Raw genomic sequence first — 56,540 nt, 5'->3', positions numbered from 1 at the left:
ACGCGTCGGCCAGCATCGGGATGTCGTCGCCGCGCTCGCGCAGCGCCGGCAGCGGAATCGGGAACACGTTGATCCGGTGGAACAGGTCGGGCCGCAGCTTGCCGTCCGCTATCGCGGCTTCCGGATCGCGATTGGTCGCGGCGACGATGCGCACGTCGACGTCGATCTCGCGCGTCGAGCCGAGCCGCGTGAGGCGCCCCGTCTCCAGCACGCGCAGCAGCTTGACCTGGGATTCGACCGGCATCTCGGTGATCTCGTCGAGAAACAGCGTGCCGCCGTCCGCGCGTTCGAAGAAGCCCTTGTGCTGGCGCTCCGCGCCGGTGAAGCTGCCTCGGTCATGGCCGAACATCTCGCTCTCGACCAGATTCGCGGCGATCGCGCCGCAGTTCACCGCGAGGAACGGGCCGCGGCGGCGCAGGCTCAGGTCGTGCACGGTTTGCGCGGCGAGCTCCTTGCCGGTGCCCGATTCGCCGGTCAGCAGCACCGACGCTTCGGTACGCGCGACGCGGCCGATCGCGTCGTACACGGCCTGCATCGCGGGCGAGCTGCCGAGCATCCGGCCGAAGCGGCCGAGGCGCTGCAGTTCGGAGCGCAGCTCGGCAATCTCTTCGTGCAGCGCGGTCGTGCGCGGCACGCGCGCGAAGATGCTGTTCAGCCGCTGCATGTTCAGCGGCTTCACCAGATAATCGGTCGCGCCGCGCCGCAATGCGTCGATCGCGGTCTCGAGGCTCGCGTGACCGGTGGTCAGGACCATTTCGCAATGCGCGCGCTTGGGCAATGCGTCGAACAGGTCCATCCCGTTGCCGTCCGGCAGCACGAGATCGCACAGCACGAGATCGGGGGTATTCATCGACACGAGCGTGCGCGCTTCTTCGAGCGTCGCGGCCGTATCGCACGCGAGTTGCTGCGTACGCGCAAGCGTGGCGAGCATGGTGCGCGTATCGGCATCGTCTTCGACGATCAGGACGTAAGGCATCGTGGCTCCTGGTGATGCGGCCCCCGCGCAAATATCAGCGAAAATCGCGACGGGCGTGCAATGCGATCCGCGGCGCCGGGCACACGGCAACACGATCCACGCTGCACGCGAACGAGCAGACTGGCTGTCCCGCAATGACAAACGAGTGCTTAGCAGTATAGAAGAGCCGTGTCGCGCATTCGCCGGCCATCGAATAAATCTATCTGCCGGCGCGGCACGCATTGCCAGATTCAATGCCTCGAAATCGGTATAAAAGCTATGCTGGACACGTGAAAAACGACGCATGCCACGTCATTTTTTCGCCCCGTCTCGACGCATTCGGTCAAATCTTCGCCATTCGATATCACGCCATGTCGAAATCCGCCGATGACGGCACGCGGTTATCCGGTCGCTCGCGTACGATCCAGACCCTGTTGATGAAAGTGTCGCGCGTTGCCGCCACGGGCGTCAGCGTATTGATCGTCGGCGAAAGCGGCGCGGGCAAGGACATCGTCGCGCGGCTCCTGCACGACATGAGCCAGCGCCGGCGCGGCCCGTTCGTCCCCGTCAATTGCGGCGCGATCCCGCACGACATCGCGGAATCCCATCTGTTCGGTCATGAGAAAGGCAGCTTCACGGGGGCCGTCGCCCAGCATGTGGGGATGTTCGAAGCCGCGCGCGGCGGCACGCTGTTTCTCGACGAGATCGCCGAGATGCCGGCCGAGTTGCAGGTCAAGCTGCTGCGCACGCTCGAGTCGAACACGATCGTGCGGGTCGGCGGCCACGAGCCGATTCCGCTCGACGTGCGGATCGTCGCGTCCACCCATCACGATCCCGTCGAGGCCGTGCGCAGCGGCCGCCTGCGCGACGACCTGTTCTACCGGATCGCGACGGTCGCGCTGCACGTGCCCGCGCTCAGGCAGCGCGAGGACGACGTCGGCGACATCGCGCTGCAGATCGTCGAGCGCCTGAACGCGCGGCATCGTACGAGGAAGCGGCTGTCGATCCAGGCGATGAAGGCGTTGCGCGCTTACACGTGGCCCGGCAACGTGCGCGAGCTGCGCAATGCGCTCGAGCGCGCGTTCATCCTCTCCGACGAACAGATCGAACTGCAGTTGCCGCGCCGCCAGCCGCCGTGCGAGGAAGTGCGCCACAACGCGATGACCCTGCATATCGGCACGACGCTCGCACATACGCAGCAGCGCTTCATCGTCGCGTCGCTGCGGCACTTCAACGGCGACAAGCCGCGCACCGCGAAGGCGCTCGGCATCAGCCTGAAAACGCTGTACAACCGTCTCGCGCTGTTGCCCGAGCACGAGCGCCATGCCGCCGGCGGCCCCGCCGCACCGAACCCGAACGCGACGGACACCACGAACGCCGGCAACACCGCCCGGCCGACGGGCGCGCCGATCCGCTGAGCGCGCCGCACCCGCCTCCGTCCGGCGATACGGGCGGCGCGCGACAGGTGCGCGTCGCGGCGGCGATCCGCGGCCGCTCGCCCGGCTGGGTCCTATCTGCAACACGATTGCAGTTTTTGCGCGCGGCACGCACGCGAACACGTCGCTACGCACCGCCGGAACCCGGCTCGTCCGGATCCTCCGCTTCGTCGGTGCGGCCCGGCTCGCTCAGCCGCTCGACACGATCCGGCTCGATGTCCGGGTTCAGTGTGCTGTTCATGTCGATCTCCTTGCGTCGCGCGGCGCCCGGTGCGGACCAGTCAGCCGCGGCACGACGCGTCGATTGCGGGCACGGTCGTGCAATCGGCATGCCGCATCGCGCGCCGGCCGGTGCGCGACCTTGCGGCACAGTCGATGCGCACCCATTGCTCAGGCGAATTGAGTTCCCTTATGCTTTCGGGGTGCCAATCCGATTTGTGTCGCCGCTGCCGGCGTGTCCGGCGGCGGGCTCGGGCGGCCTCCGGCCGCTCGCATTTGATTTGCCGCTCCGATGACCAAAGCCACCGATCCCCAGCTGCAGCCGGCGCCGCACGGGCTCCCCGACGCGCGCGACCTGCAGCACCGTTTTGCCGAGTTCCGTTTCCAGACCGTGGTGGAGGCCATCACCGACTACGCGGTCTTCATGCTCGATCCGCACGGCAACGTCGCGACGTGGAACGCGGGCGCGGAGCGCATCAAGGGCTATCGCGCCGCCGAGATCGTGGGCAACCACTTCTCGCGCTTCTATCCGCCCGACGCGATCGCGGCCGGCCGCCCGTCCTACGGGCTCGCCCAGGCGGCCGCGCACGGCCATTTCGAGGACGAGGGCTGGCGCGTGCGCAAGGACGGCTCGCTGTTCTGGGCGAGCGTGACGATCACGGCCGTGCGCGACGACCCCACGCAGGCGCTGCGCGGCTTCATCAAGATCACGCGCGACATGACCGAACGCAAGCGGCTCGAGGAACTCGAAGCATCGACACACCGGCTCAGCGTGTTCATCGCGATGCTCGCGCACGAACTGCGCAATCATCTCGCGCCGCTGCGTCATTCGGTCGGCGTGCTGCAGAGCCTGCCCGATCCTGCGCCCGCGCTCGCGCTGTGCCGCGACGCCGTGCATCGCCAGATCGGGCAACTGACGCGGCTCGTCGACGATCTGCTCGACGTCGGGCGTATCACGGCCGGCAAGCTCGAACTCGACGACCGCCTGGTCACCGTGCGCGACATCGTGTGCCGCGGCGTCGAAAGCATCCAGTCGAAGCTGGCCACCCGCGGGCAGCACATCCGCGTCGATCTGCCGGCCGAATCCGTGGTGCTGCACGGCGACGACGCGCGGCTCGTCCAGGTGCTGCACAACCTGCTCGACAACGCTTCGAAATTCTCGCCGCGCGGCGGACGGATCGATGTCGGTGCGCGCGTCGAAGGGCCCGCCGTCGCGATCCACGTCGCCGATCACGGCGTCGGCATTGCGCCCGGCGCGCTCGAAACGATCTTCGACCTGTTCGAACAGGAAGGCGCGCAGGGCCAGCACCCGTCCGACGGCTTCGGGCTCGGCCTCGCGATTTGCCGGTCGTTCGTCGAATTGCATGGCGGCAGGATTTCAGCCGAAAGCGACGGGCCCGGTGCCGGTTCAACGTTTACGGTGCGGCTGCCGATCGAGCGCATGGAGCGCATCGCGCCCGTCGACCTGCCCGCCCCGGCGGCGCCGGCACGGCCGGCCGCCGCACCGCTGCGCATCGTCGTCGTCGACGACAACCGCGACTCGGCCGACACGCTCGCCGTGCTGCTGCAGGTAAAAGGCCATGCGCCGCGCGTCGCGTACAACGCCGGCGATGCGCTCACGCTCGCCCGCGACTACGCGCCGCAACTGATCATCCTCGACCTGTCGATGCCGGACGCCGACGGCTTCACGGTGCTGCGCGAACTGCGCGCGATCGACGCGCTGGCCACGACGACCTGCGTCGCGCTGTCCGGCCATGCACGCTCGTCCGACCTCGCGCGCAGCGAACGCGAGGGCTTCGACGATCACCTCGTGAAACCTGTCGAGATGGCCGTGCTCGACGCGCTGCTGCAGCGCGTCGTGCGCCGGGTTCAGGGCAAGCCGTGACCGCCCGCGCGCCCGGCGGCGCGCATCGGAAGGTCAGGAAGGCGCCGGCGCGACATTCAATGCGGCAGCCCGAGCGCGGCCTTCAGGCTCGCGACGATCATCTGCATCGCGATCGCCGCGAGAATAACTCGGTTTCGAAACGTGCACGGACATCGGAATTCATCTTCCCTCCAGGTTCGAAGCGTGTCGCCACGCCGTTGTCACGCGGCCGCAATCTGCCGCTCGAGTGCCGCTTCCGCCTTCAGGCTGTCGAGATCGCGGCCGACCGTCGCGACCGCGAGCCGCGTGTTGCCGCGCCAGTACGCGATCGAGCAGTCGTGCGCGCCGAGGTCGCCGTCGATCTCGACGCGATCCCATTGCTCCGCATGCCCGACATAGCGGATCGTCAGGTCGTAATGCTGGCTCCAGAAGAACGGCACCGCGTCGAACGGCCGCTGCTGCCCGAGCATGTTGCGCGCCGCGGCGATGCCCTGCCGCTCGGCGACGACCCAGTGCTCGACGCGAATCCGCTCGCCCGTCAGCGGATCGGGCCAGCGCGCGATATCGCCGGCCGCGTAGATGCCGGGCGCACTCGTCTGCAGGAAGCGGTCGACCGTCACGCCGCGCTCGACGGCCAGCCCCGCGTCCTGCGCGAGCGCGACGTTCGGATGCACGCCGATGCCGACCACCACGATGTCGGCCGGCAGCACGTCGCCGGTCGACAGCGTCACGCTGTCCGGTGCGATCCGCGCGGGCGTCGCGCCGAGATGGAACACGACGCCGTGCGATTCGTGCAGCGCCTTGAGCGTGTCGCCGAGCGCATCGCCGAGCACGTGCGCCATCGGATGCGCATCGGGCGCGACGACATGCACGTCGAGCCCGCGCGTGCGCAACGCGGCGGCCGCTTCGAGCCCGATGAAGCTCGCGCCGACCACGACGCAGCGGCGTGCCGTTTTCAGCTTGCCGATCAGCGCGTCGCAATCGGCGCGCGAGCGCAGCACGCACACGTGCGGCAGCTCCGCACCGGGCACGCTCAGCCGGTTCGGCTCGGCGCCCGTCGCGAGCAGCAGCGCACCGTATCCGACGCGGCTGCCGTCGGCCAGTTCGACCTCATGCTGCGCGGGATCGATCCGCGTGACCTGCGTGCCGCACCGCACGTCGATGCGATGGTCCGCATAGAACGACGGCGCGCGCAGCGGCAGCCAGTCGGCTTCGGCCGTGCCGGCGAGATAGTCCTTCGACAGGTTCGGCCGGTCGTACGGCGGATCGCGATCGGCGCTCAGCAGCGTGACGGAATGCGGATAGCCTTCCTGCCGCAGCGTCACGGCCGCCGCGATCGCGGCGGCGCCGCCGCCGACGATCACGACCGATGCGGGCAGTCCGGCCGCCTTCGGCGCAGGCGGTGCGGCGGCCGGCCGCGCATCGAGCACGACGGCGCGGCCGTCGCGGCGTTCGACGCGCCAGCACGGCAGAGCGTCGAGCGCCGGCGCGCGCAGCATTTCGCCCGTGCGCAGGCAGAACGCCGCGTGGTGCCACGGGCAGCGGAGCGTGTCGCCGACCAGCAGGCCGTCGGCCAGTGGCGCGCCGTAGTGCGGGCATTGCGCGCCCACGGCAAACAGTTCGTCGGCGCGGCGCACGAGCAGCACCGCCGCGTCGCCGACATGGCCTTCGATCATCGCGCCGTCGGCGATGTCGTCGAGCGCGATGCCTTGCGCGAGATCGGGGCGTGAAGACGAGGAGTCGCTTCCGGACATGACGTCGCTCCCGCAGAGTCAGGTAAGGCTCCCATTATCGGCGTCCCTCATGAAAAGAACAGGTACAGACGCCCCCGCAGCGCACGCAAACACCGACTGTAGCTTGTACGCGATCCATGACCGGCGTAGAACGTCATCGACGTTGCGGCGCAGCACGCAGGCCGCCTGTGACGGGTACCACGCGTCCTGCGCAATCCGCGTGCCGCCTTCACCGTGTTACCCAGAGTCCTACCCGATGGCCACCGTCCTGTGCGTGCTGTACCCCGATCCCGTCGACGGCTATCCGCCGCGCTACGTGCGCGACGCGATTCTGGTCATTACGCGCTACGCGGACGGACAAACCGCGCCGACGCCGGCACTGACAAAACAGGATGGTCGGATTCGCGCCGCCCAATAGGGCCTCGAGTCGCGGGTAATACCCAACCAGCCGCCCAAGGCGGCGCAGCACGTCGCTTACCCGCATGCCGCCCTCCCGAGCGCGCCGCGCCTCTTGCAATTCCGTATCCATATGGATACAATGACGCTATGAACACGCTGATCCGATCTGATGAATTCAACCTTTGGCTCAATGACTTGCGCGACAAGATGGCCAAGGCCCGCATCGCGGCTCGACTCATCAGCGCCCAGCATGGAAATTTCGGCGAGTACCGTGTTCTTGACGAAGGTGTCTGCGAAATGAAAATCGACGTAGGCCCCGGCTACCGCGTCTACTACGTGCGCCAAGGTTCCGTCGTCTACTTCCTGCTGACTGGCGGGGACAAGTCCACCCAGCGGAAAGACATCAAGCGCGCCGTCGCTATGGCGCGCGAACTCAAGGAGTAACCTATGACCACCTTTGCACCGTTCGACGCCGCCGACTATCTCGATAGCGACGAAACCATCGCGGCATTCCTCGCGGCCGCTGCTGACGATCCCAATCCCGCCGTTTTCCTGTCTGCGGTTGGCGCGGTCGCGCGCGCGCGCGGCATGGCCAAGATTGCCGAAGAAGCGGGGCTTGGGCGGGAAAGCCTGTACAAAGCACTCAGCCCCGGCGCGCACCCGCGTTACGAAACCATTCAGAAAGTTATTCATGCGCTCGGTGTTCGTATGACGTTCACACCAGCCGCGTAACTCGTCATGACACCGACCATCACCGAATCGAGCGGCAACGTGTTTGCCGATCTCGGCTTCTCCGAAGAAGAAGCAACCCTGCTGCGACTGCACGCCGAACTCATGGCGTCGCTGCGTCAGGCAATCGAAGCGCGCGGATGGACGCAAGCGCACGCCGCCGATGTGTTCGGCATCGGTCAACCGCGCGTGTCCGACCTCATGCGCGGTAAGTGGGAAAAATTCAGTCTCGACATGCTCATCACGCTCGCGGTGCGCGTCGGGCTGCACCCCCGCGTCGAACTGGCGCACGCCTAACGCAATACGGCACAACGTCACGTCGCGCCCTCGATGGTCATTTGCCGGCTGTCGCCAGCCTGGACAGCCGGCGCCGGACCGTCGATTCCCATCACCTGCCGCAACGCGTCCGCTCGCTCGCCGGCTGCGTTTTCCGGTTCCGCGCGTATCTCCGCCTTCGAACGCATCCGGGCCGCGCCGCTGTTCATCACTGCGCGTTGGACGCGCGATCGAGCATGACCGAACTTACCGACCGCCGCTTCGTCCGGTTCGTGAACCTTCGCCCTCTGCTCGGCCGGCGACACCTTCGCCAGTGCACGTGCGTGCGTAACGAGAATGTCGTCGCTGACCACCACCTTCTGTCGCCTCGCAGCAGTCGAGAAGCGCGAGCGTTGAACGCGCGGTCGCAACGTTGCAGCCGAAAATAACTGCAATGTCGTCTTCGCTGCGCCCCATGGTGAACAGACTCAAACGCGACGGCGCGGCCCCACGCAATCGCGCGGCAGCCGTTCGCCGGGTGCTGCGCCGGCGCACGTCATCGTGTATTTCCGATGGCAGCCAGCCGGCGATGACGCGGGGCGCCGTCATGCGCGGGCCCGCGTGCGCTCAGGCGTCGTCGACGTTGTCCGCGTAGTGGTCAATCGCGACCTTGCACTCGTCGAACACCACCGTCAGCAGCGCGATGTCGTTCGACTCGACCCACTTCCTGATCTGCAGGAAATAGCCGGTGCCGAGATCGGCGATGCGGGCCGAATCGGCGGTCGTCACGTCGACGGTCGCGAGCGCGCGGTTGCCGGGCAGCGGCGACAGCGTCGCCGCGATGTCGAAGCGCCGGTACGATTGATCGATGCGCATGCCGTACTCCCGAAATGGTTCGAAAATGACTTCAGTCGAGCGTCTGGCGAAAGACCTTGCCGCCGAATCCCGTCACGACGTTGTCGACCGAGAACGGCGTGGCTTCCTTCGCCTCGAGAATGATCGCGACGCTGCCGGGCACGAGCCGCGCCGCGACCGTCTCGACGAACGTGCCGTCGAGCAGCGCATTGCCGGCCGCTTCGGCAAGCAGGCCGGCGCCCGCGCCGGCCGCCATGCCGGTGACCACGCCAAGCGGCCCGGCGAGCATGCCGAGCAATCCGCCCGCGATCGCGCCGATCACGCCGCCCTTGAACGGCCGCGACTCGGCGCCGAGCACCGCGAGCTTGCCGGCCGCGTCCTTTTCGACGACGACGCCGTTTTCGATGTGGAATCCTTCATTCTTCTCCGACAGCGCCTCGAAATCGTTCACGGCCTGGCGGGCCGTGTCGACGCTGCCGAACACGGCGACGATCAGTTGCTGGGTCATGCGATACCTCTCCCGGTTGAATGGACATGCGCGGCCGCCGCACACCGTGCGGCGCGACGGCAACCCGGCGTTCGATTCAGATGCCTGTTGCCGCGACACGGGCGCGGGCCGCGTCGGCATACGCGTGCGCGGCCGCCTGCTGCATCGCGCCGACGGATGGTGCAGGTGCGCGCGCCGCAACGGCGTCACGCGCGTCGCGCGCCAGCCGGTACGCGTGCGCCGACGCTTGCTGCAATTCGATCGCGTGCTTCGTTTCGACGGCATGCGTGCTCATGCGAAACCTCCCTGCAAGGACATGGCGGACGCAAGCGGCATGCCGTTTGCCCGTTACCTGCGCACATGCGCATCCTCCTCGACATCGTCGACGTCAGCCGGAAAGCGATGCTGACCGAAGCTCAGGATCAGCACGCCCACCGCGAGCAGCACGATCCCCAACGTCGTCATCAGCATCCGCTCGGGGCTGTCGGTCGCGCCGCGCAGAATCAGGTCGCGCGCGAGCGACGTCATCGCAATGAACAGCGGAAACCGCACGGGCAGCCGGCCGAGCCGCAGATAGCGCACGTTCATCGCGAGCACTTCCAGATACAGGAACATGAGCAGCAGGTCGGTCAGCGACACCTCGCCCGCGAGCACGACCTTCCACGCTTCCTGCGTCATCGCGAACGCCGTCGCGAGCCCGATCACGACCAGCCCGGCCAGCTCGGCCGCGTGAAGGAAATGACCGAAACGGCGACGGATGCGCTCGGCCGGCGAACGGTAAACGGTGGACGTAGTATTCAAGGCGACAGTCGGTGTGACGATGCGTAAGCGGCGCCGGGCGGCGGGAAATCGGTGCAATGCGCGCCGCGATACACGGCGTCATGCGCGGTATCGGGTGCATCCGGCGGCGGCGCACCTGCCGCGCCGATCGCCCGTTCGACCGCGGACAGCGTCCGGCGGCAGCACACGTGGAACGTGGCGCCCGCTTCGGTGCATGCCACGTCATCGTGCTCGCGGCACAGCAGCAGGCGGCAGCCGAGATACCGTTCGAGACGGTCGATCTGCTCGCTCACCTGCGCGTCGCCGAGCTTCAGTTCGGCCGCCGCGCCGGCCAGGCCGCCATGCTCGACCACCGCGACAAAAACACGCATCGCTTCCAGCAGGTTCATGATGACGCTCCTCGTCGGCGGCGCAGCGGAACCTAATCTACTGCACGCGGCACGCGCGCTCAAGAGCACAGCGCCGCGCACGCCAGGAGTACAGCTGCGCGGGCGCCGCACAAAATCCGGCCCCGTTTGACGCATTCGAATCACAGATTGGCGATACGTGTTCCAATGGCCCGTCGAAGCTGCTAGATTGCATGCTCGACGACGTTACGCGGTGCGGGCAGGTCATGCGCCGGGCGGCCGGCCGACGCCGCTGCGGCCCGTTGCGCGATGCCCGTGCAACGTCCTTCATCCGCATGTCACAAAGAGAACAGTCGCATGACACAGTCCAACCGTTCGCCTTCGCGCGCCGCGGCAGCCGCGGCCCGTCCGCCCCGACATGACTGACCGGCAGGCCGCGATGCAGACAACCCCTCCCCCGCTTTCCCAGGCCGTTCACAGCCCGATCACGCGCAGCGCGATCTTCCTCGTGGCGACGATCCAGCCCGGCGCCGATCACGCCGACACGATCCGTTCATGGTGCGGCGACATCGCCGCGCTCGTGCGCTCGGTCGGCAAGCGCGTGCCGGGCGGCAACCTCACCTGCGTGTGCGGCTTCGGCGCCGACGCATGGGATGCGCTGTTCGGCAACCCGCGCCCCGCGTCGCTGCATCCGTTCCGCGAATTCGGCGCCGGGCAGCGCGTCGCGGTCGCGACGCCGGGCGACATCCTGCTGCACATCCGCGCCGATGCGATGGACCTGTGCTTCGAACTCGCGACGCAACTGCTCGGCGCGCTCGGCGACGCCGTCACGGTCGTCGACGAGGTGCACGGCTTCCGCAATTTCGACCAGCGCGCGATGATCGGCTTCGTCGACGGCACCGAGAACCCGGAAGGCCGCGACGCGGTCGACTTCACGGTGATCGGCGACGAAGATGCGGAATTCACGGGCGGCAGCTACGTGATCGTGCAGAAGTACCTGCACGACATGGCCGGCTGGAACGCGCTCGCGGTCGAGACGCAGGAGCGCATCATCGGCCGCACCAAGCTGGCCGACATCGAGCTCGCGCCGGACGTGAAGCCGTCGTGCTCGCACAGCTCGCTGACCACGCTCGACGAGAACGGCCGGGAAGTGAAGATCCTGCGCGACAACATGCCGTTCGGGCGCCCGGGCTCCGGCGAATTCGGCACCTATTTCATCGGCTATGCGCGCTCGCCGGCGCCGATCGAGCAGATGCTCGAGAACATGTTCGTCGGCCGCCCGCCCGGCAACTACGACCGCCTTCTCGACTACAGCCGCGCAGTCACCGGCTCGCTGTTCTTCGTGCCGTCGGCCGACCTGCTCGAAGCGCTCGCCGATCGCGCGGCGCCGGCCGCCGACGCCGCGCAGCCGCAATCCTCGCCGTCCACGCCGTCCGCACTGCATCGCGACGGCTCGCTGAACATCGGCTCCCTGAAAGGAACTCCGACCTATGAATAACCTGCACCGCGAACTCGCCCCGATCTCGTCTTCCGCGTGGGAACAAATCGAGGAGGAAGTGGCGCGCACCTTCAAGCGATCGGTGGCCGGCCGCCGCGTCGTCGACGTCGACGGCCCCGAAGGCCCCGAACTGTCGGCCGTCGGCACCGGGCACCTGCAGGAAGTCACCGCGCCGCGCGAGCAAGTGAGCGCGCGGCTGCGCGAAGTCCGCCAGATCGTCGAACTGACGGTGCCGTTCGAGCTGAGCCGCGATGCGATCGACAGCGTCGAGCGCGGCGCGCGCGACGCCGACTGGCAACCGGCGAAGGACGCCGCGCAGCGGCTCGCGTTCGCCGAAGACAACGCGATTTTCGACGGCTACCCGGCCGCGGGCATCCTCGGCATCCGCGAAGGCACGTCGAACCGCAAGCTCACGCTGCCGGCGGACGTCAGCGCGTATCCGGACGCGATCAGCGACGCACTCGAGGCGCTGCGCCTCGCCGGCGTCGACGGCCCGTACTCGGTGGTGCTCGGCTCCGACGCGTACACGGCGCTCAGCGAGGCGCGCGACCAGGGCTATCCGGTCCTCGGCCACATCAAGCGGATCGTCAGCGGCGAGATCATCTGGGCGCCGGCGATCAGCGGCGGCTGCGTGCTGTCCACGCGCGGCGGCGATTACGAACTGCATCTCGGGGAAGACGTCTCGATCGGCTATACGGGCCATACCGACAAGGCCGTCCGCCTGTACCTGCGCGAAACGTTCACGTTCCTGATGCTGACGAGCGAAGCATCGGTGGCCGTGACGCCGCAGGCCGGCACGGCGGCCTGATCGCGGTTGCCCGCGCGCGATGCCTGGCGGGCGTCGCGCGCGACCGGCCGCGCTGCCGGCCGCATGTTCGTCGCCGATCGAACCCATTCTGCATGGAGTGTGTGATGAGCGAATCGAATGAGGCACTGCAGGCGCTGCAAGCGTCGGTCGACACCCTGAAGAAGACGGTCGACGCCAACGCGGGCAGCCAGGCCGGCGACACCGCCGTGCTGTTCACCGTCGTGTCGCTGATGCTGGCGGAGTTGCCGCCCGACACGCGCAACCTGATCGAGGATTCGTTCACGGTCTGGGCCAATGGTCTGCCGAATGCGGCACTGTCAACCGATGTGAAGCAGATTGCCCGGCAGCGGCTCGCGATGAAACTCTCCGACTGATTCCGGTTCGCCACGGGGGCGCCCTGTCCGGCCCATACCGTGCAACCCGCGCTTTCCTTCGGCCGCGCGGCGCGTATCTGCGGTGCGCGCGTGACCGGGCGTAACCGTTGCGCGCACGCTCGCACTGCGGCGCTTGCGCCGCGCTGGTCCCCCCGCATCGCCGTCCGTTTGCCGCCAACCGGCGCCCTGCGCGCCGATGTCGCACCGCGCTTCGTTCGCGCGCCGCCGCTCCCCGCTGCCATTCACCGCACGCGGCGCTCGCCGCGCACGCCCGCGCCGCCGCGTGCGCGCCCGTCTGTACTCCTTGCCGCCCGTGCGCGCCCGCATATGAGGGTGCAATTTGCGACCGGGCCGGCATGGAACTGTGTCTTGGATGACCGCCGCCGATTCGCTATTTTGAACGCAGTCGAAGCAATGCCGTGGGCTCCTCGCAGCACGCGCGCTTCCCGCCCCGACCACGGCCGTGCGCCACGCCGGCGCGCGCGGCGCGACAGCACGGGTGCGGCACGCGCGCCGCCGCGCGTCGTGCGCCGTGCGCCGTGTGTTCGCGGTCGGGACGCGCAAGCGACGCACCGCATCGCGACTTCACCCTTCGACCCACCTTCACAGACAGGAGCCAGACCACCATGCCCGCACTTTGCGATATCTGCCACGCCCGGCCGGCCGTCGCGCGCGCAACCGTGATGCAGGACGGCGAGCGCAAGACGATCTCGATCTGCGATTACCACTTCCGCCAGCTGATGCGGCACCAGAGCATGCTGAACCCGTTCGATTCGCTGCTCGGCGGCGGCGGCTCGTCGTCGCTGTTCGGCGAGCTCGGCGACGAATCGCCGCTCGCCGCCGAGATTCCGCGCGAATCGGTCGACCCGACCGACGCGTTCAGCGAACAGACGCTGGAACTGCTGCAGCGCGCGGCCGAGAAGGCGCACGAGCTGCGCCGCAGCGAGCTCGACTCCGAACACCTGCTCTACGCGCTCGCGGACACCGACGTGTGCGCCGCGCTGCTGAAGGAACTGAAGCTGTCGCCGCAGGACATCAAGTCGTACATCGACGAGCATGCGCACACCGGCACGGCCGCTCCCGATGCGCCGCTCGACAAGCTGTCGATCTCGCCGCGCGTGAAGAAGGCCGTGCAATACGCGTTCCAGGCGTCGCGCGATCTCGGTCACTCGTATATCGGCCCGGAACACTTGCTGATCGGGCTCGCGTCGGTGCCGGACAGCATCGCCGGCACGCTGCTGAAGAAATACGGCGTGACGCCCGAGGCGCTGCGCCAGAAGGTCGTGAAGGTGGTCGGCAAGGGCGCCGAGGACGGCCGCGTCGATGCGCCGACCGGCACGCCGAACCTCGACAACTTCGGCCGCGACCTCACCGCGATCGCGCGCCAGGGCAAGCTCGACCCGGTGCTCGGCCGCGCGCAGGAAATCGAGAGCACGATCGAGGTGCTCGCGCGCCGCAAGAAGAACAACCCGGTGCTGATCGGCGAGCCGGGCGTCGGCAAGACCGCGATCGTCGAAGGGCTCGCGCAGCGGATCGTCAACGGCGATGTGCCTGAAGTGCTGCGCGGCAAGCGGCTCGTCGAAGTCAACATCAACTCGATGGTGGCCGGCGCGAAGTATCGCGGCGAATTCGAGGAGCGCGCGAAGCAACTGATCGACGAAGTGACCGCGAAGCAGGATGAACTGATCCTGTTCATCGACGAGCTGCACACGATCGTCGGCGCGGGCCAGGGCGGCGGCGAAGGCGGCCTCGACATCGCGAACGTGCTGAAGCCCGCGCTCGCGCGCGGCGAGCTGAGCCTGATCGGCGCGACGACGCTCAACGAATACCAGAAGTACATCGAGAAGGACGCGGCGCTCGAACGGCGCTTCCAGCCCGTGTTCGTGCCGGAGCCGAGCGTCGAGCAGACGATCGTGATCCTGCGCGGGCTGCGCGACAGCCTCGAGGCGCATCACCAGGTGACGTTCGCCGACGACGCGTTCGTCGCGGCCGCCGAGTTCGCCGACCGCTACATCACGTCGCGCTTCCTGCCGGACAAGGCGATCGACCTGATCGACCAGGCCGCCGCGCGCGTGCGGATCGGCGCGACGTCGCGCCCGGTCGCCATCCAGGAAGGCGAAGCGCAGATCGCGCAACTGAAGCGCGAGCAGGACTACGCGACGTCGCGCAAGCGCTTCGACGAAGCGAAGCAGTTCGAGGAGCAGATCAACGCGAAGCAGAAGACGGTCGACGAGATGATGGAGGCGTGGCAGCGCAAGACGGGCTCCGAAACGCTCGAGGTGACCGTCGAAGCGGTGGCCGAGGTCGTGTCGCGGCTGACCGGCATCCCCGTGTCCGAACTCACGCAGGAAGAACGCCAGAAGCTGCTGAAGATGGAGGAGCAACTGCGCGAGCGCGTGATCGGCCAGAGCGACGCGGTGGTGGCCGTCAGCGATGCGGTGCGGCTGTCGCGCGCGGGGCTCGGCCAGACGCACCGGCCGATCGCGACGTTCCTGTTCCTCGGGCCGACGGGCGTCGGCAAGACCGAGCTCGCGAAGGCGCTGGCCGAGACCGTGTTCGGCGACGAGCAGGCGATCATCCGTATCGACATGTCCGAGTACATGGAGCGGCACGCGGTCGCGCGGCTGATCGGCGCGCCGCCCGGCTACGTCGGCTACGAAGAAGGCGGCCAGCTCACCGAGCGCGTGCGGCGCCGCCCGTACAGCGTGATCCTGCTCGACGAGATCGAGAAGGCGCATCCGGACGTCTACAACGTGCTGCTGCAGGTGTTCGACGACGGCCGCCTGACCGACGGCAAGGGCCGCGTGGTCGACTTCAGCAACACGATCATCATCGCGACGAGCAACCTCGGCGCCGCGATCATCATGAACAACCTCACTCAACCGGAAGCCGCGCGCAAGACTGACAAGGCGATCCGCGAGGAACTGATGCAGGTGCTGAAGGGTCATTTCCGCCCCGAGTTCCTGAACCGGATCGACGAGGTGATCGTGTTCCACGCGCTGTCGAAGGAGAACATCCGCTCGATCGTGCAGATCCAGCTCGACCGCGTGGTGCGCACGGCCGCCGCCCAGGACATCGCGCTCGTGATGGGCGACTCGCTCGTCGAGCACCTGACCGAAGCCGGCTACCAGCCGGAATTCGGCGCGCGCGAGCTGAAGCGCCAGATCCGCCAGATCATCGAGACCCGGCTCGCGAAGGAGATTCTTGCCGACCGGCTGAAGTCGGGCGACCGGTGCGAGATCGACTACGACAAGGACAGCGACGAAGTGAAGTTCAACAAGCTCGCCGCGCCTGAAGCGAAGGACGTGAAAGACTCGAAGGACGCGAAGCAGGACGCCGACGGCAAGGCCAAACCGAACGGCAAGGCGGCCAAGGCAAGCGCCGACGCGAAGGCCGGCGATGCGCCCGCCGACGCGCCGCCGCCCACCGCGAAGCCGTCCGGCAAGAAATCGTCCGGCGCGAAAAAGGACGCGCACTGACACCCGCCTGCCCTGCAGCCCGGGGCACGCATGACCGGCTCCGTCACCTCGGACGGAGCCGTCCCACGCCGCGACATGGCGCAACCGAGCCGCCCGCATCGGGCCCGGCTCATGGAGATTCAAATGACAAATCGACGCGAAGTGCCAGGCATCAGGAAGTACGATGGGCCCGCCGGCGGTTGGGGCGCGCTTCGCGCGACAGCCGATGCGGTGCGCACGCAGATGGAAACCATCGAGGCGCCGATCGTGCTGATGCGGACCAACCAGCCCGACGGCTTCGACTGCCCCGGCTGCGCGTGGCCCGACAAGGAACACAAGTCGACGTTCCAGTTCTGCGAGAACGGCGCGAAGGCCGTCACGTGGGAAGCGACGACCAAGCGCGTGACGCCCGAATTCTTCGCGGCGAACACCGTGTCGTCGCTGCTGCGCATGTCGGACTACGAACTGGAGGACATGGGCCGGCTCACGCATCCGCTCGTCTACGATCGCGCGACCGACACGTTCCGCGCGATCGAATGGGACGACGCGTTCGCGCGCATCGGCGAAGTGCTGCGCGCGCTGCCGCCCGAGCAGGTCGAGTTCTATACGTCGGGCCGCGCGTCGAACGAAGCCGCGTACCTGTACCAGCTGTTCGCGCGCGAGCTCGGCACCAACAACTTCCCCGATTGCTCGAACATGTGCCACGAGCCGACCAGCGTCGGCCTGCCGCAGTCGATCGGCATCGGCAAGGGCACCGTGTCGCTGGAGGATTTCGACCACTGCGAGCTGATCATCTCGATCGGCCACAACCCCGGCACGAACCACCCGCGGATGATGGGCACGCTGCACGAGTGCGCGCGCCGCAACGTGCCGATCATCGTGTTCAACCCGCTGCGCGAGCGCGCGCTCGAACGCTTCGCGGATCCGCAGGACATGATCGAGATGGCGTCGTTCGGCTCCACGCGGATCGCATCGACGTACTACCAGGTCGACGCGGGCGGCGACGCGGCCGCGCTGAAGGGCATCATGAAGGCGCTGCTGCAGCTCGAAGCCGAGCGCGGCGACGTGCTCGACCGCGACTTCATCGCGCAGCATACCGACGGCTTCGACGCATTCTCGGCCGACCTGCAGGCCACGTCGTGGGACGACATCGAGCGCGCGAGCGGCCTCAGCCAAGAACAGCTCGAACAGGTCGCGCTCGCATACGCGAAGTCGAACGCGACGATCATCACGTACGGGATGGGCGTCACGCAGCACAACAAGGGCACCGCAACCGTGCGCCTGATCGCCGACCTGCTGCTGATGCGCGGCAACATCGGCAAGCCCGGCGCCGGCGTGTGCCCGCTGCGCGGCCATTCGAACGTGCAGGGCAACCGCACGGTCGGCATCACCGAGAAGCCGTCGGCCGAGTTCCTGAAGAAGATCGAGGACGTGTGCGGGTTCACGCCGCCCGCGCATCACGGGCACGACGCCGTGCAGGCGATGCAGGCGATGATCGACGGCAGCGCGAAGGCGCTGCTGTGCCTCGGCGGCAACTTCGCGGTCGCGCTGCCCGATCCCGAGCAGTCGTTCCCGGCGATGGCGAAGCTCGACCTGAGCGTGCATCTCGGCACGAAGCTGAACCGCTCGCACCTGCTGGTCGGCAAGGAAACCTTCATCCTGCCCGTGCTCGGCCGCACCGAGCTCGACATGCAGGCCACCGGCCGCCAGTCGATCACCGTCGAGGATTCGATGTCGATGGTCCACGCGTCGGCCGGCAAGCTCAAGCCGGCCTCCGACCAGTTGCGCTCGGAGCCCGCGATCGTCGCGGGGATCGCGCATGCGACGCTGCCGGACAGCAAGGTCGCGTGGCTCGACCTGATCGCCGACTACGACCGCATCCGCGACCTGATCGACCGCACGGTGTCCGGCTTCGAGTCGTTCAACGAGCGCATCCGCACGCCGGGCGGCTTCCGCCTGCCGCTGCCGCCCACCGAGCGCGTGTGGCCCACGGCGACCGGCAAGGCGATGTTCTCGGTGTACAAGGGCGTGGCGGAAGACGCGGAGGTGCTCGGCGGCGAACAGGTGCTGCGGCTGATCACGCTGCGCAGCCACGACCAGTACAACACGACGATCTACGGGCTCGACGACCGCTATCGCGGCGTGTTCGGGCGGCGCGACGTGCTGTTCATGAACACCGCGGACCTCGCGAAGTACGGGCTCGAACACGGCGACCTCGTCGACATCGAGACGATCACCGCATCGGGCCGCACGCTGCGTCTCGAGAAGATCACCGCGATCGAGTACGACATCGCGCCGGGGTCGGTCGGCGCATACTACCCGGAAGCGAACGTGCTCGTGCCGCTCGACTACATCGACAAGGAAAGCGGCACGCCGTCGTACAAGTCGGTGCCGGTGCGCGTCGCGCGCTCGGCGGTCGTTTGAGGTGCGGGCAGGCTCGCGGCGGGTAACCAAGCGCGAGCCTGCCCGATCCCTTCTACCAGCCGCCGCCGTATCGCGACCGACGCGGCGGCCCTCATCCCTGCCTTCCTTTCCCGTCGTTACCGCGCCGCCGTCGGCGGCAGGGCCGCGCCCGCCTGCCGGCGCCGGTACGCGCTGTCGCGCGTCGCGAGCCAGTAGTACAGCGGCGACGTCAGCACCAGCCCCACCACCCACGACAGATCCGCGCCGCCGAGATGCGCGGGAATCGGGCCCGCATACATCGGCGTGTTCATGAACGGAATCTGCACGAGGATGCCGATCGCATACGCAAGCAGCGCCTGCGGATTGAAGCGGCCGTAGATCCCGCCGTTCGCCATGAAGATCGACTTGATGTCGTACTTGCCCTTGTGGATCACGTAGAAGTCGATCAGGTTGATCGCCGTCCACGGCACCAGCACGACGAGCAGCGCGAGCACGAGATCGACGAGGTTGCCGACGAAGTTCGTCGACGCGCCGATCGCCGCGTAGCAGCACGCGACGAAGATCACGACCGACACCACCGCACGCGCCTTTGCAGTCGGAATCCACCGGTACGCGAACGTCTGCACCGACGTGATCACCGCGAGCACCGCGCCGTACAGGTTCAGCGCGTTGTGGCTGATCACGCTCAGCAGGAACAGCATGAGCATCAGCGGGCCGAGCGGGCCCGTCGCCTGCTTGACCGCATCCATCGTATCCGCGCCGGCCGGCACCGCGAGCACCGCGACCGCGCCGAAGATGAACGCGAGCGTCGAGCCGATCGTGCAGCCCAGATAGGTCGCCCAGAACGTCGACGCGACGCCGACATCTTCCGGCAGATAGCGCGAATAGTCCGACACGTACGGCGCGAACGCGATCTGCCACAACGCCGACAGCGATACCGTCGCGAGCCAGCCCGCGAAGTCGAAGCCGCCGCGCGTCAGGAAATCGCCGGTCGTCACGTGCGTGAGGATCATCCAGAAGCCGACGAGGATGCCGATGCCGAGCACCCACGTGCCGATCCGGTTCAGGATGTGGATGAACCGGTAGCCGACGATGCCGATCAGCCCCGAGCCTACCGCGCCGATCACGATGCCGACGGGCACCGGCACCGACGACGCGATGCCGTGCACCGACTTGCCGGCAAGCACGATGTTCGATGCGAAGAAGCCGACGTACATCACGGCCGCGATCACCGTGACGAGCAACGCGCCCCACGAACCGAACTGCGCGCGGCTCTGGATCATCTGCGGGATGCCCATCTGCGGCCCCTGCGCCGAATGCAGCGCCATCAGCACGCCGCCGACCGCCTGGCCGACGACGATCGCGACGATCCCCCACATCAGGTTCAGGTGGAACATCTGCACGCCGAGCGCGCCGGTCACGATCGGCAGCGGCGCGATGTTGCCGCCGAACCAGAGCGTGAACAGGTCGCGCACCTTGCCGTGGCGCTCCGCGGGCGGCACATAGCCGATCGTGTGCTTCTCTATCATCGGGGACGCATTGCGGTCCGCGTTTGTCATGGTGATATCTCCTGTCCTGCGCGGCGATGCGCGCTTGCCGTTTTCCGCCGGCGCGCGTCGGGGTGCACGCCGGCAATCGGGCCGGATACGCGAGCGACGACGCACCGCATGCACGCGCGGCGGTTGTCGAACGATGCGGACAATGCGCGCATGCGGGGACGGATGACATGTCCCGCCGGCGCGTGTACGGCCTCGTCGTGATCCAGGCTGGAGACGATGGTGCGTCACGGGCATCGGGACCGGAAAATACTAAAAATATTTCCGGGACATACGAAAAAGCTCTGCAGCGGAAATTATGGCGCCGAAGGTCTTCAGGTAAGGTGCTACGCAAAACCATGGACAGATTGCGCCCCGCGACAGCACGCCCGGGGCGCGTATCAGAGGTGCTTGTGGCTCACTACACTTTGCGGCAACTGAAATACTTCGTGACGACGGTCGAATCCGGCAGCGTCGCCGAGGCATCGCGCCAGCTCTTCATCGCGCAGCCGTCGATCTCCAGCGCGATCAAGGGGCTGGAGGAAAGCTTCGGCGTGAAGCTGTTCATCCGTCATCACGCGCAAGGCGTGTCGCTGACGCCGAGCGGCACGCGCTTCTACCGGAAAGCGCAGGAACTGCTGCGCATCGCGCACGAATTCGAACAGAACGCGCTCGCCGACAACGACGTGATCTCCGGGCAGATCGACATCGGCTGCTTCGAGACGGTCGCGCCGCTCTATCTGCCGCAACTGATCGCGGGTTTTCGCGAGCGCTACCCGGGCGTGAACATCCGGCTGCGCGACGGCGACCAGCAGGAACTCGTGCAGGGCCTGACGGCCGGCGCCTTCGATCTCGCGTTGATGTACGACCACGATCTCGACGGCACGATCGAAACCGAGCCGCTGATGCCGCCGCAGCAGCCGTACGTGCTGCTGCCGGAGAACCACCGGTTCGCGGGCCAGTCGCACGTGTCGCTGCGCGACCTGTGCGTCGAGCCGATGATCCTGCTCGACGTGCAGCCGAGCCGCACGTATTTCGTCAGCCTCTTCCATGAACTCGGGCTCACGCCGAACATCGTGTTCGGTTCGCCGTCGATCGAGATGGTGCGCGGGATGGTCGGCCAGGGGTTCGGCTTCTCGCTGCTCGTCACGCGCCCCCATTCCGAATACACGTACGACGGCCAGCGCGTCGTGACGATCGGCCTCAGCGAAACGGTGAGCCCGTCGGGGCTCGTGAGCGCACGGCTCAAGCGCGGGCAGCTCACGAAGCAGGCGCAGTCGTTCGTCGATTTCTGCCGCGAGCGGCTCGCGCAGATCATCGCGGAAACGGCGCGATAAGGAAGCAGAACACGCACGCGCCGCCGGATGCGGTGCGTGCGTGTCGTGCGTGTCGGCAGCGGATCAGGCGGCCGAAGCCAGATACGCGACCAGGCGGCCCAGCATCGCGTCGCATCCGTGCAGCTGTTCGAGCGTGACGAACTCGTCGGGCTTGTGCCCCTGGTCCATGCTGCCGGGCCCGCACACCACGGTCGGAATGCCGGCCTGCCCGAACAGCCCGCCCTCGGTGCCGAATGCAACCGTGCCGAACGCATCGGACCCGCTCAGCATTGCGAGCAGGCGCGCGGCTTCGCTGTCCGGCGCGGTCGCGAGCCCCGGATACGCACCCAGCGGCTGCAGTCGAATGTCGGTATCGGGCTGTACCGCGCGCATCCTCGGCAACAGTTCGGATTCCGCATAGTCCTGCAGCTTCCTCGGCACATCGTGCGCATCGAAATCCGGCAGCGCACGCACCTCGAAATCGAACTCGCATTCGACCGGCACGATGTTCAGCGCACGGCCGCCCTTGATCAGCCCGGTCTGCACGGTCGAGAACGGCGGATCGAAACGGCTGTCGTGCCCTTCTGGCCGCGCGAGCGCCGCGCCGATCTCGCCGAGCCGGCCGATCAGCTTCGCCGCATAGTCGATCGCGTTGACGCCCGACGGCGCGTACGCCGAGTGGCACGCGGCGCCCTGCACGTGGCAGCGCATCGCGAGCTTGCCCTTGTGACCGAGCACCGGCTTCAGTCCGGTCGGCTCGCCGATCAGGCACAGGCGCGGCCGGTGCGCGCGTGCGGCCAGTTCGTCGAGCATCGGCCGCACGCCGAGGCACCCCACTTCCTCGTCGTACGAGAACGCGAGATGCACGGGCACGCCCAGCGGCCGTGCGACGAACGCCGGAACGGCCGCGAGCACCGACGCGATGAAGCCCTTCATGTCCGCCGTGCCGCGGCCGTACAGGCGGCCGTCGCGCTCGGTCAGCCGGAACGGCTCGACCGTCCACGCCTGTCCGTCGACCGGCACCACGTCGGTATGGCCCGACAGCGCGATGCCGCCGCGATCGCGCGGCCCGATCGTCGCGTACAGGCTCGCCTTCGTGCGTTCCGCGTTGTAGAACTGTTCGCTCGCGACGCCAAAGCCCGCGAGATAGTCGCGGATGAAACCGATCATCTCGAGGTTCGACTCGCGGCTGACCGTCGCGAAGCCGATCAGCCGTTCGAGCAGCGCGCGGCTCGACGGTTCACTCATCGCCGGGCACTCCGTAGCTCGGCGCGGCGGTCGGATTCAATGCACGCGTCTGGTAGTCCTGCATCTGCGGCCGATACGCGCGCCACAGCGCATCGAGCTGCCCGATCGGATCCGTATCGGCCCAGTCGACGCGCAGGTCGACCACCGGCCAGGTCACGTCGCCCGCCACCTTCAGCGCGGCCGAATGCACCGGCCCCGCCTCGCCGCCGGCCGCCATCGCCGCGTGCATCGCGGCCAGCAGGCGATCGGCGAGCAGGCCGGGCGCCTGTTCGAATGCCCTCGCCAGCGCGTCGATCACGGCCGGCGCGGCCAGCAGGTTGCCAGCCGCGACGCATTGCTCGCCGCGCACCGCGTGATGCGTGCCGAGCGCTTCCTTGCCGGTGAAGCACGCCGTCTGCCCCTGCCCGTCGATCACCGTGACCTGCCGGTACTGGCTCCAGCCGTTCGCGCTGAGCGCGCGGTCGAGCGCCGCGGCGGGCGCGAGCTGTTCGTGCTCGATCAGGTCGAGAATCTGGGGCCCAAGCGCCGGCAACGTGATGTTCTGCGTCGCGACGGCGCCCACGCCCGCGCGCACCCACGGGCAGCGCGCGCCCACCGCGATGCTCGACGAGCTGATCGCGATCCCGAGCTGGCCCGTCTCCGGGCAGCGCCCGACGATGGAGAAAGTCATGTTGCCTCCTATGCGCGGTTCGGCTGCCAGTTGTCCGGGATCACCGCGATCACGTCGATCTCTATCAGCCACTGCGGCTGGCCGAGCGCGGACACGACGAGCCCCGTCGAGATCGGATACACGCCCTTCAGCCACTTGCCGACTTCCTGGTACACCGGCTCGCGATAACGCGGGTCGATCAGGTAGGTCGTCGTCTTCACGATGTGCGTGATGTCGCTGCCGGCTTCTTCGAGCAACTGCCTGACGTTCTTCATCGCCTGCTCGGCCTGCGCGCGCGGATCGCCGAGGCCGATCAGGTTGCCGTCGAAATCGGTGCCGACCTGGCCGCGCACGTAGACGGTGTTGCCGGCCCGCACGGCCTGGCACAGGTCGTTGTCGAGCGTCTGGTTCGGGTAGGTATCCTTCGTGTTGAACATGCGGATACGCGTATGGGTAGGCTGGCTCATCGAGGTCCTTCGATCGTCGGTGGAAACACCCGCCGCGCAGGCAGCAGGCTGCGGTGCGGCGGGTTCGTGTCGGTTCGTCAGTTCGCCGCTTCGGCGAGCGGGCGCGCGTCGGCCTGCGCCGATTGCGCGGCCGCTCGCTGCTGCGACGCGTCGTGGTACGCGAGGTACTTGCGCTGCGTGACGATGTGATCGGCGATGTGCTTCGCGTCGTGCCACACGCCCCAGATGAAGCTGGAGCCGCGCCGCGACAGCCACGGCAGCCCGACGAAATAGATGCCCGGCTCCTTCGATACGCCGCGCTGGTGCTGCGGCTTGCCGTTCGGCGCAAACGCGTCGACGTTCAGCCAGCCGTAGTCGACCGCATAGCCGGTCGCCCAGACGATCGACGTGACGCCGGCTCCGGCGAGGTCGAGCGCAAGGATCGGATGCGCGACGCATTCCGGGTTCGGCAGGATGCGGCGGGCTTCCGGTTCTTCCCGCAGGTCGAGGCCGTTGCGCGCCGCATAGGCGTCGGCCGCGTCGAGCAGCGACAGGTAGTTCTCGTCGCCGCGTGCGAGATTGACCGCGAGATCGCGTTCGAACACGGCCACGCCGCCGTCGAACGACTTCGTCAGCCCGACGAGCGTCACGCCCTGGTTCGCGAGCGCGCGGAAATCGACCGTATGGCCGCCGCGTGCGCCGCTCACCGCGATCGTCACGTGTTCGCGGCCGGGCGTCGCGACTTCCTTGTCCCATTCGCCGAGCACGCCGAGCCACCAGCAGAAGTCGCGGCCGCGATACGCGCGCGGCGGGCGATCGTGCGGCCCGACCGACAGGTAGACCTGCCGGCCCGCGCGCTGCAGCTCGTCGGCGATCTGCACGCCCGACGACCCCGCGCCGACCACCAGCACCGCGCCTTCCGGAAGCTGGCCCGGGTTGCGATAGCCGGCGGAATGAATCTGCACGACGCGCGCGTCGTCCGGCGCGATCGGCGGAATCACCGGGCGCTGGAACGGCCCCGTCGCGACGACCACGCGGTTCGCCTCGATCGTGCCGTCCGAGGTTTCGACGACGAAGCCCGGCTTGCCCGCATTGCGCACGACCTGCGTCACTTCGACGCCTGTGCGGATCGGTGCGTTGAATTTGCGCGCATACGCTTCGAAGTAGTCCGCGACCTGGTCTTTCGATGCGAACGCATCGGGATCGAGGCCGTCGAATTCGAGCCCCGGGAAGCGGTCGTGCCACGCGGGGCCGTTCGCGACCAGCGAATCCCAGCGCCCGGTGCGCCAGCGTTCGGCGATGCGGCTGCGCTCCAGCACGAGATGGGGCACGCCCAGCTTGCCCAGGTGCTCGCTCATGGCCACGCCGGCCTGCCCGGCGCCGACGACGAGCGTATCGATTGAGGTTGTTTCGACTGCCACGGCTGTCTCCTTCTGAAGTGCGGCTCATGCGACGCTCGTGCTGTCGCGTGAGTTGGAATGGAGACATTCTGCTGATGCGCAGGCGGGTGCGAAATGATGTTTTTTGTTGGTGTTGACGAGCAAAAAGCTGGGGCGGGTGGGTAGCGCGCCGGTTCGATGCAGTCCATCAACGCCCCACATCACGCGAATCGACGGTGCCATGACGGATGCAACCCGTCGATGCAATCGCCCGCGGCGAGCCTCTCATTGCCTGCCCCTCATCGATTGTTGTCGTTCGGACAACATGGTGTGCGCCTTCGCGGCGCTACTGGCATTCGCCCCCTCCTGACACAATCGGTCGCACGCTCGGTTGAAAGGCGAGCGAAACGAAGCGCGCGAAATGCGTGGTCGTGCTCGTGCACCGCGGCGCGGCTTATTCCACTTGATCAACAGGACTATCGAAAATGGGCGAAACAACCCGCAATGTTCAGCCGGTTACGGCCGAACTCGGCAAAACCGGTTCCGGCGAACTCGTGCCTTCCCGCTACGCCGTGCGCGTGGGTGACGTCGACGTCGTGCTGATCAGCGACGGCGTTCTGCCGCTGCCGACCTCCACGATGTCCACCAACGTGAACGAGGCAGACCGCAACGAATGGTTCGATGGGCGTTTCCTGCAACGCGACATGTTCGACTGGGCGCTGAATATCGCGCTCGTGCGCAGCGGCGAACGCCTGATCCTGATCGACTCGGGCGTGGGCGACGGTTTCGAATACTTCACGCGCGCCGGGCGGTCGGTGATGCGTCTGGAATCGGCCGGCATCGACTTGTCCGCGATCACCGATATCGTGATTACGCATATGCACATGGATCACGTCGGCGGGTTGAACGTCGACGGCGTCAAGGCCAAGCTGAGCCCGGACGTGCGCATTCACGTGTCGACCGCGGAACTGGAGTTCTGGAAGAATCCGGACTTCAGCAAGACGGTGATGCCGGAAACGGTCCCTCCCGCGCTCCGCAAGGCGGCTGCAAAGTTCGTGGAACGCTACCGGGAAAACATCGTGCCGTTCGACCGGACCGTGGAAGTCGCAGCGGGCGTGTCGGCGCGCGTGACGGGTGGGCACACGCCGGGGCACTGCGTCGTGGACATCGCATCGAACGGCGAGAAGCTGACGTTCGTCGGCGACGCAATTTTCGAAGTCAACTTCGACAATCCCGACTGGCAAAACGGCTTCGAGCACGATCCTGAAACGGCTGTCGACGTGCGTATCGCGCTGCTCGACGAAGCCGCCGAAACCGGCGCCATGCTGGCCGCGGCGCATGTCGCGTTCCCGTCCATCGGTCACATTTCCAAGCGCGAAGAACGCTACCGTTTCGTGCCGGTTCAGTGGGACTACTGATTGATAATCGACCGTCAACGATAGTCGTATAAATATCACTGACGATTGCCGGAAAACCGCCGCGCGTTCACAAGAATCGTGGCGGTTCTTTTGTAAACGATCATTTTTTTCGCTGCTGCCACGGCCCTCGCCCGTTCGAAGCGATCGCCGGCTATCGGGCGACTTCGACGCCGACGTCGCTCCAGTCGCGCATCATCGCGCCGACTTCCGCATCGAGCCAGTCGCGAAACTGTCGATACTCCGGACGAAGCTGCGCATTCTTGTGGGTGATCAGATAGTGATGACGATCGCGAAACACGAGCGCATCCGGCACCGGCCGCATCAGGCTCCCCTGCTCGACCTGGCGATGCACGAGATGATGCCAGCCGAGCAGCGTGCCCTCGCCGGCCTCCGCCTGGGCCACGAGCAGCCGGTAGTCGTTGCTCTCCAGGTTCTTGTTCTCGGCCAGCGCTTCCGTGCCGTCGCTTTGCTGAAACCAGTTTCGCCACACGCGCCAGTCCACGTGCTCGCATACCTGCGCACGCCCCAGCAGCGACAGGTTCAACGTGGGTTGCGTCAGCAGGTCGAGCGGCTTCAATGTCCGCCGGAGAAAATGCCGCTCGTGGAACGACGGGCTGCACACCGGATAGACGACGTCATGGAACAGCGGCTCGACCTCGAACTCCGCCTCGCGCGGCGGATTCTTCGTAATGATGACGTCGGGCTCCAGCAGCTCGTCCAGCTCCATGAAGTGCTCCGTGACCATCACGTGCAGGCGCAGATCCGGAAAGCGCTCACGTAATGCCGGCAGACGGGACGACAGCCACAGCGCCGAGAACGTATGCGACACGCAAATCGTCAATGCATGCCGGTCGTTGCGGCGCACGGCCTCCGCCGCTTCCGCGATGTTCATGATCGACAGGTACGACGCATTGTAGAGAATGCGCCCGGCGTCGGTCAGCGCGATATGCCTGCCGGTACGCTCGAACAGCGCGACGTCGAGGGAATCCTCGAGCTCCTTGATTTGTCTGCTGATTGCCGCCTGGGTCACGCAGAGCACCTCCGCGGCCTGGGTGAAGCTCTCGTATCGCGCCGCCGTCACGAAACACCTCAGCGCCCGGAGCGACGGCATCTGGGCAAGGAGTCGGTCTGCAAATAGCTGCTTCTTCGACATGGCTGTCACTCTCGAAACGGATAGGCTTGGTGCGGATCGATACACGCGTGGCCGGCACGCGCGTGCTCCGGTAGGAATCCAGCTATCGTGCCACGAATCGCAGGAAAACTCCGGGGCAGACCGCGTGATCCGTTCCCGCGGGGCGGGATGCGCGGGCGTGCCCAGGCAACGCCGCGCGCCGATTGGCCGCCGCCGTCAGTCGAGCTTCAGCCAGGTGGTCTTCAACTCGCAATACTGGTCGTGTGCATACACGGATTTGTCGCGACCGCCGAAGCCCGACTGCTTGAACCCGCCGAAGGGTGTCGACAGATCCCCTTCGCCGAAGCAGTTCACCGTCACGGTGCCCGCGCGGATGCGCGCCGCGATCTTGTGCGCGCTGTTCACGTTGTCCGTCCACAGCGACGCGGCGAGCCCATAGCACGTGTCGTTGGCGATTCGAACGGCGTCCTCGACGTCGTCGTATTCGATGAAGCAGACGACCGGCCCGAACACCTCGTCGCGCGCGATGCTCATCTCCGGGCTCACCTGGTCGAAGATCGTCGGTTCGACGAACCAGCCGCCGGTCTCCTCGAGCGTCGCGCGGCCGCCGCATACGACGCGCGCGCCTTCTTCCTTCGCCTGCTCGATATGGGCCAACACCTTCCGGTAGTGCTTCTCCTCGATCAGCGCGCCCAGCTTCACGTCCGGATCGAGCGGGTCGCCCGTCCTCCAGCCCGCGAGCACCGCCTGGACTTTTTCGAGCAGTTCCGCCTTCCGGCTCGACGGAACGAGAATCCTCGATCCCGCGCTGCAGTTCTCGCCCATGTTCCAGAACGCGGCGGCCACCGCCTGCTCGGCCACCGCGTCGAGATTCGCGACATCGGGGAGAATGACCTGCGGGTTCTTGCCGCCGCATTCGAGCACCACGCGCTTCAGGTTCGTGTCCGCCGAATAATGCAGGAAGCGCTTGCCGGTCGCGGTCGAGCCCGTGAACGCGACGAGATCGACATCGGGATGACGCCCGAGCGCCTGCCCCGCGCCTTCGCCGAAGCCGGTGACGACGCTCAACACGCCCGCCGGCACGCCGGCTTCGAACGCGAGATCGGCGATGCGCAACGTCGACAGCGACGTCTGCTCGGCCGGCTTCACGATCACGCTGTTGCCGACCGACAGCGCCGGGCCGATCTTCCACGCGAGCATCAGCGCCGGGAAATTCCATGGCAGCACCGCGCCGACGACGCCGATCGGCTCGCGCGTGATCATGCTGACGACGCCCGATCCCGACGGCGACAACGCGTCATAGCGCTTGTCGGTCACCTCGGCATGCCAGCGAATGCAGGCCGCCGACTCGGGAATGTCCAGCCCGAGGCACTCGCCGATCGGCTTGCCCGCCTCCAGCGCTTCCAGCAGCGCCAACTCCTCCGCATGCTCGTCGATCAGTTGCGCCAGACGCAGCAGCACCGCCTTCCGATGCGCCGGCGCGGCTTTCGACCATGCGCCGGATTCGAATGCGTCGCGGGCAGCCGCCACCGCGCGATCCACGTCCCGGTCGTCGCATCGCGCCACGTCGGACAGCACCTTGCCCGATGCCGGATTGAGCGTGCCGAACGTTTCGCCCGACGCGGCCGCGCATCGCTGCCCGGCAATGAACGCGCGTCCGTCGAGCGACAACGCCTGCGCCTTCTGCTTCCATTCCTGATGAGTCTTCATGTCCTGTCCTCACAAGTCAAAGTTCGGCGCCTGCCGAAAATTCCTTCGCCCAGATCGTGGCCGACACGGCCACGTCGACAATCGGTCGAACCGGCAGCGAACGCGGGTGCGGCTGCTTCAGCAACTGCGTCACGAGTTCGTTCGACCGGCCAAGCGCGTACTCGGCGATCAGCTTGCCCGATGCGGACCCGCGGCTCAGCCCGAGACCGTTGCATCCGACCGCTTCGAAAATGCCGTCGCTGCGTCGCCCGAACAGCGCGCCGTTGTTCGCCGACAGGCACAGCGGCCCACCCCACGTGTATTCGAGCTCGACGCCTTTCAGCATCGGAAAGCGCCGGTCGAACGATCGCTGGTGCAGGCTCTTCGCCTTCGCCAGGTCGGCCGGCGACACCTCGAGCCCCGGCCGGAACGCAAAGTGGTTGCGCACGCACAGACGGTCGCTCGACAGCCGGCGCACGGTCGTCCCCATCGGGTCGGCCGGAATCAGCGCCCACGACCGCATTCCGCCCAGCCTCGCGATTTCGTCCGCGCTCATCACGCGCGTCATCGACGCGAACGTGTAGACCGGCAGCAAGCCGTTCGGATGGCGGCCGAACGTCGCCGCATAGGCGTTCGTGCACAGCACCGCCTGCTTCGCGACGAGCTTGCCGCGCGCGAAATGCAACACGCTCGCGGCGCCGCGACGTTCGATCCGCGTCACCGCGCTGAGCTCGAACACCGTCACGTTCTCCGGCAGCGACGCGGCGAGGCCGCGCATCAGCGCGGCCGGCTGCACCGTGCTGCAACCGGGCGTAAACAGCGCACCGCGATAGAAATCCGTACCGGTCACCGCCCGGATTGCCGAACCGTCGAGCCATTCGCATGCTTCGCCGATCCGGGTCAGCCCGTCGGCAAAATGCGCGAGCGCCGTCTCGCCCTTCCGGTTGACCGACGCATGAAACTTGCCGTCGTCCCGCCAGTCGCAGTCGATGCCGTGACGACGCACGATCGAGCGTACATAGTCGATCCCGTGCCGCTGGAACCGAATGTCGGCCTGGTCTTCGTCGATACTGCGCGAGTAGCTTTCGCTGCTGATGTCGTGCGGCAGGTCGACGAAAAATCCGGAATTCCGCCCCGCTGTCGTGCGGCCGATGCGATCGGCCTCGACCAGCGCGATCGATGCATCGGGCGCGAGCTCGGCCAGCCGCCGTGCCGCGCACAATCCGGTAATGCCGCCGCCCACGACGACCCAGTCGTAACGGTGCTCCGACGATACTGCGCGGGCGGCCGGCGGCGGCAGCAGGATTTGCCACCAGCCGTTGACGCCGTCAGGCGCGGGAAACCGCGCGAATTCCAGATTCGAGTCCATGTCGCCTGATCAATCCTTGCGGAACAGCGGCTTCACCAGTTGTGCGAATGCGCGACGCTCCTCGTCGGTGAGCGTGCCGAGCGGCGCGCGCGCCGGCCCGACCGGCAGCCCCGCCAGCTCGCAGCCGTAGCGGACGTACTGAATGAACTTCCCACTGCGTTCGAGCAGTTCGAGCACCGGCAGCAGCTGGGCCATCAGCTTGCGGCCCGCGTCGAAATCGCCGCGCGTCACGCATGCGTCGTACAGCGCGGTATGCGCTTCGGGCAGGAAGTTCGACGCGCCGCCGACCCAGCTTCTCGCGCCCCACACGAAGAACTCGAGCGCCTGGTCGTCCATCCCGCAGCTCAGCACCAGCCGGTCGCCGAAATGCGTGACGAGGTGATGCAGGTGCGAGATGTCGCCGGTGCTTTCCTTCATCGCGACGAAATTCCGCCGTTCGAGCAGCGTCGCGAGGATGTCGTCGCCGATCGCCGTGCCGGTGCGGGCCGGAAAGTTGTACAGCATGACCGGCATGTCGAGCGCGTCGTCGACCTTCAGCAGGTGGGCGAGCAGTTCCTCCTGGGTCGGCTGCGCGTAATAAGGCGCCGCGACCAGCAGCGCCGACATGCCGGCGCGCTTGGCCGCCTGGCCCAGGCGGATGACTTCGCCGGTCGTCGTCGCGTTGATGCCGGCGGTCAGGAACGTCTTGCCGCCGGCCGCTTCGGCGACGGTACCGAACGTCCGGACCCGCTCGTCGAAACTCAGCGCGTAGTATTCGCCGGTGGTGCCGCCGATACCGAGCCCGGATACGCGGCCCGCGAGATCGGCCGCATGCCTGCCGAGCAGTTGATGATCGATTTCGCCGTCCGCGGCGAACGGGGTGACCAGCGGGGTATGTACGCCTTCGAAGCTCATTTTGGTTCCTCTCTTCATCAAGTACGCCGCGCTCTCCGCGCGTCACCCCGGCAACCGGCCGGGCGGGATCGCATACGGAGGCGCGGCAGTTCAAAAATATTCGGATTCCTGACGGCCTTCACGATTCGATGGCCTAGACATGGGCTTCCGCGTGCGCATGGAGCGGAAACTGGCTGCACAGGTCGCGCACGCGGCTTCGCACCGCGCGTTCGACCTGATCGTCGCCGTTCGGATCGGCCTGGAGCGCCGACAGTACGTCGAGAATCATTGCACCGATCTGCTCGAACTCGGCAGTGCCGAATCCGCGCGTCGTGCCGGCCGGCGTGCCGAGCCGGATGCCGGACGTGACGGCCGCGTTTTCCGTGTCGAACGGGATGCCGTTCCTGTTGCACGTGATGCCGGCCCGCTCCAGCGCCTTTTCCGCCTGCATGCCGGTGATGCGCTGCGCGCGCAGGTCGACCAGCAACAGATGGTTGTCCGTGCCGCCCGTGACGAGACTCAGCCCGCCAGCCTGCAGCACCTTGGCGAGCGTTTGCGCATTGCGCAGCACCCGATCGATATACGCCGTGAATTCCGGACGCAGCGCCTCGCCGAACGCAACCGCCTTGCCGGCGATCACATGCATCAGCGGCCCGCCCTGCAGGCCGGGAAACACCGCCGCGTCGACCTTCCTCGCGACGTCGCCGCGGTTCGTCAGGATGAAACCGCCGCGCGGCCCGCGCAGCGTCTTGTGCGTGGTGGACGTCACGACGTCCGCATGGCGGACCGGATCCGGATGCCGCCCGGCCGCGACGAGCCCCGCGATATGCGCCATGTCCACCATCAGCATCGCGCCGACACTGTCCGCGATGTCGCGGAACGCCGCGAAATCCAGCGCGCGCGGGTAAGCCGAATAGCCCGCGATGACCAGCTTCGGCCGATGCTGCTCGGCGAGCCGGCGCACCGCGTCGTAATCGATGCGCTGCGTCTCGGGGCTCACGCCGTACTGCACGGCGTTGAACCCTTTTCCGGCGAGCGCCGGCCGCGCGCCGTGCGTGAGTTGGCCGCCGGCGTCGAGCGACATGCCCATCACCGTGTCGCCCGGATTCACCAGTGCAAGCATGACCGCACCGTTTGCCTGCGCGCCCGAATGCGGCTGCACGTTGGCGAACTCCGCGTCGAACAGCGCGCGCACGCGGTCGATCGCGAGCGCCTCGATCCGGTCGACATGATCGCAACCGCCGTAATACCGCTTCGACGGATACCCTTGCGCATACTTGTTGGTCAGCACCGTTCCCTGTGCTTCCATCACCGCGGCCGATACGATGTTTTCCGACGCGATCAGCGCGATCCGGGTTTGCTGTCGCCGCAACTCCAGCGCGATCTCCGACGCGATGACGGGATCGCGACTCTGGAGCGATTCGGCAAAAAAGCGTGAGTTCTCGTTCACTGGGTCACTCCGCGGCGCAGGTCGTCGAACCAGGCCGTGTGGAAAGAGGGCTTGCCTTCACGGGCGCGCGGCCGGTGCGACACCGGCCGCGTGCCTTCCCGGTAGACGGCGCAACCGGCTCACTGCGCCAGCCAGGCCTTCACCTTCTCCGGATGCGCGTCGACGAATTTCTTCGCGGCCGTCGCATAGTCGTTCGTGCTGTTTCCTTCAAACTCGATGGCCTCGACATCGGCCAGCGTCAGCTTGAAATGCTTGAAGAACACGTCCGCCCGCGGAAACTTGCCGGCGAACTTCTTCGACGCGAACGCGTGGATCTGCTCTTCGCCGCCCAGCGTTCCCTTCGGGTCCTTCAGGTAGCGCATCTGCCATTTCTGGAACAGCCAGTGCGGGCTCCAGACCGTCGCGACCACCCACTGCTTCGACTGGTAGGCGCGCTGCACGCTCGCGAGCATGCCGGCTTCGCTCGACGACTGCAGGTTGTAGCCGTCCAGGTTGTAGGCCTTGATGGTCTTTTCGGACGCCTGCATCAGGCCGCCGCCCGGCTCGATGCCCTGGACGATCCCGTTCAGCTTGCTCTTGACCTCCGGCTTCGCCAGATCGGCGATCGACGACAACTGCGACTCGGGAATGTAGGTCGGCACGGCCCAGCCGTTTCTGCCGCCCGTATAGATGATGCCGACGTCATCCAGGTCGTTCTTGTACTTCGTGTAGTAGGCCGCGTGCGTCACGGGCAGCCAGCCGCCGACCATGATGTCCAGGTCCCCGCGCGCCACGCCCTGGTACTGGATGCCGATATCGGCCTGCACGAACTGCACCGGCTGCTTGATATCGTTCTCGAGCACGTACTTGGCCACGTTCGCCACCGCCAGCACGTCCGCCCAGTTCGTCACCGCCATCTTGATCGGCTCGGCCGCCGCGACCGGCCCCACGCCGACGCCGAAAGCCACGACCGCCGATATCGTCAGTTTCGCGAGAAGCGATTTAACCGCACTGCTGTTCATATAGCACTCCTTTGTAACTCGTCGTTGTCTTCAAAGATGACGGACGCCGCGATGCAGCGCACCGGGTCGCCTCACATGCCGCACGGCTCTTGGAGCGGCACGGCGTGCGCCGGACCGGTCCGCAATTCACATCGTCTGCCGGCCGCGCCCGGGCACCGGGCCCGCGCGCGCGGCCGGCAGGTCAATCAGGTTTGCGCCGCGCCGCCGGCGCCCGGTTTCCTGGCCCGGGCAGCAGGCCGGGCCTTGTTGGCCTTCGACTTCACGCCGAAGCTCTCCGTCAGGCGATCCAGCACGATGGCAAGCAGCACGACGCCGAGGCCGCCTTCGAAGCCGATGCCGATGTCCAGGCGCTGGATGCCGCTCAGCACATACTCGCCGAGGCCGCCCGCGCCGATCATCGACGCGACCACCACCATCGAAAGCGCCATCATGATCGTCTGGTTCACGCCGGCCATGATGGACGGCAATGCGTTCGGCAACTGGATCTTCCAGAGAAGCTGCCAGTCGGTGCTGCCGAACGAGCGCCCGGCTTCCATCAGCTCCTCGCGCACCTGCCGGATCCCCAGCGTCGTCAGGCGCACGACCGGCGGCATCGCGAACACGATCGTCGCGATCACGGCCGGCACGCGGCCCAGCCCGAACAGGATGACGGCCGGAATCAGGTAGACGAAGGCCGGCATCGTCTGCATGAAATCGAGCAGCGAGCGCAGGACCATGCCGACCCGGTTGTTGCGCGCGCCCCAGATGCCCAGCGGCACGCCGATCACGAGGCTGAAGAACGTCGCGGCCGTGACGAGCGCCAGCGTGGACACGGTCTGTGCCCACAAGCCCATGTAGTGGATGACGAGCAGCGCAAAGCCGACGAAGATCGAAAACACGATGCCGCGCCGCCACAGCGCGAAGCCGACCAGGATCACGAGCATCGCGACGAACGGAATCGCGGCGAGCCCGTCTTCCAGCAGCTTCACCACCGCACCCAATCCGGCCGAGAATGCGTCGAAGCCGCCGCGGAAATGCAGAAACAGGAAGTTGACGACGCTCTCCGCGAACTTCCCGATAACCGACGCGTTCATGCTGCCCTCCGTTCCATCACCTGTTTGAGAATCGCCCGGCAGGACACCACGCCGGCTAGCCTGCCGGCCGCATCCGTGACGGGTACGTCGTGTTGCTGGTTGAGCGCGATGGCGGCCAGTTGATGCAGGTCCGTTTCCGTCGACACGCCGTCGACGTCGCGCAGGAACGCGTCCCGGATCGGTCGATCCCCGCACTTGTGCAGCGTCGCGGCCGTCACGCAGCCCAGGTACTGGCCCGCCTGGTCGCAGACGTAGCCGCACTCGGCGCCGCTGTCGACGAGCTGCTCGAGATAGCGCCCGGACGGCGCACCGGCGTCGCACGAAATCATGCCGCGATCGACCCGGGTCATCAGGCTGGATGCCTTCAGGAAGCGCGACACGTCGACGTTGCGGAAGAAGTCCCGCACGTACTCGTCGGCCGGCGACCGGATGAGCTCGGCGGGCGTGCCGACCTGAATCAGGCAGCCGTCCTTCATGATGCCGATCCGGCCGCCGATCTTGACCGCCTCCTCGATGTCGTGGGAGATGAAGACGATCGTCCGCTGCTCTTCCTTCTGCAAGCGCAGCAGTTCGTTCTGCATTTCGAATCGAATCAGCGGGTCGAGTGCCGAGAACGCTTCGTCCATCAGCAGTACCGACGGGTTCACGGCCAGCGCGCGGGCCAGGCCGACCCGTTGCTGCATGCCGCCGGACAGCTCGCTCGGCAGCAGTTTTTCGTAGGAACCGAGGCCGACGCGCGTCAACGCGGTGCGCGCAATGTCGTAGCGCTCGGCTTTCCTGATGCCGGCAACTTCGAGCCCGTATGCGATGTTGTCGAGCACCGTGCGGTTCGGCAGCAACGCGAACGACTGAAACACCATCGCCATTTTTTGCCGGCGAACGGCGCGAAGCTCCGGTGTCGACATCGGCGCGATGTCGCGGCCTTCGAGCACGACCTGGCCGGACGTCGGCTCGATGAGCCGGTTGAGCAGCCGCACCAGTGTCGACTTGCCGGAACCGGACAGCCCCATGATGACGAAGATTTCGCCGGCCTTGACGCTCAGGCTCACGTCGTTGACCGCGACCATGTTGCCGGTCTCGGCGAAGATCTCGTTGCGCCCGACACCCTGTTTCATCAGCTGGATCGCCCGTTCGGGTTTCGGGCCGAAGATCTTCGACAGGTTCCTGACCGTCAGGATGTCGGTTCCGGACACGGCAACGGGCCGGGCCGCCGACGGCGCGGCGTCCGTGTCGATTGCGCGTTGCGGTATCGCGTCACCCGGCACGTAGGTCAAATTCGGGTTCATTCTGTCATCCCAACTGGCTGTTCAAGAAATTGAAGGCCGCCGCGTCCTGCGTCTGCGGATAGCCGCGGTTTGGCGGTGTCGCGTCTTTTCGCGCGGTTTGCGTCGAAATAAAATGTCGCCGGCCTTTAAATCGCACGAATCACCAAAAATATAAAAATTATTCGTATATTCAGACGTTGATCTCGCCCTCTCGGGTGATTAATGCATTGATTGCAGCGTATCAATCCAAATTGCAATGCCCAGCTACATTTTCTTCACCCTTTCCCCTACCTTTGGTAATGCATGGCCGGGGGGCGGCGCTTGCCCGCGCGTCGGCCGGCCACCGCGGCCTTCGCGCAACGTCAATACCGGCGGGGTTTGGCGGCGAGGCGGGGTGCCGGTGCGGGGCGTCTGCCCGCGCGAACGGGCGGCCGCTCGCGATGCCCGCGATTAAGGGAAAGTCCTGTCAGGGGAAAGCCCCGGAAAGGCGGCATGCTCCACGCATGACATGGCCGGCCTATGATTCGAGCCGTGGGGAAAGCCCGTGAGCGCGCAGCGGCATTCACGGGAAAGCGCGTCACATTCAATGCGTCGCACAACATGCGAAGCCGTCACTGCAATCCCGGAGCACCATGTACAACCGACCTGAGGACCTGGCCAATTTCATTGGTATCGCGCAACGCCTGTTTCAGTCGCCGCGGCTGCCGGATGCGGCCCGCGAGGTGGCGGCGAAGGTGTTCGATCGCCTCGAACGTCCAGCCAGCGACGGGATGCGCGCGGCGAAACGGCATCCGGCCTGCGACCTGCTCGACGCCGCGCTCGCGCCGCTGCTTGACGACGCGTCCGATCTCGGTGCCGCTGCCCGCACGATCAAGACGCTCGAACCGTCGCTCGGCTGGCAACGACGAACGTCGGGATTGAACGGCAGCGAGAACTATGTCGACCGGCACGTGCACGGGATGATTTGCGGGCCCGGCGGCATGGAAAGCCGTTACGACGTCCAGCTGGGATTCTCGTTGCTCGCCCCTTTCACGCGATACCCCGACCATCAACATCTCCCGGAAGAGGCGTACGTCCTGCTGTCCGCCGGCGAATTCCGGCAACGGGATGGAGACTGGTTCGATCCTGGAATCGGCGGCGGGCTGCACAACACGCCCGACATCGTGCATGCGATGCGCTCGGGAAGCGCCCCGCTGCTCGCGATGTGGTGCCTGCTGAGCTGATTGCGCGGCCCGGTTTGCGGCCGAAAGATCACCAACATGTGCGCGCCCGGAGAAGCCCTGCCTCCCGAAGCACCCCCTCCCGACAATTCTTGACGGTGCGCGCACGGCCGAACTGGTAGCATGTCGGTCGCCTCGCAACAGGCTGCGGGGGCCCCGCCCGTGCTGGATCGACACACACGATCGCCCCCTTTTTTTCGGTGCCGAGCAACCGGCGATACCAGCCCGCACGCCCCCATCGACGCTGCGTGCCGAACGGCACCCCAAAGCCCCGTCAACCCCGCAACACCCCGGCGTCGCCCGAGCGACCCGTTGCAGTAACCGTTGGAGTGGCGCGCCACGCGCCTGCAAGCATGAAGAAATCGAAGCTGCCCATCCGCCCCCCGCGCGAAAAAGACCGGACGCCGATGGTGCGCGCGGGCGCGCTGCTGCTGATGGCCGGCCTGCTGTACCTGCTGTGGCCGTCGGCCGAAACCGCGTACCTCGCGATGGAGTCGGTGCTGCGCTGACGCGACCGGCCCCGCCCCGCGCTCCGCTATAATTACGCGATGGAAACCCGACCTGCCTCGCCGAACGTGCATTGCTGGTGGCGCGCCTGACCCAGGCGGCCCGTTTCCTTTTGCATGTCCCAAACGTGATGCCGCCAGCCATGGCGGCATTTGCATTTCTGCGCTGACATCATGGCTGGCGGCTTCGACAACCCGGAGCCAATGACCACCATGACCCACCCGACCCGACCGACCATCCTCACCGGCGACCGCACCACCGGCCCGCTGCATCTCGGCCACTACATCGGCTCGCTGCGCGCGCGCGTGCAGATGCAGCACGAAGCGCGGCAATTCCTGCTGCTCGCCGATACGCAGGCGCTGACCGACAACATGGGCCGCCGGCAGCGCGTCACCGAGAACGTGATCGAGGTCGCGCTCGACTATCTCGCCGTCGGCATCGATCCGGCAGTCTCGACGATCGTCGTCCAGTCGCAGGTGCCCGAACTCGCCGAGCTGTCGCAATACCTGCTCAACCTCGTCACGGTCGCGCGCCTCGAACGCAACCCGACCATCAAGGAAGAGATCCGCCTGCGCGGATTCGAGCGCGACATCCCCGCCGGCTTCCTGACCTACCCGGTGAGCCAGGCGGCCGACATCACCGCGTTCAAGGCGACCCACGTGCCCGTCGGCGACGACCAGTTGCCGATGATCGAGCAGACCAACGAACTCGTGCGCCGCTTCAACGCGACCGTCGAGCTGCCCGTGCTGGTCGAATGCGAAGCCGTGCTGTCGTCGGTCACGCGGCTGCCGGGCATCGACGGCAAGGCGAAGATGAGCAAGTCGCTCGGCAACGCGATCACGCTCGGCTCGACGCCGGACGAGATCACGCAGGCCGTGAAGGACATGTACACGGACCCGAACCACCTGCGCGTGAGCGATCCGGGCCAGGTCGAGGGCAACGTCGTGTTCACGTTCCTCGACGCGTTCGAGCCCGACGTGGCGAAGGTCGACGAGTTGAAGGCCCACTATCGCCGCGGCGGGCTCGGCGACAGCGTCGTCAAGCGCGTGCTGAACGAGCGGCTGCAGGCGCTGATCGAGCCGATCCGCGCGCGCCGCCGCGAGTTCGAGGCGGACAAGGCCGAGGTGATGGCGATCCTGAAGCGCGGCACGATGCATGCGCGGGACGTGGCGGGCGCGACGCTGGCGGAGGTGAAGGGCGCGATGGGGCTCACGTATTTCGATTGAGCGGCGCGGGTACGGTGCGTTGTCGTCGCGTGACGCTTGCCTGCGACGACGATTTCGCGAACGGGACGCGTTGACGGCCGGCATGCCGAGCAACGCCGTCTCACGTAGCACGTAGGACTCCGATTCGATCAAAGGATATCGGCATCGGTAGCCGCCGGTCGCGGCGCGCTGAATGGCCCGCGCGACGCGTTACTTCATCTGCATCAGTTGAATGAGGTTCCCGCACGTATCGTCGACGATCGCGATGCGCACAGGCCCCGCGTCCATCGGCTCCAGCGTGAAGCGCACGCCGAGCGCCGTGAGCCGCGCGAACTCCGCATCGAGGTCGTCGACCTGGAACGACGCCGCCGGAATGCCGTCCTCGTACAGCGCCTGCTTGTAAGGCCCCACCGCGCGATGGTTGCTCGGCTCGAGCAGCAGCTCGGTGCCGTCGGGTTGATCCTTCGACACCACGGTCAGCCAGCGGTACTCGCCCACCGGCACGTTGTTCTTCAGCTTGAACCCGAGCTTGTCGGTATAGAACGTCAACGCCTGGTCCTGGTCGTCGACAAAAATACTCGTCACGTAGATTCGCATTTCACGCTCTCCTGAAGCTGCAGCCGGTACCCGCCGCTATTCTTCGTCGAAATCGATGACAAACGCATAATCGCCGTCGATCAGCTTGCGCAGGTAGCCGTCGAAGTCGTCCGCGATCACCGCGTAGCTGTCGGGGTCGTGCAGGAAACGCACGACCTGCCCGACCTTGCCGCCTGGCGCCGGCTCGAAATCGACATAGAGCTGCGACGTGCCGCCGTTGTTCATGCAATGCGAGAAACACAGGCGTCGGCCCATCGGCAATGCGATGTCGATGCGCGAATCGACGAGTTCGCCGTCGTCGTTCGCATCGTCGCCGTAGATGTCCGCGATGCTGTCGCGATACTTCGCGCCTTCTTCGAGCATCTGCGCGGCCGACAGCAGGTAGTAAGGGTATTCGTAGACGTCGGAGCCCAGCACCAGCACGTTGATCGTCGTGCCGCCGTAGTCGCACCAGTAAGTGCCGTCGAGTTTGCCGAGCAGTTCGAGCAGGCTAGCCGGGCACTGCGGATACGCCGCGCGCAGCGCGTCGAGCTGCGCGGGCGTCGCGCCCGTGGCGACGGCGAGCGCCGCATTGTCGGCGTCGGGCAGCGCGGCATGCAGGCCGGCGAGATAGGTGTCAACGAGGGTCATCGCGTCAGGTCCGGAGAATAGGCAAGCGCCATTCTAGCGCCCGACGCGATCCGCTACTTCCCTGTTTCGCGCACCCCGCCTACGTGATCTGGTACGTCGACGCCGGCTCGAATTCCTCCGGCATCGGGCGGTCGCCCAGTTCGAGCACCGACCGCTCGATCGTGCGCGTCATCGCATCGAGTGCCAGCGCGTTCGGCGCGAGACCGAACGGTTCGGCCACCTCGTTCGCGATCGCTTCGAGCGCGATCAGCGTGTACGAGATGAACACGCAGATCAGCGGCGTGAAGAACTCCGTCGAATCGACGAGGCCGAACGGCAGCAGCACGCAGTACGCATACACCGTGCGGTGCAGCAGCACGCTGTACGAGAACGGGATCGGCGTCGACAGGATGCGCTCGCAACCGCCCACCGACTTGCCGAGCGCGTCGAGCTGCGCCTCGAACATCCAGCAGGTCACGTCGCTGCCGGGCGCACGGCCCAGTGCGCGGACAATGCCGCCGCGCAGCTCGTCGAGGATCGCGACGGGCTTGAAGCATTTGCGCGCGAGCGCAGCGGTGTGCTCCGCGCCGAGGATCCGCTGCAGGTCTTGCGTCGGATCGGTATGACGCAGCTGATGCTTCAGCGCATAGGTGAACGCGATCAGCAGGTCGGCGAGCCGGTTGCGCTCGGCGTCGCCGATGCCGTCGGGCAGGTAGCGCTGCAGTTGCGACGTCACGGCGCGCGCCGCGATCAGCAGGTTGCCCCACAGATGGCGCGCCTCCTTGAAGCGCTCGAAGCTCGCGTTGTTGCGAAACGCGAGGAAGATCGCGAGCGCGAGCCCGAACAGCGTGAACGGCGCGGTGTTGAGCGGAATCTTCTCGCCGAAGATCCGCCCGTTCGTGAAGACCGCCAGCGTGCTGACGATCGCCATGAACACGAGTTGCGGAATGATCGATTGCAGCACGGAGCCGTTCCAGACGAACAGCATCCTGAGCCAGTTTTGTCGTGGTCGGACGATCATGGTGTTTTCTCGACAGCCAGGGGAATACGCTGCGCGGCCCGCCCGCGCCCGATGCGCAACGGCCCGCACGTGGCGAGCCGCTTTCGGGTGGGTGCCGTGCCGGGCGCCGCGCGTGATGATACGCCGCGCGCCGCTCAGTGATAACCGACGTCGCCCTCGCGCACCTTGCCGCGGAACACGCGGTATTGCATCGCGTTGTACACGAGGATGATCGGCAGCACGATCACCGTGCCGACGAGCGCGAACAGCTGGCTCGAATGGCTCGACGATGCTTCCCAGATCGTCAGCGACGGCGGCACGATGTTCGGCCAGATGCTGATCACGAGCCCCGTGTAGCCGAGGAACACGAGCGCGAGCGTCAGCAGGAACGGCGTGGCCTCGTGCTCGCGCTTCACCGTGCGGAAGATGCCCCACACGCACGCAACGACGAGGATCGGCACCGGCAGGAACCAGACGAGATTGCCGCCGCCGAACCAGCGGTGCGCGACGGCCGGCAGCCCGATCACGGTCCACAGGCTCACCACGCCCATCACGGCGAGCAGCACGCCCGTGAGCGGCTTCATCAGCAGCCGCATCTTGCGCTGCAGTTCGCCGTCGACCTTCAGGATCAGCCAGCCGCAGCCGAGCGTCGCATACGTGACGAGCACGCCGATCCCGCACAGCAGGCTGAACGGCGACAGCCAGTCGAACGGCCCGCCCGCGAACTGGTGGTTCTCGATCTTGATGCCCTGCAGCAGCGAGCCGAGCACGATGCCCTGGCAGAACGCCGCGAGCGCGGAGCCGCCGATGAACGCGAGATCCCACAGGTGTTGCGTGCGGGTGGCCTTCGCGCGCAGCTCGAACGCCGCGCCGCGAAAGATCAGCCCGACCAGCATCAGCACCAGCGGCAGGTAATTCGCGGGCAGCAGCGTCGAATACACGACCGGGAACGCGCCGTAGAGGCCCGCGCCGCCGAGCACGAGGAACGTCTCGTTGCCGTCCCACACCGGCGCGACGGTGTCGAGCATCACCTGGCGCTCGGCCTTCGCATCGAAGAACGGAAACAGCAGGCCGATGCCGAGATCGAAGCCGTCCAGCATCACGTAGATGAACACGCCGAGGCCGATGATCGCGGCCCACACGACAGGAAGATCGATTTGCATGGCTTACTCCGCTTCGGTGACGTTCAGCGGCGTGGACAGCGCGCTCTTGCGCAGCCCCGGATGCCGGTGCAGCTCGATATACCCGGCCTGGGCAGCCGGCCCGCGCTTCATCAGTTTCATCATGTAGTAGATACCTGTTCCGAACACCAGGAAATACACGACCACGAAGACCAGCAGCGACACGCCGACCTGCTGCGCGCTGACCGGCGCGACCGAATCGATGGTGCGCAGCACGCCGTACACGGTCCACGGCTGCCGCCCGACCTCGGTCGTGATCCAGCCGGCCAGCAGCGCGACGATGCCCGACGGCCCCATGCCCACCACGAACCACTGGAACCAGCGCGTTTCATACAGGCGCCCGCCCTTTCTGAGCAGCAGCCCGAGCAGCGCGGTGAGCAGCATCAGCATCCCGAGGCCCGCCATGATCCGGAACGTCCAGAAAATGATCGGCGAATACGGGCGGTCCTGCGGCGCGAATTCCTTCAGCCCGCGGATCTCGCCGTCCCAGCTGTGCGTGAGGATCACGCTGCCGAGGTGCGGCACCTGGATCGCGTAGCGCGTCGTTTCGGCCTGCATGTCGGGCAGCCCGATGAGGTTCAGCGCGGTGCCGCCCTTCTCGGTTTCCCACAGCCCCTCGATCGCCGCGATCTTCGCCGGCTGGTATTCGCGCGTGTTCAGCCCGTGCGCGTCGCCGACGACGATCTGGATCGGCGCCAGCACCAGCAGCATCCACAGCGCCATCGAGAAACTGCGCTTCACCGGCTCGTCGCGGCGCCCCTTCAGCAGGTGCCATGCGCCGCACGCGGCGACGATGAAGCCGGCGACGATGAACGCCGCGATCGTCATGTGCACGAGGCGGTACGGGAACGACGGGTTGAAGATGATCTTGAACCAGTCGACCGGCACGACGAGGCCGTTCTCGATCTTGTAGCCCTGCGGCGTCTGCATGAAGCTGTTCGACGCGAGGATCCAGAACGTCGAGATCAGCGTGCCGACCGCGACCATCAGCGTCGCGAAGAAGTGCGCGCGCGGGCTCACGCGCTGCCAGCCGAACAGCATCACGCCGAGGAAGCCGGCTTCGAGGAAGAACGCGGTCAGCACTTCATACGTGAGCAGCGGCCCCGTGATGTTGCCCGCGACGCGCGAGAAGCCGGCCCAGTTCGTGCCGAACTCGTACGCCATCACGACGCCGGAGACGACGCCCATCCCGAAGCCGATCGCGAAGATCTTCGACCAGAACTGGAACATGGATTTATAGGCGGCGTCGCCGGTGACGAGATAGCGCCATTCCAGCACCGCCAGGAAGCTCGCCATGCCGATGCTGATCGCGGGAAACACGATGTGGAACGACACCGTGAACGCGAATTGCAATCGTGCGAGATGGAACGCATCGAAGATTTCCATGACCGTAATTTGCTCGTAATTGTGAGAACGTCTGCCCGAAGCAGGAAATCGTGCGACGGCTTGTCGACAACACATGCGAACGCAAACCGGCACTCGCATGGCATCGAAGCGTGAGTGACGATATCGCGTTTGCAACGATACTCGCAATCACTCGGACGCGCGCTGAAACTGTGCTGCTCCCGTCCCCGAAGATGTGTGCACGGAAAACACATTTCGTGGCTGCGGGCGGGTCAGCTGTACTGCTTTCCGCGTTGCGGCGCTGTGCCTCAGGCGCGCCGTTCACCCCATTAACATGTGATGCAACGCCTGCCCGCGGCAGTGGCGCGCCACCCGGCGCCCGCCCGGCAGCATCGATTTCCGTCGTTCGGCGTACGCGCCGGCCGATCCGCCTGGAGAAAAACGCATGACCCACCGAGACGATCCGACCGGCAGCACCGCGTGTCATGTGACGCGCCATCGTGGCGGCGATGCGCGCGACGCCGTCGATCGCGTCGTCGACGAAACGCCGGTTGCACTCGTGTTCAACGGCATCTCGCACACGGTCATGATGGCGACACCGATCGACCTCGACGTGTTCGGCCTCGGCTTCGCGCTGAGCGAAGGCATCGTCGAGCGCGCGTCGGACGTATTCGACATCGAAAGCGAATGCCGGCCCGGCAGCGCCGAAGTGCGGCTCACCGTGTCGCAGCAGGCGTTCATGGCGCTGAAGGCGCACCGGCGCGCGCTGGCCGGCCGCACGGGCTGCGGCGTATGTGGAATCGAAAGCATCGCGCAGCTCGACCTGCACCCGCCGCGCATCGCGGCCGCAGGAACTGCCGCCGGCATCGGCACCGACGCGATCGCGCGCGCCGCGCGCGCGTTGCCGGCCCACCAGACGCTGATGCGCGAGACGGGCGGCATCCACGCGGCCGCGTGGTGCGACCGAGACGGCGCCGTGCTCGACGTGTTCGAGGACGTCGGCCGCCACAACGCGCTCGACAAGCTGATCGGCCGGCTCGCGCGACGCCGCGCCGACCTCGCCGCGGGCTTCGTGTTCCTGTCGAGCCGCGCGAGCTACGAGCTGGTGCGCAAGGCCGCGCGGGTCGGCATCCCGATGATCGCGACGATCTCGGCGCCGACGTCGCTCGCGATCGGCGTCGCGCGCGAAGCCGGCGTGCGGCTGCTCGGCTTCTGCCGCAACGACGGCTTCGTCGAATACGTGTCGCCCGACGCCGTTGATCCCGACCAACCCGCGCTCGAGCAAGCGCATCCGGCTCTCCCTTGATGAAACCACTGATCGATTTCGATACGGCGCAGCAGCAATTCGCCGGCGCGTTCGCGCCGCTCGACGCATCCGCCTCCATGCCGGTTGCGCAAGCAACCGGCCACGTGCTGGCCGCGCCGCTGACCGCCGTGCTCGACCAGCCGCCGGCCGACCAGAGCGCGATGGACGGCTACGCCGTGCGTCACGCGGATCTCGCGCACGGCGAGCCGCTGTGCGTCGCGCAGCGCTGCTACGCGGGCGACACGCCGGCGCCGCTGGCCGCGCGCACGGCCGCGCGCCTGTTCACCGGCAGCCTGATTCCGCCCGGCGCGGACACCGTCGTGATGCAGGAGCACGCGCGCGAACAGGACGGCTGGGTCGCGTTCGACGCGCCGCAGCGCGGCGGCTCGCATATCCGCCGCCGGGGCGAGGAAGTGCGCGCCGGCGACCTGCTCGTGCCAGCCGGCGTGCGGGTGGGCGCGATGCATGTCGGCGTGGCCGCCGCACAAGGTTTCGCGCGCATCGACGTGCGCCCGGCGCTGCGCGTCGGCATCCTGACGACCGGCGACGAGCTCGTCGCGTGCGGCGAGCCGCGGGCGCCGCAGCAGATCTACAACAGCAATGCGCCGATGCTCGCCGCGCTGGTATCGGGAACCGGCGCCGGCGTCGCGATGAGCCTGCATGCGGCCGATACCGCGCCCGCCGTCGATCGCGCGCTGCGCGACCTGCACGCAGGCTGCGACCTGGTGATCTGCGTCGGCGGCGCGTCGGTCGGCGACAAGGATCTGCTGCGCCCCGCGCTGGCCGCGCTCGGCGCATCGTTCGTCGTCGCCGGCGTGCGCATGAAGCCCGGCAAGCCGGTCGCGCTCGCGCGGCTCGATGCGCGGCCCGTGGTGCTGCTGCCCGGCAATCCGGGGGCCGCGATGACGGCGTTCGCGCTGTTCGTCGCGCCGCTGATCCGCTGCCTGCAGGGGCGCGACGTGCGCCTGCCGGTCGTGCCGTCGCTGCCGATCGACATCGGCTTCGAGCCGGATGCGCAGCGCGAGCGCTTCGTGCGCGTGCGCTGCGCCGTCGGCCCCGGCGGCGCACCCGTGCTCGATACGCTGCGCCAGCAAGGCGCCGGCACGCTGCAGTCGCTCGTGCAGGCGAGCGGGCTCGCCCGGCTGCCGGCCGGGCGACGCATCGCGCGCGGCGACGCGGTACCGTATTACGAATTCGCGCACTGGCTCGCATGATCGCGACGCCTGACACCCGCCCGATCCGACGCGTTCACCGCGCCTGCCGCACGGCGAACTGTATTCCTGCAATTCGGGCGCGATTGTGTCCCTGCCGGAAAAGTCCGGCGCACTATCCTCACGATGAGGCTCGTCACGACCTGTGCACCGACACGTCGGCACATGCACGGCCGCCCGGCGATGCCCCTCCGCTTACTTCATGCAGGCCGACGAACCGATCGTGAATGCCATCGTTTCCGCCGCGCCGGCCGCCGCCGCGTCATCCGGCGGCGTATCGCCCGGCGCCTTCCCCCGCACGTCCGACACGCTCGGCCGCCCGCTGCGCGACCTGCGCCTGTCCGTCATCGACCAGTGCAATTTCCGCTGCGGCTACTGCATGCCGCGCGAAAGCTTCGGCGCCGGCTATGCGTTCATGCCGTCGTCCGAGCGGCTGTCGTTCGCGCAACTGGAAAAGATCGCACGCGCGTTCACGTCGCTCGGCGTCGAAAAAATCCGCATCACGGGCGGCGAGCCGTTGCTGCGCCGCAACCTCGAAGCCCTGATCGAGCGCCTCGCCGCGCTGACGACCGTCGACGGCAAGCCCGTCGAAATCGCGCTGACGACCAACGGCTCGCTGCTCGGCGCGAAGGCGCGCACGCTGCGCGACGCGGGCCTGTCGCGCGTGACCGTCAGCCTCGACGCGCTCGACGACGCGGTGTTCCGCCGGATGAGCGACGCCGACGTGCCCGTGGCGCGCGTGCTGGCCGGCATCGAGGCCGCACAGGCGGCCGGGCTCGCGCCGGTCAAGGTCAACGCGGTGATCGAGCGCGGCGCGAACGACGACCAGATCCTGCCGCTCGTGCGCCACTTCCGGCATACCGGCGTGACCGTACGCTTCATCGAATACATGGACGTCGGCGGCGCGAGCCTCTGGTCCGGCGACAAGGTCGTGCCGGCCGCGCGGATGCGCGCGCTGATCGACGAGCACTATCCGCTCGTGCTCGTCGGCGAACCGGGGCACGACGCGACCGCGATCCGTTGCGCGCACATCGACGGCGCGGGCGAGGTCGGCTTCATCGCGAGCGTGTCGCATCCGTTCTGCGGCACCTGCTCGCGCGCACGCGTGTCGGCCGACGGAAAGCTTTATACCTGCCTGTTCGCGACGCAAGGCACCGACCTGCTGCCATGGCTCGACGATGCGGCGCCGGCCGATTCGCTTGCCGCCGCCGTGCGCGATCGCTGGACCCAGCGCGACGACCGCTATTCCGAGCGCCGGGCCGCACGGCCGGCCCGCGCGCAGGGCAAGACCTATCCGACCGTGCGCATGTCGCTCGTCGGCGGCTGACGGGCCGCCGCGCGGCAGGGGACGCACCGCTTACAGGAGAACCGTCATGACGAGCTTCACCGAATCCCGTGCCGCGTTGCCGGGCGACCCGATGCGCACCGGCAGCCACTCGCATCCCGCCGACGACGCTGACGCCGACCCGCACACCGAGCCGCCGCCGGCGATTGCCGCCGGGTTCGAAGTACGCGTGCAGTGCGCGCCGATCGACGCGGGCGCCGAGCTTGCGCCGATCGTTCGCAATCCGAATGTCGGCGCGGTGGTGAATTTCCTCGGCGTCGTGCGCAACGAAGGCGATGTCGACGACGTCGTCGCGCTGGAAGTCGAGCACTATCCGACGATGACCGAGCAGGCGCTGTGGAGCATCGTCGAGGAAGCCAGCGCGCGCTGGCGGCTCGAAGCGGTCAGGATCGTGCACCGCGTCGGGCGCATTCCGCTCGGCCAGGCGGTCGTGCTGGTCGTGGTGGCCGCCACGCATCGCGCGTCCGCGTTCGATGCGTGCGAATTCCTGATGGACTTCCTGAAGACCCATGCACCGTTCTGGAAGAAGGAGATCCGGCACGACGGCGCATCCGGCTGGGTCGAGGCGAAGGCGCACGACGACCAGGCGATGCGGCGCTGGGGCTGACCGCATCCGCCTCGTGTTTTCCGATTCCGCCGACCCTGCTCGAGACATCGCAATGAAACTGACGATCAAGTACTTCGCAAGCATTCGCGAACAACTCGAACTCGACGAGGAAACCGTCGAGATCGACGCGCGCGAACTCACCGTCGACGCGCTGCGCAGCACGCTGGCCGCGCGCGACGCGCGCAGCGCGCAAGCGCTGCGGACGGAGCGCCCCGTGCGGGCGGCCGTGAACCTCGAGATGGTGACCGGGGACTTCGTCGTGCGCGAGGACAGCGAGGTCGCGTTTTTTCCGCCGGTGACGGGCGGGTGACATCGCGATGGGGCGACCCGTCGTGATGCGAATCGACCGTTGCGGCACACGCCCCGGGGGCGTTGCGCATCACCCGGGAGCGGCTGGCGTCGCGGCCCGCCCCGCAAGATAGTCGACCATCCGCTGCGCAGCCGGCTGCAGCGCATCAAAACTCCTGAAGCACACGACGAACCGGCGTTTCGCCCACGCATCGACGAGCGGAATCACCCTGATGTCGAACACCGGCCGATAAGTCTGCGCGACCTCCACCGGCACGACACTGATCCCGAGCCCCGCCGCGACAACGCGGAACGCAGCGTCGAAGCTCGACACGATCACCCGATACGACACGGTCGTGCCGGCATCGGCGGCGGCTCGCTGCAGCATCGTATGGACGGCTGTCGACGGCAACAGCCCGACGTGTTCGTAACCCAACGTCTGCTCGAAGCACAGCGACGGCTCGTTCGCCAACGGATGGTCGCGATGCACGGCCAGCGCGAGCCGGTCCTGCCGATACGGCCGGGACTGCAAGCCCTGCAGGTCGACATTGTCCCAGCACACGCCCACGCTCGCCGCGCCCTCGCGCAACTGCCGCACCAGGTCGGACGACAGCCGCTCTTCCACGTCGACCCGGATGTTCTCGTTGGCCGGTTCGCGCATGAACGACGAGATGTCGTCGAGCAGCGCCTCCGCGATCGCCGACGCCGACGCACAGACGCTGACGCGGCCCTTCAGCCCGCCGCCGAATGCGGCGACATCGCTCGCGATCCGCTCCATCGTGAAGAGCACGCTGCGCGCGTGCTCGAGCAAGGCATTGCCTGCGGCAGTCGGCTCGACACCGCGCCGCGAGCGCGTGAGCAGCGGCACGCCCAGATCGCTTTCGAGTTGCGCGATGCGCTTGCTGATCGCCGACGGCTCGATATGGGCTGCCTCCGCCGCCCGCGCCATGTTGCGGTGCTCGCACACGGCCACCAGCAGCCGCAGCGTTTTCAGGTCGATGTCGCGCATCCGCCGTCTCCAGGCATTCAGACATTCCGGTTCGGAAACACGAAGGTTCCGAAATACCGCTTTAACGTCCATCGGGAATGTCTAAAGTTAGCACAACGCCGGCGCACCGACACCGGCGAAAACAACGGAGACAAGCGACATGCGGTCGTTCCCCCAGCATGCAGTCATACGCGAAGTCGGCTTGCGCGACGGGCTGCAAAGCATCCGGCGCATTCTTCCGACGGAACGCAAGATCGAGTGGATCGGCGACGCATACGCCGCCGGTCAGCGCGAAATCGAGGTCGGGTCGTTCGTTCCGGCGCACCTGCTCCCGCAACTGGCCGATACGGCCGAACTCGTGACCCATGCGAAGACGCTGCCCGGCCTGCGCGTGTCGGTACTCGTACCGAATCTCAAGGGCGCGGAACGCGCGATCGACACGGGCGCCGACCTGCTGCTGGTGCCGCTGTCGGCGAGCCGCGCGCATAGCGTCGCGAACCTGCGCAAGACGCCGGACGAAGTCGTCGCCGAAGTGGCGCGCATCCGCGCCGCGCGCGACGCCGCTGGCGCGAAGACGCTGATCGAAGGCGGCATCGGCACCGCGTTCGGCTGCACGATCCAGGGCCGCGTCGAGCCGTCGGAGGTGCTGCGCTACCTGCACGCGCTGCTCGACGCGGGGGCCGATCGCGTGAGCATCGCCGACACGGTCGGCTACGCGGGGCCGGCCGCCGTCCGCGCACTGTTCGAACAGGCACGCGCCATCGCCGGCGAGCGCTTCTGGTGCGGCCACTTTCACGACACCCGCGGCCTTGCGCTCGCGAATGTCTATGCGGCGCTCGAAACGGGCGTTACCCGCTTCGACGCGACGCTCGCCGGCATCGGCGGCTGTCCGCATGCGCCGGGCGCAAGCGGCAACGCGTCGAGCGAAGACCTCGCGTTCATGCTCGCCGACATGGGCATCGACACCGGCATCGACATTGCCGCGCTGCTGACGCTGCGCGCGAAGATCGCGCGCTGGCTGGACGGCGAAATGCTGCACGGCGCGCTGTGGCGTGCGGGTCTGCCCGCCACCCACGCCGCCACGACCGCCACGACCGCCACTATCGACTGAGAACCTCATGAACCCCGAAACCCGACTTCCGCTCGACGGCGTTCGCGTCATCGAATTCACGCACATGGTCATGGGGCCGACGTGCGGGATGATCCTCGCCGATCTCGGCGCCGAAGTGATCAAGATCGAACCGCCGGGCGGCGACAAGACGCGCAGCCTGCCCGGCCTCGGCATCGGCTTCTTCCGTTCGTTCAACCGCAACAAGAAGAGCGTCGTGCTCGACCTTCATTCGCCCGAAGGCCTGGCGGCCGCGGTCGAGCTGATCGGCACCTGCGACGTGATGCTCGAGAATTTCCGACCCGGCCTGATGGCGACGCTCGGCCTCGATTACGACACGCTGTCGCAACGCTATCCGGCGCTCGTCTACGTGTCGCACAAGGGTTTCCTGCCCGGCCCGTACGACCGGCGCCTCGCGCTCGACGAGGTCGTGCAGATGATGGGCGGGCTGTCGTACATGACAGGGCCGGTCGGCCGGCCGCTGCGCGCCGGCACGTCGGTCAACGACATCATGGGCGGCATGTTCGGCGCGATCGGCGTGCTCGCCGCACTGCGCGAACGCGAACACACGGGCCGCGGACAGGAAGTGCAAAGCGCGCTGTTCGAGAACTGCGTGTTTCTGTGCGCGCAGCACATGCAGCAATACGCGATGACGCGCGAACCGCCGCCGCCGATGCCCGCGCGCGTGTCGGCCTGGAGCGTCTACGACGTGTTCACGCTCGCCGACGGCGAGCAACTGTTCATCGGCGCGGTAAGCGACCGGCAGTTCGTCACGCTGTGCGACGTGCTCGCGTGCCCCGGCCTCGCCGCCGAACCCGGCTTCGCCACCAACGCGTCGCGGGTCGCCTTACGGCCGCGGCTGCTCGAACGGCTTGGCGCCGTCCTGAAAGACCATCGCGCCGCCGACCTGGCGCCGAAGCTCGAGGCGGCTGGCATTCCCTATGCGCCGATCGTCCGCCCCGAGCAACTGCTCGACGATCCGCACCTGAAAGCAAGCGGCGGCCTGGTGCCGATGCAGACCGACGACGGCGGCACGACCGATGTCGTCCTGCTGCCGATCACGATGGGCGGACGGCGGCCCGGCGTGCGCCAGGCGCTTGCGCGCGTCGGCGAGCATACGCAGGAAGTGCTGGCACGGCTGAAGCACCGCGCGCTCGCATGAGCGGTGGCCTGCGCCCGCCGCGCGGCGGCCTGGCGCCGGTCGTCCGGAATCCGGCGCCCCATGCGCGCGGCGTACGCCTATAACCCATTACAAGGCAGGCATCCCGGAGAAGCACGCCGCCGGTCATAACAGTCAGGAGACAGACATGCATCAGACCGTCACCGCGGGCAGCGCCCCGCTCGATCCGCCGCAGGTGCGCGCCGGCAGCCACGCCGGCGCGGACGTCTCCGCGCGCATGGACCGGCTGCCGGTCACCCGGCATCTGTGGATGCTCGTGCTGCTGATTTCGCTCGGCGGATTCTTCGAAGTCTACGACCTGATCTTCACCGGTTATATCGCGCCGGGCATGGCGAAGAGCGGCCTGCTGCAGACCACCACGCAGGCGTTCTTCGGCTTCACCGGTATCGCCGCCTTCATCGCAGCGACCTTCGCGGGGTTGTTCGTCGGCACCTTCGGCTTCGGCTGGATGCCGGACCGCTACGGACGCCGCACCGTATTCACGTACTCGCTGCTGTGGTATTCGATCGGCTCGGCCATCATGGCGTTCCAGACGACGCCCGAGGGCGTGCTGCTGTGGCGCTTCATTACCGGCATCGGCGTCGGGCTGGAGATCGTCACGATCGACACCTACGTGACCGAGCTGGTGCCGCAGCAGATGCGCGGCCGCGCGATCGCGTTCAACCAGGTGGTGATGTTCGCCGCTGCGCCAGTCGCGGCGATCCTGTCGTGGTGGCTCGTCCCCACGACGGTGTTCGGGCTCGACGGCTGGCGTGTCGTGGTGCTGGCCGGGTCGGCCGGCGCCGTGGTCGTCTGGTTCATCCGCCGGGCCGTGCCCGAAAGCCCGCGGTGGCTGGCCGCGCACGGCGACGCAGAAAGGAGCGGGCGGATCGTGAGCCGGATGGAAGCGATCGCCGAGCGCGAGTCGGGCATGCCTCTGCCGCCGCCCGTGCCGGCGGACGAGCTGCCCGACGTGCGGCGTGCGGCTTTCGCCGAGCTGTGGCGCGCGCCCTATCGCTACCGTCTGCTGATGCTGATTGCCTTCAACTTCTGTCAGGCAATCGGTTACTACGGATTCGCGAACTGGGTGCCGACGCTGTTGATCGGCCAGGGCATCACCGTGACCAAGAGCCTGCTGTACGCGTTCATCATCGCGTTCGCGATGCCGGCCGGGCCGCTGCTCGCGATGCTGTATGCGGACCGGATCCAGCGCAAGCACCTGATCGTCGGCGGTGCGTTGATCGTGATCGTCTGCGGGCTCGCATTCGGGCAGATGAAGTCCGTCGTGCCGCTCATCCTGCTCGGCGTGCTGATCAGCCTTGCCGGGCAGACGATCTCCGTCGCGTATCACGCGTACCAGTGCGAGCTGTTCCCGACCGAAGTGCGCTCCCGCGCGAGCGGCATCGTGTATTCGGCCAGCCGCATCGGCGCGATGATGTCGGGCTTCGTCATCGCGGCGCTGCTGAAGGACTTCGGCGTGCCCGGCGTGTTCGCCGGGATCACCGTGTTCATGCTGTTCGTGGCCGTGATCATCGGCGCGTTCGGCCCGAGGACCAACGGCTTGCGGCTCGAAGAGCTCAATCGCTGAGGCCCGCCGCGCGCGACGTTGCGCCGGCCGGCGCCAACGCGTGCCGCACCGCCCGGACGCCCCCCGCACGATCGGCGCGCGCGCGGCTGCGATCCTCGATGCAGCCACTTCATCACGATCGTCGCGCAAGACACCGCGTGCGCGTTCACCGCATGCACGCCGCCGCCAGCTTGCCGACCGTGATCACCGCCTGCTCGATCTCCGGCGACCACGGGCTGCTGTAGTTCAGCCGGATGAAGTTCCGGTAGCTGTCCGCGATCGAGAACATGTAGCCGGGCCCGATCGTGATCCCCTGCTCCAGCGCCAGCTGGTACAGCCGCATCGCATCGACCTGGGCGGGTAATTCGACCCACAGCACGTACCCGCCCGCCGGGCTCGAGATGCGCGTGCCCTCCGGAAAGAACCGCGACACCATCGCGCGCATCAGGTTCGCCTGCTGCGCATACGCCTTGCGAATCCGCCGCAGGTGATGCTCGTAGCCGTCTCGTTCGAGAAACTCCGCGATCGCGAGCTGCGGCAGCGACGGCGTCGCGAGCGTGTTCAGGAATTTCAGCTTCTCGACCTGATCGCGATAGCGGCCCGGCAACGCCCAGCCGATCCGGTACGCGGCCGTCAGGCTCTTCGAGAACGACGAGCAATGCAGCACGATCCCGCTGCGGTCGTAGGACTTCAGCGAACTCGGATGCGACTCGCCGAAATACAGTTCGTTGTACACGCCGTTCTCGATCAGCGGCATCCCGGCCTTCGTTGCGAACTCAACCAGTTCGCGCTTGCGCTCGTCGGGCATCTGGAAGCCCAGCGGGTTCTGGAAGTTCGGCATCACCATGCACGCGGCGATCGGCTGCGACTTCGCGATCGCGGCCAACGCGGCGATGTCGATCCCGTATTCCGGATGCGTCGCCACCTCGATCGCCTTCATCCCCATCCGCTCGATCGCGTGCAGCATCGCGTAGAACGTCGGCGATTCCACCGCGATCGTGTCGCCCGGCTTCGCGACCGCCTGCAGGCACAGGTTGATCGCCTCCGTCGCGCCCACCGTCACGATGATCTCGTTCGGGTCCACCGACATCCCGTTCTCCAGGTAGCGCCGCGCGATCTGCCGGATCAGCCGCGGATGGCCGGGCGGCAGCCCGTCCGTCACGCCCCACAGCGACTTGTCGCGGCCGGCCGCGTACGCGTAGCGGTTCAGCTTCTCGAACGGGAACAGGCTCGGGTCCGGGTACGGCGAGCCGAGCGGCACCGCGTCGTCCGTGCCGATCGAGCGCAGCGTCGACAGCACGAGCCGGCTCACGTCGACCGACGACGAGATCGCGATCGGCTTCGACGGCCGCAGCTCGCGCACCGGCGCATGGCTGTCGTCGCGCCGCAGGTTCACGAAATAGCCCGACTGCGGCCGGCTTTCGAGCAGCCCGCGGCTTTCCAGCAGCAGGTACGCATGCAGCACGGTCGTGATGCTGATCCGGTGCTGCTGGCTCGCCTGCCGCACCGACGGGATCCGGTCGCCGTGCCGGTACACGCCCTGGCGGATCAGGCGCTCGATGTCGTCCGCGAGTTTTTCATAGAGTTTCATCGCGCGCCTCCCGCCGGCCTGCGCAACCGTACCGCCATGCCGTGCGCGTCCGGGCCGCGCGTGATTCGCCCGCCGATCGGGCCGTCGTGATTCCTGATCTTTCCCTCCGGTTTTGCCTTTTCCATCGCACTGGCTCTCTCTTGAAGATGCGCCGGCAGGGTTCCGGTACGACCGGATCCGCGGCACTGTGCACTTGATGGTTTAATCTTAAGAGAAGAACAGTTGGCGACGAGTACACACATCGATCGCGCGAACAAGAGTACAGTTCGGCGCGAATCGCGCATGGCGGGAGAACTGTACGTCTTATGAAATGGCGGGTGGCCGGAAGCCTTGCGCGGCGCGGCCGGGCCCGCCCGAGGCGCCCGCTGCACGGCCTTTCGCCCGACTGCCGCAATTGGGGTGCAATACTGTGCGACCGCACGGTTTTCATTGCCGGAGTCAGACCATGCAGCACACGATCGAGCAGGCATCCGACCTCGGCGGCGCAACCCGCGTCGCCCGGAAAGTACAGAAATGGCGCCAGAACCACGCGGCCGGCCGCGCCGCCGGCCAAGCATCGCGCGCCGCCGGCAACGGGACCGCGCATGACTGATCGCGGCCTCGTTGCGCTGCTCGTCGCGCGGCTGACCGGCAGCGCCGACCATCCGCGCTTCACCGGCGCGCCGATCGACCTGTCGGCACTCGACGCGCACACGCTCGGCGCGGTCTGGCCGGCGCTGCGTCGCACCGAGCACGCGATCATGCAATGCGACTTCGCATACGACGATCCGCGCGTCGAATTCGCGCGCTGGCTGCGCGGGCAGATCGATGCGCTCGGTCTCGTGCCGCTCGTCGACGCCGATGCCGCGCTCGAACTGTTCCGTGACATCCCGCCCGGCGGGTGGCGTCGCGCACTGGAAGCGTTGCCCTGCCTCGACGCGCTGCCGTCGCCCGCGCTGCAGGCCGAACTCGCCCGCATCGCGGGCGAACCGGAGGACGGCGGCATGCGTGCGGCGTCCACGTATGGCGCGTATGCGCTCGACTGGTTCGCCGGCCGCCGCGACTTCTCGGCGCGACGCGATACGTATGCGCAAGCGCTGGCGGATTCGCCGTTTCGCGTGCGCGAGCTCGACGTGCTGCCCGAGCTCGGGCCGGCTGCACTGCTCGCGCTGGCCGCGACGAACGACGGCTATTTCGCACCGAAGCGGCTGTGGATCGACTTCAGCGATCCGGCCGTCACGCTCGCGGAAGACGCCGCGTATGTCGCATTCGCGCACGACGCGCT

The 56,540-nt window shown here is 67.3% G+C and carries 53 protein-coding genes and 1 pseudogene (2 of these 54 cut by a window edge); 26 read left to right on the top strand and 28 right to left on the bottom strand.

The window, feature by feature from the left end; translation table 11 throughout:
• A protein-coding gene (locus BFF94_RS16720; protein WP_128845667.1) for a sigma-54-dependent transcriptional regulator crosses the window boundary here: on the bottom strand, positions 1-976 show its 5' portion. Its footprint begins 392 nt before the window's first position; 976 of the gene's 1,368 nt are visible here — the first part of the coding sequence; its start codon is at positions 974-976; the stop codon falls past the left edge of the window.
• Positions 977-1,326: 350 nt separating this feature from the next.
• Between BFF94_RS16720 and BFF94_RS16715 the strand changes: the two genes are divergently transcribed.
• Both BFF94_RS16715 and BFF94_RS16705 read left to right on the top strand, forming a co-directional pair.
• Positions 1,327-2,373 (top strand): sigma-54 interaction domain-containing protein, encoded by a 1,047-nt coding sequence (locus BFF94_RS16715; protein WP_246637346.1) that lies wholly within the window; start codon positions 1,327-1,329, stop codon positions 2,371-2,373.
• Positions 2,374-2,902: 529 nt separating this feature from the next.
• Complete coding sequence (locus tag BFF94_RS16705; protein ID WP_128847910.1) at positions 2,903-4,495, top strand: PAS domain-containing hybrid sensor histidine kinase/response regulator; 1,593 nt, start codon at positions 2,903-2,905, stop codon at positions 4,493-4,495.
• 200 nt (positions 4,496-4,695) lie between these two features.
• On the opposite strand, the gene BFF94_RS16700 is transcribed toward BFF94_RS16705, so the two are convergent.
• The gene (locus BFF94_RS16700) at positions 4,696-6,228 is read right to left on the bottom strand and encodes an FAD-dependent oxidoreductase (RefSeq protein WP_219139558.1); all 1,533 of its coding nucleotides are present in this window, start codon (positions 6,226-6,228) and stop codon (positions 4,696-4,698) included.
• Positions 6,229-6,463: 235 nt separating this feature from the next.
• Here BFF94_RS16700 and BFF94_RS16695 point away from each other — a divergent pair.
• The 4 genes and pseudogenes from BFF94_RS16695 to BFF94_RS16680 form a co-directional block, all read left to right on the top strand.
• Positions 6,464-6,586: pseudogene (locus BFF94_RS16695) on the top strand (NAD-dependent formate dehydrogenase); the annotation flags it as partial.
• Positions 6,587-6,753: 167 nt separating this feature from the next.
• Entirely contained in the window at positions 6,754-7,050 is a 297-nt protein-coding gene (locus BFF94_RS16690; RefSeq protein ID WP_128845518.1) for a type II toxin-antitoxin system RelE/ParE family toxin, read from the top strand.
• Between the two features lie 3 nt (positions 7,051-7,053).
• The gene (locus BFF94_RS16685) at positions 7,054-7,338 is read left to right on the top strand and encodes an addiction module antidote protein (protein WP_128845515.1); all 285 of its coding nucleotides are present in this window, start codon (positions 7,054-7,056) and stop codon (positions 7,336-7,338) included.
• A gap of 6 nt (positions 7,339-7,344) precedes the next feature.
• Positions 7,345-7,632 (top strand): helix-turn-helix domain-containing protein, encoded by a 288-nt coding sequence (locus BFF94_RS16680; protein ID WP_128845512.1) that lies wholly within the window; start codon positions 7,345-7,347, stop codon positions 7,630-7,632.
• Between the two features lie 17 nt (positions 7,633-7,649).
• Here the strand turns inward: BFF94_RS16680 and BFF94_RS16675 are convergent, their stop codons facing one another.
• From BFF94_RS16675 to BFF94_RS16650, 6 genes are all read right to left on the bottom strand, one after another.
• A complete protein-coding gene (locus BFF94_RS16675; RefSeq protein ID WP_219139557.1) occupies positions 7,650-7,967 on the bottom strand; it encodes a hypothetical protein in 318 nt (105 codons plus the stop codon).
• Positions 7,968-8,217: 250 nt separating this feature from the next.
• Positions 8,218-8,466 (bottom strand): hypothetical protein, encoded by a 249-nt coding sequence (locus tag BFF94_RS16670; RefSeq protein ID WP_128845509.1) that lies wholly within the window; start codon positions 8,464-8,466, stop codon positions 8,218-8,220.
• A 31-nt stretch (positions 8,467-8,497) separates the two neighbouring features.
• Entirely contained in the window at positions 8,498-8,953 is a 456-nt protein-coding gene (locus tag BFF94_RS16665; protein ID WP_219139556.1) for a DUF1269 domain-containing protein, read from the bottom strand.
• 76 nt (positions 8,954-9,029) lie between these two features.
• Positions 9,030-9,227: a hypothetical protein gene (locus BFF94_RS16660; protein ID WP_219139555.1), complete on the bottom strand. Its 198-nt coding sequence runs from the start codon at positions 9,225-9,227 to the stop codon at positions 9,030-9,032.
• A 53-nt stretch (positions 9,228-9,280) separates the two neighbouring features.
• A complete protein-coding gene (locus BFF94_RS16655) occupies positions 9,281-9,733 on the bottom strand; it encodes a phosphate-starvation-inducible protein PsiE (RefSeq protein WP_128845502.1) in 453 nt (150 codons plus the stop codon).
• A complete protein-coding gene (locus tag BFF94_RS16650) occupies positions 9,730-10,101 on the bottom strand; it encodes a LysR family transcriptional regulator (RefSeq protein WP_219139554.1) in 372 nt (123 codons plus the stop codon). Before BFF94_RS16650 ends, BFF94_RS16655 begins: the two co-directional genes overlap by 4 nt.
• A gap of 376 nt (positions 10,102-10,477) precedes the next feature.
• Here BFF94_RS16650 and BFF94_RS16645 point away from each other — a divergent pair, with 376 nt between their 5' ends.
• The 5 genes from BFF94_RS16645 to BFF94_RS16625 all read left to right on the top strand — a co-directional run bounded on the left by BFF94_RS16645 (position 10,478) and on the right by BFF94_RS16625 (position 18,621).
• Positions 10,478-11,557: a Dyp-type peroxidase gene (locus BFF94_RS16645; RefSeq protein WP_128845500.1), complete on the top strand. Its 1,080-nt coding sequence runs from the start codon at positions 10,478-10,480 to the stop codon at positions 11,555-11,557.
• A complete protein-coding gene (locus tag BFF94_RS16640; protein WP_128845498.1) occupies positions 11,550-12,365 on the top strand; it encodes a family 1 encapsulin nanocompartment shell protein in 816 nt (271 codons plus the stop codon). The genes BFF94_RS16645 and BFF94_RS16640 overlap by 8 nt, the downstream gene beginning before the upstream one ends.
• A gap of 104 nt (positions 12,366-12,469) precedes the next feature.
• On the top strand, positions 12,470-12,739 hold the full coding sequence (locus tag BFF94_RS16635) for a hypothetical protein (protein ID WP_128841722.1): 270 nt from the start codon (positions 12,470-12,472) through the stop codon (positions 12,737-12,739).
• A gap of 626 nt (positions 12,740-13,365) precedes the next feature.
• On the top strand, positions 13,366-16,218 hold the full coding sequence (locus BFF94_RS16630) for an ATP-dependent Clp protease ATP-binding subunit (RefSeq protein WP_128846838.1): 2,853 nt from the start codon (positions 13,366-13,368) through the stop codon (positions 16,216-16,218).
• A 123-nt stretch (positions 16,219-16,341) separates the two neighbouring features.
• Positions 16,342-18,621, top strand: a complete 2,280-nt coding sequence (locus tag BFF94_RS16625) for an FdhF/YdeP family oxidoreductase (protein WP_128846841.1) — start codon at positions 16,342-16,344, stop codon at positions 18,619-18,621.
• 116 nt (positions 18,622-18,737) lie between these two features.
• Here the strand turns inward: BFF94_RS16625 and BFF94_RS16620 are convergent, their stop codons facing one another.
• Positions 18,738-20,159: a purine-cytosine permease family protein gene (locus BFF94_RS16620; protein ID WP_128846844.1), complete on the bottom strand. Its 1,422-nt coding sequence runs from the start codon at positions 20,157-20,159 to the stop codon at positions 18,738-18,740.
• Positions 20,160-20,548: 389 nt separating this feature from the next.
• On the opposite strand from BFF94_RS16620, the gene BFF94_RS16615 reads away from it, so the two are divergent.
• On the top strand, positions 20,549-21,472 hold the full coding sequence (locus BFF94_RS16615; protein ID WP_128846846.1) for a LysR substrate-binding domain-containing protein: 924 nt from the start codon (positions 20,549-20,551) through the stop codon (positions 21,470-21,472).
• Positions 21,473-21,535: 63 nt separating this feature from the next.
• Here the strand turns inward: BFF94_RS16615 and argE are convergent, their stop codons facing one another.
• From argE to BFF94_RS16595, 4 genes are all read right to left on the bottom strand, one after another.
• Positions 21,536-22,699 (bottom strand): acetylornithine deacetylase, encoded by a 1,164-nt coding sequence (argE, locus tag BFF94_RS16610; RefSeq protein WP_128846849.1) that lies wholly within the window; start codon positions 22,697-22,699, stop codon positions 21,536-21,538.
• The gene (locus BFF94_RS16605) at positions 22,692-23,369 is read right to left on the bottom strand and encodes a DUF1028 domain-containing protein (protein WP_219139553.1); all 678 of its coding nucleotides are present in this window, start codon (positions 23,367-23,369) and stop codon (positions 22,692-22,694) included. Before BFF94_RS16605 ends, argE begins: the two co-directional genes overlap by 8 nt.
• 8 nt (positions 23,370-23,377) lie before the next feature.
• Positions 23,378-23,815 carry a RidA family protein gene (locus tag BFF94_RS16600; protein WP_128846851.1) on the bottom strand — a complete coding sequence of 146 codons (438 nt, stop codon included), beginning with the start codon at positions 23,813-23,815 and terminating at the stop codon, positions 23,378-23,380.
• A 77-nt stretch (positions 23,816-23,892) separates the two neighbouring features.
• Positions 23,893-25,215, bottom strand: a complete 1,323-nt coding sequence (locus BFF94_RS16595) for a flavin-containing monooxygenase (protein WP_219139552.1) — start codon at positions 25,213-25,215, stop codon at positions 23,893-23,895.
• Positions 25,216-25,658: 443 nt separating this feature from the next.
• Between BFF94_RS16595 and BFF94_RS16590 the strand changes: the two genes are divergently transcribed.
• Positions 25,659-26,591: an MBL fold metallo-hydrolase gene (locus tag BFF94_RS16590; RefSeq protein ID WP_128846854.1), complete on the top strand. Its 933-nt coding sequence runs from the start codon at positions 25,659-25,661 to the stop codon at positions 26,589-26,591.
• Positions 26,592-26,742: 151 nt separating this feature from the next.
• Here the strand turns inward: BFF94_RS16590 and BFF94_RS16585 are convergent, their stop codons facing one another.
• The 8 genes from BFF94_RS16585 to BFF94_RS16550 form a co-directional block, all read right to left on the bottom strand.
• A complete protein-coding gene (locus BFF94_RS16585; protein WP_128846896.1) occupies positions 26,743-27,744 on the bottom strand; it encodes a LysR substrate-binding domain-containing protein in 1,002 nt (333 codons plus the stop codon).
• 195 nt (positions 27,745-27,939) lie between these two features.
• Complete coding sequence (locus BFF94_RS16580) at positions 27,940-29,433, bottom strand: aldehyde dehydrogenase (protein WP_128846857.1); 1,494 nt, start codon at positions 29,431-29,433, stop codon at positions 27,940-27,942.
• A 16-nt stretch (positions 29,434-29,449) separates the two neighbouring features.
• Positions 29,450-30,781 (bottom strand): NAD(P)/FAD-dependent oxidoreductase, encoded by a 1,332-nt coding sequence (locus BFF94_RS16575; RefSeq protein ID WP_128846859.1) that lies wholly within the window; start codon positions 30,779-30,781, stop codon positions 29,450-29,452.
• A gap of 9 nt (positions 30,782-30,790) precedes the next feature.
• Complete coding sequence (locus BFF94_RS16570) at positions 30,791-31,675, bottom strand: dihydrodipicolinate synthase family protein (protein WP_219139551.1); 885 nt, start codon at positions 31,673-31,675, stop codon at positions 30,791-30,793.
• Positions 31,676-31,808: 133 nt separating this feature from the next.
• Entirely contained in the window at positions 31,809-33,104 is a 1,296-nt protein-coding gene (glyA, locus tag BFF94_RS16565; RefSeq protein WP_128846864.1) for a serine hydroxymethyltransferase, read from the bottom strand.
• A gap of 119 nt (positions 33,105-33,223) precedes the next feature.
• Positions 33,224-34,105, bottom strand: coding sequence for a glycine betaine ABC transporter substrate-binding protein (locus BFF94_RS16560; protein ID WP_128846866.1), 882 nt, complete (start codon positions 34,103-34,105; stop codon positions 33,224-33,226).
• Positions 34,106-34,290: 185 nt separating this feature from the next.
• Positions 34,291-35,178: an ABC transporter permease gene (locus tag BFF94_RS16555; RefSeq protein ID WP_128846869.1), complete on the bottom strand. Its 888-nt coding sequence runs from the start codon at positions 35,176-35,178 to the stop codon at positions 34,291-34,293.
• The gene (locus BFF94_RS16550; RefSeq protein ID WP_128846871.1) at positions 35,175-36,464 is read right to left on the bottom strand and encodes a quaternary amine ABC transporter ATP-binding protein; all 1,290 of its coding nucleotides are present in this window, start codon (positions 36,462-36,464) and stop codon (positions 35,175-35,177) included. Before BFF94_RS16550 ends, BFF94_RS16555 begins: the two co-directional genes overlap by 4 nt.
• A gap of 611 nt (positions 36,465-37,075) precedes the next feature.
• On the opposite strand from BFF94_RS16550, the gene BFF94_RS16545 reads away from it, so the two are divergent.
• The 3 genes from BFF94_RS16545 (at position 37,076) to trpS (ending at position 39,396) form a co-directional block, all read left to right on the top strand.
• Complete coding sequence (locus BFF94_RS16545) at positions 37,076-37,666, top strand: dimethylsulfonioproprionate lyase family protein (RefSeq protein ID WP_128846874.1); 591 nt, start codon at positions 37,076-37,078, stop codon at positions 37,664-37,666.
• Between the two features lie 350 nt (positions 37,667-38,016).
• On the top strand, positions 38,017-38,172 hold the full coding sequence (locus BFF94_RS16540) for a hypothetical protein (RefSeq protein ID WP_164497756.1): 156 nt from the start codon (positions 38,017-38,019) through the stop codon (positions 38,170-38,172).
• A gap of 210 nt (positions 38,173-38,382) precedes the next feature.
• On the top strand, positions 38,383-39,396 hold the full coding sequence (gene trpS / locus BFF94_RS16535; RefSeq protein WP_128846877.1) for a tryptophan--tRNA ligase: 1,014 nt from the start codon (positions 38,383-38,385) through the stop codon (positions 39,394-39,396).
• A 189-nt stretch (positions 39,397-39,585) separates the two neighbouring features.
• Here the strand turns inward: trpS and BFF94_RS16530 are convergent, their stop codons facing one another.
• The 5 genes from BFF94_RS16530 to BFF94_RS16510 all read right to left on the bottom strand — a co-directional run bounded on the left by BFF94_RS16530 (position 39,586) and on the right by BFF94_RS16510 (position 44,148).
• Positions 39,586-39,972, bottom strand: coding sequence for a VOC family protein (locus tag BFF94_RS16530; RefSeq protein ID WP_128846880.1), 387 nt, complete (start codon positions 39,970-39,972; stop codon positions 39,586-39,588).
• A 36-nt stretch (positions 39,973-40,008) separates the two neighbouring features.
• The gene (locus BFF94_RS16525) at positions 40,009-40,602 is read right to left on the bottom strand and encodes an SMI1/KNR4 family protein (RefSeq protein WP_128846882.1); all 594 of its coding nucleotides are present in this window, start codon (positions 40,600-40,602) and stop codon (positions 40,009-40,011) included.
• 79 nt (positions 40,603-40,681) lie between these two features.
• Positions 40,682-41,602: a bestrophin family protein gene (locus BFF94_RS16520; RefSeq protein ID WP_128846885.1), complete on the bottom strand. Its 921-nt coding sequence runs from the start codon at positions 41,600-41,602 to the stop codon at positions 40,682-40,684.
• 134 nt (positions 41,603-41,736) lie between these two features.
• On the bottom strand, positions 41,737-42,744 hold the full coding sequence (gene cydB / locus BFF94_RS16515) for a cytochrome d ubiquinol oxidase subunit II (protein WP_128846888.1): 1,008 nt from the start codon (positions 42,742-42,744) through the stop codon (positions 41,737-41,739).
• A gap of 3 nt (positions 42,745-42,747) precedes the next feature.
• Positions 42,748-44,148, bottom strand: a complete 1,401-nt coding sequence (locus BFF94_RS16510; protein WP_128846890.1) for a cytochrome ubiquinol oxidase subunit I — start codon at positions 44,146-44,148, stop codon at positions 42,748-42,750.
• A gap of 403 nt (positions 44,149-44,551) precedes the next feature.
• Here BFF94_RS16510 and fdhD point away from each other — a divergent pair, with 403 nt between their 5' ends.
• From fdhD to moaD, 5 genes are all read left to right on the top strand, one after another.
• A complete protein-coding gene (gene fdhD / locus BFF94_RS16505; RefSeq protein ID WP_219139550.1) occupies positions 44,552-45,412 on the top strand; it encodes a formate dehydrogenase accessory sulfurtransferase FdhD in 861 nt (286 codons plus the stop codon).
• Complete coding sequence (locus BFF94_RS16500; RefSeq protein ID WP_219139549.1) at positions 45,412-46,626, top strand: molybdopterin molybdotransferase MoeA; 1,215 nt, start codon at positions 45,412-45,414, stop codon at positions 46,624-46,626. Before fdhD ends, BFF94_RS16500 begins: the two co-directional genes overlap by 1 nt.
• Positions 46,627-46,825: 199 nt before the next feature.
• A complete protein-coding gene (gene moaA, locus BFF94_RS16495) occupies positions 46,826-47,950 on the top strand; it encodes a GTP 3',8-cyclase MoaA (protein ID WP_128844388.1) in 1,125 nt (374 codons plus the stop codon).
• A 46-nt stretch (positions 47,951-47,996) separates the two neighbouring features.
• Positions 47,997-48,575: a molybdenum cofactor biosynthesis protein MoaE gene (locus BFF94_RS16490; RefSeq protein WP_128844385.1), complete on the top strand. Its 579-nt coding sequence runs from the start codon at positions 47,997-47,999 to the stop codon at positions 48,573-48,575.
• A gap of 52 nt (positions 48,576-48,627) precedes the next feature.
• On the top strand, positions 48,628-48,885 hold the full coding sequence (moaD, locus tag BFF94_RS16485; protein ID WP_128844383.1) for a molybdopterin converting factor subunit 1: 258 nt from the start codon (positions 48,628-48,630) through the stop codon (positions 48,883-48,885).
• Between the two features lie 69 nt (positions 48,886-48,954).
• Here moaD and BFF94_RS16480 read toward each other — a convergent pair whose 3' ends face one another.
• Complete coding sequence (locus BFF94_RS16480) at positions 48,955-49,872, bottom strand: LysR family transcriptional regulator (RefSeq protein ID WP_128844381.1); 918 nt, start codon at positions 49,870-49,872, stop codon at positions 48,955-48,957.
• 139 nt (positions 49,873-50,011) lie between these two features.
• Between BFF94_RS16480 and BFF94_RS16475 the strand changes: the two genes are divergently transcribed.
• The 3 genes from BFF94_RS16475 to BFF94_RS16465 all read left to right on the top strand — a co-directional run bounded on the left by BFF94_RS16475 (position 50,012) and on the right by BFF94_RS16465 (position 53,706).
• Positions 50,012-50,962, top strand: a complete 951-nt coding sequence (locus BFF94_RS16475; RefSeq protein WP_128844378.1) for a hydroxymethylglutaryl-CoA lyase — start codon at positions 50,012-50,014, stop codon at positions 50,960-50,962.
• A 7-nt stretch (positions 50,963-50,969) separates the two neighbouring features.
• On the top strand, positions 50,970-52,121 hold the full coding sequence (locus tag BFF94_RS16470; RefSeq protein ID WP_128844375.1) for a CaiB/BaiF CoA transferase family protein: 1,152 nt from the start codon (positions 50,970-50,972) through the stop codon (positions 52,119-52,121).
• Between the two features lie 145 nt (positions 52,122-52,266).
• Entirely contained in the window at positions 52,267-53,706 is a 1,440-nt protein-coding gene (locus BFF94_RS16465) for an MFS transporter (protein WP_128844372.1), read from the top strand.
• A 145-nt stretch (positions 53,707-53,851) separates the two neighbouring features.
• Here the strand turns inward: BFF94_RS16465 and BFF94_RS16460 are convergent, their stop codons facing one another.
• Complete coding sequence (locus BFF94_RS16460) at positions 53,852-55,276, bottom strand: aminotransferase-like domain-containing protein (RefSeq protein WP_128848314.1); 1,425 nt, start codon at positions 55,274-55,276, stop codon at positions 53,852-53,854.
• Between the two features lie 445 nt (positions 55,277-55,721).
• On the opposite strand from BFF94_RS16460, the gene BFF94_RS16455 reads away from it, so the two are divergent.
• Both BFF94_RS16455 and BFF94_RS16450 read left to right on the top strand, forming a co-directional pair.
• Positions 55,722-55,868, top strand: coding sequence for a hypothetical protein (locus tag BFF94_RS16455; protein WP_158062092.1), 147 nt, complete (start codon positions 55,722-55,724; stop codon positions 55,866-55,868).
• Positions 55,861-56,540, top strand: the 5' end (the start) of a protein-coding gene (locus BFF94_RS16450) for a DUF4132 domain-containing protein (protein WP_219139548.1). It continues 1,495 nt past the right edge of the window; the window shows 680 of its 2,175 coding nt (coding positions 1-680); its start codon is at positions 55,861-55,863; its stop codon lies beyond the right edge, outside the window. The genes BFF94_RS16455 and BFF94_RS16450 overlap by 8 nt, the downstream gene beginning before the upstream one ends.

It is taken from the genome of Burkholderia catarinensis (assembly GCF_001883705.2).
GTDB lineage: Bacteria > Pseudomonadota > Gammaproteobacteria > Burkholderiales > Burkholderiaceae > Burkholderia > Burkholderia catarinensis.
This window is presented reverse-complemented; position numbering and strand designations above follow the sequence as displayed.

What these genes read in the sequence shown, in the direction of transcription:
- BFF94_RS16690 (WP_128845518.1), top strand. Translation starts at nt 6,754, where the DNA reads ATGAACACGCTGATCCGATCTGATGAATTCAACCTTTGGCTCAATGAC.
- moaA (WP_128844388.1), top strand. Translation starts at nt 46,826, where the DNA reads ATGCAGGCCGACGAACCGATCGTGAATGCCATCGTTTCCGCCGCGCCG.
- BFF94_RS16520 (WP_128846885.1), bottom strand. Translation starts at nt 41,602, where the DNA reads ATGATCGTCCGACCACGACAAAACTGGCTCAGGATGCTGTTCGTCTGG.
- BFF94_RS16480 (WP_128844381.1), bottom strand. Translation starts at nt 49,872, where the DNA reads ATGCGCGACATCGACCTGAAAACGCTGCGGCTGCTGGTGGCCGTGTGC.
- BFF94_RS16640 (WP_128845498.1), top strand. Translation starts at nt 11,550, where the DNA reads ATGAATAACCTGCACCGCGAACTCGCCCCGATCTCGTCTTCCGCGTGG.
- BFF94_RS16715 (WP_246637346.1), top strand. Translation starts at nt 1,327, where the DNA reads ATGTCGAAATCCGCCGATGACGGCACGCGGTTATCCGGTCGCTCGCGT.
- moaD (WP_128844383.1), top strand. Translation starts at nt 48,628, where the DNA reads ATGAAACTGACGATCAAGTACTTCGCAAGCATTCGCGAACAACTCGAA.
- BFF94_RS16465 (WP_128844372.1), top strand. Translation starts at nt 52,267, where the DNA reads ATGCATCAGACCGTCACCGCGGGCAGCGCCCCGCTCGATCCGCCGCAG.
- cydB (WP_128846888.1), bottom strand. Translation starts at nt 42,744, where the DNA reads ATGCAAATCGATCTTCCTGTCGTGTGGGCCGCGATCATCGGCCTCGGC.
- BFF94_RS16575 (WP_128846859.1), bottom strand. Translation starts at nt 30,781, where the DNA reads ATGGACTCGAATCTGGAATTCGCGCGGTTTCCCGCGCCTGACGGCGTC.
- fdhD (WP_219139550.1), top strand. Translation starts at nt 44,552, where the DNA reads ATGACCCACCGAGACGATCCGACCGGCAGCACCGCGTGTCATGTGACG.
- BFF94_RS16490 (WP_128844385.1), top strand. Translation starts at nt 47,997, where the DNA reads ATGACGAGCTTCACCGAATCCCGTGCCGCGTTGCCGGGCGACCCGATG.
- BFF94_RS16460 (WP_128848314.1), bottom strand. Translation starts at nt 55,276, where the DNA reads ATGAAACTCTATGAAAAACTCGCGGACGACATCGAGCGCCTGATCCGC.
- BFF94_RS16570 (WP_219139551.1), bottom strand. Translation starts at nt 31,675, where the DNA reads ATGAGCTTCGAAGGCGTACATACCCCGCTGGTCACCCCGTTCGCCGCG.
- BFF94_RS16620 (WP_128846844.1), bottom strand. Translation starts at nt 20,159, where the DNA reads ATGACAAACGCGGACCGCAATGCGTCCCCGATGATAGAGAAGCACACG.
- BFF94_RS16670 (WP_128845509.1), bottom strand. Translation starts at nt 8,466, where the DNA reads ATGCGCATCGATCAATCGTACCGGCGCTTCGACATCGCGGCGACGCTG.
- BFF94_RS16705 (WP_128847910.1), top strand. Translation starts at nt 2,903, where the DNA reads ATGACCAAAGCCACCGATCCCCAGCTGCAGCCGGCGCCGCACGGGCTC.
- BFF94_RS16665 (WP_219139556.1), bottom strand. Translation starts at nt 8,953, where the DNA reads ATGACCCAGCAACTGATCGTCGCCGTGTTCGGCAGCGTCGACACGGCC.
- BFF94_RS16550 (WP_128846871.1), bottom strand. Translation starts at nt 36,464, where the DNA reads ATGAACCCGAATTTGACCTACGTGCCGGGTGACGCGATACCGCAACGC.
- BFF94_RS16530 (WP_128846880.1), bottom strand. Translation starts at nt 39,972, where the DNA reads ATGCGAATCTACGTGACGAGTATTTTTGTCGACGACCAGGACCAGGCG.
- BFF94_RS16555 (WP_128846869.1), bottom strand. Translation starts at nt 35,178, where the DNA reads ATGAACGCGTCGGTTATCGGGAAGTTCGCGGAGAGCGTCGTCAACTTC.
- BFF94_RS16650 (WP_219139554.1), bottom strand. Translation starts at nt 10,101, where the DNA reads ATGAACCTGCTGGAAGCGATGCGTGTTTTTGTCGCGGTGGTCGAGCAT.
- BFF94_RS16500 (WP_219139549.1), top strand. Translation starts at nt 45,412, where the DNA reads ATGAAACCACTGATCGATTTCGATACGGCGCAGCAGCAATTCGCCGGC.
- BFF94_RS16475 (WP_128844378.1), top strand. Translation starts at nt 50,012, where the DNA reads ATGCGGTCGTTCCCCCAGCATGCAGTCATACGCGAAGTCGGCTTGCGC.
- BFF94_RS16560 (WP_128846866.1), bottom strand. Translation starts at nt 34,105, where the DNA reads ATGAACAGCAGTGCGGTTAAATCGCTTCTCGCGAAACTGACGATATCG.
- BFF94_RS16680 (WP_128845512.1), top strand. Translation starts at nt 7,345, where the DNA reads ATGACACCGACCATCACCGAATCGAGCGGCAACGTGTTTGCCGATCTC.
- BFF94_RS16455 (WP_158062092.1), top strand. Translation starts at nt 55,722, where the DNA reads ATGCAGCACACGATCGAGCAGGCATCCGACCTCGGCGGCGCAACCCGC.
- BFF94_RS16470 (WP_128844375.1), top strand. Translation starts at nt 50,970, where the DNA reads ATGAACCCCGAAACCCGACTTCCGCTCGACGGCGTTCGCGTCATCGAA.
- trpS (WP_128846877.1), top strand. Translation starts at nt 38,383, where the DNA reads ATGACCCACCCGACCCGACCGACCATCCTCACCGGCGACCGCACCACC.
- BFF94_RS16510 (WP_128846890.1), bottom strand. Translation starts at nt 44,148, where the DNA reads ATGGAAATCTTCGATGCGTTCCATCTCGCACGATTGCAATTCGCGTTC.
- BFF94_RS16660 (WP_219139555.1), bottom strand. Translation starts at nt 9,227, where the DNA reads ATGAGCACGCATGCCGTCGAAACGAAGCACGCGATCGAATTGCAGCAA.
- BFF94_RS16580 (WP_128846857.1), bottom strand. Translation starts at nt 29,433, where the DNA reads ATGAAGACTCATCAGGAATGGAAGCAGAAGGCGCAGGCGTTGTCGCTC.
- BFF94_RS16605 (WP_219139553.1), bottom strand. Translation starts at nt 23,369, where the DNA reads ATGACTTTCTCCATCGTCGGGCGCTGCCCGGAGACGGGCCAGCTCGGG.
- BFF94_RS16625 (WP_128846841.1), top strand. Translation starts at nt 16,342, where the DNA reads ATGACAAATCGACGCGAAGTGCCAGGCATCAGGAAGTACGATGGGCCC.
- BFF94_RS16540 (WP_164497756.1), top strand. Translation starts at nt 38,017, where the DNA reads ATGAAGAAATCGAAGCTGCCCATCCGCCCCCCGCGCGAAAAAGACCGG.
- BFF94_RS16590 (WP_128846854.1), top strand. Translation starts at nt 25,659, where the DNA reads ATGGGCGAAACAACCCGCAATGTTCAGCCGGTTACGGCCGAACTCGGC.
- BFF94_RS16545 (WP_128846874.1), top strand. Translation starts at nt 37,076, where the DNA reads ATGTACAACCGACCTGAGGACCTGGCCAATTTCATTGGTATCGCGCAA.
- BFF94_RS16645 (WP_128845500.1), top strand. Translation starts at nt 10,478, where the DNA reads ATGACTGACCGGCAGGCCGCGATGCAGACAACCCCTCCCCCGCTTTCC.
- BFF94_RS16525 (WP_128846882.1), bottom strand. Translation starts at nt 40,602, where the DNA reads ATGACCCTCGTTGACACCTATCTCGCCGGCCTGCATGCCGCGCTGCCC.
- BFF94_RS16585 (WP_128846896.1), bottom strand. Translation starts at nt 27,744, where the DNA reads ATGTCGAAGAAGCAGCTATTTGCAGACCGACTCCTTGCCCAGATGCCG.
- BFF94_RS16630 (WP_128846838.1), top strand. Translation starts at nt 13,366, where the DNA reads ATGCCCGCACTTTGCGATATCTGCCACGCCCGGCCGGCCGTCGCGCGC.
- BFF94_RS16600 (WP_128846851.1), bottom strand. Translation starts at nt 23,815, where the DNA reads ATGAGCCAGCCTACCCATACGCGTATCCGCATGTTCAACACGAAGGAT.
- BFF94_RS16685 (WP_128845515.1), top strand. Translation starts at nt 7,054, where the DNA reads ATGACCACCTTTGCACCGTTCGACGCCGCCGACTATCTCGATAGCGAC.
- argE (WP_128846849.1), bottom strand. Translation starts at nt 22,699, where the DNA reads ATGAGTGAACCGTCGAGCCGCGCGCTGCTCGAACGGCTGATCGGCTTC.
- BFF94_RS16700 (WP_219139558.1), bottom strand. Translation starts at nt 6,228, where the DNA reads ATGTCCGGAAGCGACTCCTCGTCTTCACGCCCCGATCTCGCGCAAGGC.
- BFF94_RS16635 (WP_128841722.1), top strand. Translation starts at nt 12,470, where the DNA reads ATGAGCGAATCGAATGAGGCACTGCAGGCGCTGCAAGCGTCGGTCGAC.